This window comes from Sphingobacterium kyonggiense (genome assembly GCF_039536825.1).
GTDB lineage: Bacteria > Bacteroidota > Bacteroidia > Sphingobacteriales > Sphingobacteriaceae > Sphingobacterium > Sphingobacterium kyonggiense.
Genome location: NZ_BAAAZI010000012.1, coordinates 230,687 through 288,357 on the forward strand (window position 1 = coordinate 230,687; position 57,671 = coordinate 288,357).

General features: G+C 36.2%; 40 protein-coding genes and 1 pseudogene (2 of these 41 running past the window's edge). 24 read left to right on the top strand and 17 right to left on the bottom strand.

Features of this window, described 5'->3' with window-relative positions; translation table 11 throughout:
• Window positions 1-1,232, bottom strand: partial view of a fasciclin domain-containing protein gene (locus ABD676_RS15715; protein WP_344675686.1) — the 5' portion only. It extends 718 nt beyond the left edge of the window; only the first 1,232 of its 1,950 coding nucleotides appear in the window; the start codon lies at window positions 1,230-1,232; its stop codon lies off the left edge, out of view.
• 2,112 nt (window positions 1,233-3,344) lie between these two features.
• Here ABD676_RS15715 and ABD676_RS18275 point away from each other — a divergent pair.
• A complete protein-coding gene (locus tag ABD676_RS18275) occupies window positions 3,345-3,494 on the top strand; it encodes a hypothetical protein (RefSeq protein ID WP_425565297.1) in 150 nt (49 codons plus the stop codon).
• Between the two features lie 1,542 nt (window positions 3,495-5,036).
• Here the strand turns inward: ABD676_RS18275 and ABD676_RS15720 are convergent.
• The 3 genes from ABD676_RS15720 to ABD676_RS15730 form a co-directional block, all read right to left on the bottom strand.
• The gene (locus ABD676_RS15720) at window positions 5,037-6,593 is read right to left on the bottom strand and encodes a hypothetical protein (protein ID WP_344675687.1); all 1,557 of its coding nucleotides are present in this window, start codon (window positions 6,591-6,593) and stop codon (window positions 5,037-5,039) included.
• An 11-nt stretch (window positions 6,594-6,604) separates the two neighbouring features.
• A complete protein-coding gene (locus ABD676_RS15725; RefSeq protein ID WP_344675688.1) occupies window positions 6,605-6,775 on the bottom strand; it encodes a hypothetical protein in 171 nt (56 codons plus the stop codon).
• Between the two features lie 510 nt (window positions 6,776-7,285).
• Window positions 7,286-7,480, bottom strand: coding sequence for a CsbD family protein (locus tag ABD676_RS15730; protein ID WP_344675689.1), 195 nt, complete (start codon window positions 7,478-7,480; stop codon window positions 7,286-7,288).
• A gap of 139 nt (window positions 7,481-7,619) precedes the next feature.
• Between ABD676_RS15730 and ABD676_RS15735 the strand changes: the two genes are divergently transcribed.
• The 9 genes and pseudogenes from ABD676_RS15735 (at window position 7,620) to ABD676_RS15775 (ending at window position 15,062) form a co-directional block, all read left to right on the top strand.
• Window positions 7,620-8,162, top strand: a complete 543-nt coding sequence (locus ABD676_RS15735) for a YciE/YciF ferroxidase family protein (RefSeq protein ID WP_344675690.1) — start codon at window positions 7,620-7,622, stop codon at window positions 8,160-8,162.
• Window positions 8,163-8,391: 229 nt separating this feature from the next.
• Entirely contained in the window at window positions 8,392-9,087 is a 696-nt protein-coding gene (locus ABD676_RS15740) for an SMUG2 DNA glycosylase family protein (protein WP_344675691.1), read from the top strand.
• Window positions 9,077-9,553, top strand: coding sequence for a DUF488 domain-containing protein (locus ABD676_RS15745; RefSeq protein WP_344675692.1), 477 nt, complete (start codon window positions 9,077-9,079; stop codon window positions 9,551-9,553). Before ABD676_RS15740 ends, ABD676_RS15745 begins: the two co-directional genes overlap by 11 nt.
• 334 nt (window positions 9,554-9,887) lie before the next feature.
• Entirely contained in the window at window positions 9,888-10,469 is a 582-nt protein-coding gene (locus ABD676_RS15750) for a metallophosphoesterase family protein (RefSeq protein WP_344675693.1), read from the top strand.
• Between the two features lie 904 nt (window positions 10,470-11,373).
• Window positions 11,374-12,651, top strand: a complete 1,278-nt coding sequence (locus ABD676_RS15755) for an alpha,alpha-trehalose-phosphate synthase (UDP-forming) (RefSeq protein ID WP_344675836.1) — start codon at window positions 11,374-11,376, stop codon at window positions 12,649-12,651.
• Between the two features lie 15 nt (window positions 12,652-12,666).
• Window positions 12,667-13,356: pseudogene (otsB, locus tag ABD676_RS15760) on the top strand (trehalose-phosphatase).
• Window positions 13,357-13,558: 202 nt separating this feature from the next.
• Window positions 13,559-13,909: a hypothetical protein gene (locus tag ABD676_RS15765; RefSeq protein WP_344675694.1), complete on the top strand. Its 351-nt coding sequence runs from the start codon at window positions 13,559-13,561 to the stop codon at window positions 13,907-13,909.
• A gap of 186 nt (window positions 13,910-14,095) precedes the next feature.
• Window positions 14,096-14,638, top strand: a complete 543-nt coding sequence (locus ABD676_RS18280) for a hypothetical protein (RefSeq protein ID WP_425565298.1) — start codon at window positions 14,096-14,098, stop codon at window positions 14,636-14,638.
• The gene (locus ABD676_RS15775; protein ID WP_344675696.1) at window positions 14,601-15,062 is read left to right on the top strand and encodes a glycoside hydrolase family 15 protein; all 462 of its coding nucleotides are present in this window, start codon (window positions 14,601-14,603) and stop codon (window positions 15,060-15,062) included. Before ABD676_RS18280 ends, ABD676_RS15775 begins: the two co-directional genes overlap by 38 nt.
• Before the next feature lie 823 nt (window positions 15,063-15,885).
• On the opposite strand, the gene ABD676_RS15780 is transcribed toward ABD676_RS15775, so the two are convergent.
• The 3 genes from ABD676_RS15780 to ABD676_RS15790 all read right to left on the bottom strand — a co-directional run bounded on the left by ABD676_RS15780 (window position 15,886) and on the right by ABD676_RS15790 (window position 20,729).
• Complete coding sequence (locus ABD676_RS15780) at window positions 15,886-18,366, bottom strand: DEAD/DEAH box helicase (RefSeq protein ID WP_344675697.1); 2,481 nt, start codon at window positions 18,364-18,366, stop codon at window positions 15,886-15,888.
• A 2-nt stretch (window positions 18,367-18,368) separates the two neighbouring features.
• Window positions 18,369-19,163, bottom strand: coding sequence for a Hachiman antiphage defense system protein HamA (locus ABD676_RS15785; RefSeq protein ID WP_344675698.1), 795 nt, complete (start codon window positions 19,161-19,163; stop codon window positions 18,369-18,371).
• A 672-nt stretch (window positions 19,164-19,835) separates the two neighbouring features.
• The gene (locus ABD676_RS15790) at window positions 19,836-20,729 is read right to left on the bottom strand and encodes a glycerophosphodiester phosphodiesterase family protein (protein WP_344675699.1); all 894 of its coding nucleotides are present in this window, start codon (window positions 20,727-20,729) and stop codon (window positions 19,836-19,838) included.
• 408 nt (window positions 20,730-21,137) lie between these two features.
• Between ABD676_RS15790 and ABD676_RS15795 the strand changes: the two genes are divergently transcribed.
• Window positions 21,138-21,431 carry a hypothetical protein gene (locus tag ABD676_RS15795; protein ID WP_344675700.1) on the top strand — a complete coding sequence of 98 codons (294 nt, stop codon included), beginning with the start codon at window positions 21,138-21,140 and terminating at the stop codon, window positions 21,429-21,431.
• Between the two features lie 512 nt (window positions 21,432-21,943).
• Window positions 21,944-23,689, top strand: coding sequence for a hypothetical protein (locus tag ABD676_RS15800; protein WP_344675701.1), 1,746 nt, complete (start codon window positions 21,944-21,946; stop codon window positions 23,687-23,689).
• An 85-nt stretch (window positions 23,690-23,774) separates the two neighbouring features.
• Here ABD676_RS15800 and ABD676_RS15805 read toward each other — a convergent pair whose 3' ends face one another.
• The 5 genes from ABD676_RS15805 to ABD676_RS15825 all read right to left on the bottom strand — a co-directional run bounded on the left by ABD676_RS15805 (window position 23,775) and on the right by ABD676_RS15825 (window position 32,957).
• Window positions 23,775-24,674 (bottom strand): BT_3044 domain-containing protein, encoded by a 900-nt coding sequence (locus ABD676_RS15805; protein WP_344675702.1) that lies wholly within the window; start codon window positions 24,672-24,674, stop codon window positions 23,775-23,777.
• A gap of 22 nt (window positions 24,675-24,696) precedes the next feature.
• Window positions 24,697-26,730 (bottom strand): RagB/SusD family nutrient uptake outer membrane protein, encoded by a 2,034-nt coding sequence (locus ABD676_RS15810; RefSeq protein WP_344675703.1) that lies wholly within the window; start codon window positions 26,728-26,730, stop codon window positions 24,697-24,699.
• Between the two features lie 20 nt (window positions 26,731-26,750).
• Window positions 26,751-29,876, bottom strand: coding sequence for a SusC/RagA family TonB-linked outer membrane protein (locus ABD676_RS15815; RefSeq protein WP_344675704.1), 3,126 nt, complete (start codon window positions 29,874-29,876; stop codon window positions 26,751-26,753).
• A 63-nt stretch (window positions 29,877-29,939) separates the two neighbouring features.
• Window positions 29,940-31,277, bottom strand: a complete 1,338-nt coding sequence (locus ABD676_RS15820) for an IPT/TIG domain-containing protein (RefSeq protein ID WP_344675705.1) — start codon at window positions 31,275-31,277, stop codon at window positions 29,940-29,942.
• Window positions 31,278-31,997: 720 nt separating this feature from the next.
• Complete coding sequence (locus ABD676_RS15825) at window positions 31,998-32,957, bottom strand: hypothetical protein (RefSeq protein ID WP_344675706.1); 960 nt, start codon at window positions 32,955-32,957, stop codon at window positions 31,998-32,000.
• A gap of 519 nt (window positions 32,958-33,476) precedes the next feature.
• On the opposite strand from ABD676_RS15825, the gene porL reads away from it, so the two are divergent.
• Complete coding sequence (gene porL, locus ABD676_RS15830) at window positions 33,477-34,289, top strand: type IX secretion system motor protein PorL/GldL (protein WP_344675707.1); 813 nt, start codon at window positions 33,477-33,479, stop codon at window positions 34,287-34,289.
• A gap of 30 nt (window positions 34,290-34,319) precedes the next feature.
• A complete protein-coding gene (gene porM, locus ABD676_RS15835; RefSeq protein WP_344675708.1) occupies window positions 34,320-35,852 on the top strand; it encodes a type IX secretion system motor protein PorM/GldM in 1,533 nt (510 codons plus the stop codon).
• Window positions 35,853-36,129: 277 nt separating this feature from the next.
• On the opposite strand, the gene porN is transcribed toward porM, so the two are convergent.
• The 3 genes from porN to ABD676_RS15850 form a co-directional block, all read right to left on the bottom strand.
• Window positions 36,130-37,236 (bottom strand): type IX secretion system ring subunit PorN/GldN, encoded by a 1,107-nt coding sequence (porN, locus tag ABD676_RS15840; protein WP_344675709.1) that lies wholly within the window; start codon window positions 37,234-37,236, stop codon window positions 36,130-36,132.
• A 25-nt stretch (window positions 37,237-37,261) separates the two neighbouring features.
• Window positions 37,262-38,548, bottom strand: a complete 1,287-nt coding sequence (gene porK / locus ABD676_RS15845) for a T9SS ring complex lipoprotein PorK/GldK (RefSeq protein WP_344675710.1) — start codon at window positions 38,546-38,548, stop codon at window positions 37,262-37,264.
• 61 nt (window positions 38,549-38,609) lie between these two features.
• Complete coding sequence (locus tag ABD676_RS15850; RefSeq protein ID WP_344675711.1) at window positions 38,610-39,299, bottom strand: outer membrane beta-barrel protein; 690 nt, start codon at window positions 39,297-39,299, stop codon at window positions 38,610-38,612.
• Between the two features lie 506 nt (window positions 39,300-39,805).
• On the opposite strand from ABD676_RS15850, the gene ABD676_RS15855 reads away from it, so the two are divergent.
• The 3 genes from ABD676_RS15855 to ABD676_RS15865 are packed head-to-tail and all read left to right on the top strand — an operon-like array spanning window position 39,806 to window position 45,505.
• Entirely contained in the window at window positions 39,806-42,586 is a 2,781-nt protein-coding gene (locus ABD676_RS15855; protein WP_344675712.1) for a TonB-dependent receptor domain-containing protein, read from the top strand.
• A 6-nt stretch (window positions 42,587-42,592) separates the two neighbouring features.
• Window positions 42,593-43,909 carry a DUF4876 domain-containing protein gene (locus ABD676_RS15860; protein WP_344675713.1) on the top strand — a complete coding sequence of 439 codons (1,317 nt, stop codon included), beginning with the start codon at window positions 42,593-42,595 and terminating at the stop codon, window positions 43,907-43,909.
• A 60-nt stretch (window positions 43,910-43,969) separates the two neighbouring features.
• Window positions 43,970-45,505, top strand: a complete 1,536-nt coding sequence (locus ABD676_RS15865) for a DUF6850 family outer membrane beta-barrel protein (RefSeq protein ID WP_344675714.1) — start codon at window positions 43,970-43,972, stop codon at window positions 45,503-45,505.
• A 5-nt stretch (window positions 45,506-45,510) separates the two neighbouring features.
• Here ABD676_RS15865 and ABD676_RS15870 read toward each other — a convergent pair whose 3' ends face one another.
• Both ABD676_RS15870 and ABD676_RS15875 read right to left on the bottom strand, forming a co-directional pair.
• On the bottom strand, window positions 45,511-46,134 hold the full coding sequence (locus tag ABD676_RS15870) for a response regulator (RefSeq protein WP_344675715.1): 624 nt from the start codon (window positions 46,132-46,134) through the stop codon (window positions 45,511-45,513).
• Window positions 46,109-48,070 (bottom strand): 7TM diverse intracellular signaling domain-containing protein, encoded by a 1,962-nt coding sequence (locus ABD676_RS15875; protein ID WP_344675717.1) that lies wholly within the window; start codon window positions 48,068-48,070, stop codon window positions 46,109-46,111. Before ABD676_RS15875 ends, ABD676_RS15870 begins: the two co-directional genes overlap by 26 nt.
• A gap of 159 nt (window positions 48,071-48,229) precedes the next feature.
• On the opposite strand from ABD676_RS15875, the gene ABD676_RS15880 reads away from it, so the two are divergent.
• The 7 genes from ABD676_RS15880 to ABD676_RS15910 form a co-directional block, all read left to right on the top strand.
• Window positions 48,230-49,315 (top strand): hypothetical protein, encoded by a 1,086-nt coding sequence (locus ABD676_RS15880; protein ID WP_344675718.1) that lies wholly within the window; start codon window positions 48,230-48,232, stop codon window positions 49,313-49,315.
• Between the two features lie 23 nt (window positions 49,316-49,338).
• Window positions 49,339-50,502: a clostripain-related cysteine peptidase gene (locus tag ABD676_RS15885; protein WP_344675719.1), complete on the top strand. Its 1,164-nt coding sequence runs from the start codon at window positions 49,339-49,341 to the stop codon at window positions 50,500-50,502.
• A 54-nt stretch (window positions 50,503-50,556) separates the two neighbouring features.
• The gene (locus ABD676_RS15890) at window positions 50,557-51,000 is read left to right on the top strand and encodes a hypothetical protein (RefSeq protein WP_344675720.1); all 444 of its coding nucleotides are present in this window, start codon (window positions 50,557-50,559) and stop codon (window positions 50,998-51,000) included.
• A gap of 303 nt (window positions 51,001-51,303) precedes the next feature.
• On the top strand, window positions 51,304-51,870 hold the full coding sequence (locus tag ABD676_RS15895; RefSeq protein WP_344675721.1) for an RNA polymerase sigma factor: 567 nt from the start codon (window positions 51,304-51,306) through the stop codon (window positions 51,868-51,870).
• A gap of 125 nt (window positions 51,871-51,995) precedes the next feature.
• Window positions 51,996-53,132, top strand: coding sequence for a FecR domain-containing protein (locus ABD676_RS15900; protein WP_344675722.1), 1,137 nt, complete (start codon window positions 51,996-51,998; stop codon window positions 53,130-53,132).
• A 160-nt stretch (window positions 53,133-53,292) separates the two neighbouring features.
• Window positions 53,293-56,763, top strand: coding sequence for a SusC/RagA family TonB-linked outer membrane protein (locus ABD676_RS15905; protein WP_344675723.1), 3,471 nt, complete (start codon window positions 53,293-53,295; stop codon window positions 56,761-56,763).
• 3 nt (window positions 56,764-56,766) lie between these two features.
• On the top strand, window positions 56,767-57,671 hold the 5' portion of the coding sequence (locus ABD676_RS15910; protein WP_344675724.1) for a RagB/SusD family nutrient uptake outer membrane protein. Its footprint extends 517 nt past the window's final position; the window shows 905 of its 1,422 coding nt (coding positions 1-905); it begins with the start codon at window positions 56,767-56,769; its stop codon lies beyond the right edge, outside the window.

Consider the following 57,671-nt stretch of genomic DNA (forward strand, 5'->3'; position numbering starts at 1 on the left):
ACTAATAAGGTTTTAGGACTATGCTGATAAAATAATGCATCTATTATACCTGATCCCAAGCCTCTATTTTTAACCATCCAATACCATTGACTATATTTTTTATACATCATCAGAATCCCAGATAACACACTGCTCATCTCAGGTGACTCCATCACACGGTTGGTTTTGTATATAAAGGAATTACTCGCTGCTGTATATCCAGTAATTGATTCCAAGGCTGGGTTGCCAAAACTGATAAAACCAGTCAAGGCACTCCATTGAGGTTGATTTCTTTTTAAATCAGATGGATACCATAAATTTGCGTGAACACTAGAACGAATCAAGGAGTACATAACATGCTTGGGAACCGAATCCAAAGTGTTATCAATTAATCCCATATATGGTTTAAAATATTCGGTAATAGCTGCATTGGTTGGAGCAAACAAGGTTGATAAGGTATTCTCGTCAGCTAAATTTCTACCGAAAGAGAAATTTTTATATAGGTTTGTATCTAAAACACCATTTTCATCAACTTCACCCAATACAAACTGTGCATGTCTTTCTATCCAAGTACTAAAAAGAGAAAGATCAGGATCTTTAGCAATCGCCAAATCAGTTCTTAAATTTGGAAACAACGCCTCCTTTAATATATGTACTACCCCATTTCGAGCATCAATATCATGTTCTTCCAAGGAAATTGCCACACCATCAATATAAAACCCCGCAGAACCCTCTTTCCCATATAAAAAGTTAAAATCAGCTGATTGTATTTCGAAAAATGAAGGCGAATAAATTCTAATATTTTTTCCAGGTTGTTTACCTTCAGTTCGTGTCCTATAATTGGTTATTCTAGATTTATTAATTTCTGATGTTGCTGACCGGTATCTCTTTTCTAAATCGTAGGTATAATACATCCCATTGATAAAATGATAATTGATATAAGCACGGACTTCAGCATCCGGTACTTGTTCCAATGAAGGATATTTCAAGTGGTCAATAAAATATGCCTTCACAAACTCATCCTTTGGTGCAATACAGGTAAAGATGGCTGATTCACTTAAAGACTTTTGCAAACCAACTCGATCAATAAGACCTAAGAAATCATTGAATCCTCCCTTCTCTTCCAAAACTCCTAAAATACTCCTGCCGAGCGTACTTTCTGGATTATAATAGTCATTAAACTTCTTATTACAGCCCTGAAGAACTATAAAAATTTGCAAGAAGACTAAAAACCAAAATCGGATAGCTTTCATGAAAATAAATGTTAGGTTAAACCCTGGTTAATATCAAGTATTCGGTTAAAAAATACAATGTAATACATAACTATGTTGTAGTTATGTCCTACAAATATAATTATTATAAACTATTTTCCAAATTATGGAATAGAAAATTTCATTAATTTAATTCACGCAGCAAACATTTGTAAATTAATTGATTAATAAAATAAAAAGCAGAAAATATAAAAAAGAGTAGTAATTATTTAGATTGCGATTAGTTTATTTATAATTTTATATTGCAAATAATAATTTCTCCAATTTTTTAAAATAAATTAAAAAGAGTGCCCAAAATTTTTATTTTTACTTCATCTGTTTATATTTGGTTGTCGATTTTATAAACTAACTTTTGATGTTTTAATAATAATCTTTGGAGAACACTTCACATGAAAATGCATCTCGATAAGTCCATTTCTCGGCCGAGCTGATTAAGAAATTTTTAAAAACAGGAAGTCCCAACGACAAGAAGGCAAAAAAGCTGCATATTTTGAGTCGTCATTGGGATAGTAGTCGGCTGAATCTGCTTGGATATCGTAGGTAAATCCAATCATCAACCTGCCGAGTTTTTCATAGATATCATATTGGTAGATATTTTTTATGATTATTATTAAGACTTCTCTTACTTGACCGGTCTCAAATCATTTAGTAATGTAATTTTATCAAGGTTGCTTGTGCTAAAGATTGGAACCCTCCATTACTTTAGCCATCAACCAGATCAATCATCCCAAGTCTGACATATCGATTAATGCGCTTATAAGCACTATCGATTACTCCAGGTAGTTTGTTTCTTTTAAATTCTAATGCAGAATTTCCCTTAATATACTATATATCACATAGTTGTGGTAATAATCAAAAGAAAAGGATTTTCAATCGGTTTACTTCCTAGTGCGAACATACCACACCAAATCAGTTAATTGTCACAAGATCAATAACAATTCTTTCCAGCTCTTCGCCGATAATAAACAGAAAATGTGCGATTATGTCACCAACAAATTAACTATTTGCACTTATTTTTATACACCGGATATATATGAATTGAAGGACAAGGAGATCTTTGGTATTATGAGAAAGAGAACACATTGGGCTTAAACAGTTGACATAATTTCTAAAGCGAGTTAGGCTTCATTACCAAGGTCTTCGATGACCTATCATTCCTATTTAACAATCCGGAGAATTGGGATTAACCCCATGGATGAGTCCTAGTCGAGCCATCTCCCTATATTTCTTCCTAAGTATTCCTTCTGAGCTTTTATCATTTGGCAAAACCATTTAAGGTGCAATACCGGCTATCAATCTGGCAAAAACAAAAGCTTCCACGTGGCCCGCTTTCGGATTGCGCCATCAATACTGCTGGAAACAATCATCGGAATATTTTTTTGAAAAGTACATTTACTGATGTTCTCCAGAATTGGACTAGCCATCTTCACTATTACGGAAACCACATACTCCCGATCATCTACATGTTTTTGATCAGGTAAATAGTTTGTTGGAATCAGGGACGATTTGGCAGTTGCCTAGGCATTCAGCATGGATAAACCAGCAAATAATAATCCTGCCTGTTGTAACCAAGTCCTTCTTTTCATGATTATGCATTATATTGGAGTTCCAATTTAATAAGCATTTAACAATAAAAGATGTTTTATTCACAAAAACGATTTCTTAATTAATTTAAGGGAATTGGGATTTTACTTTATAAGTTTAACATTCATCCTCATAATCTATAAATTATTCCATGCAAAGAATCCATCTACCTATCTTATTATTGCTGAGCATTTTTTAGGTCGAGTCGAATGCCCAGAGCAATTTAGCATATATGATCAAAGCAGATCGCCCTACCGAACTTTGGGAGGAGGCATTTCCCTTGAGAAATGGTCAAACAGCAGCCATGGTTTTGGCGGAATATCCGAAGAGTTGATTCAACTCAACGACCATCCCTAATGGTCCGGAACCCCAGATCCGGGAAACAATCGTGCAGCGGGTCTATTGCCAGTGTTGAGGAAACAGATTTTTGCGAAGGAATATGCAAATGCAGAGGCTACCTGGCGGAAAATGCAGGGACCTTATTCGGTCATGTAACTTCCTTTGGGTGATATGCAGCTCCAATTTGATCATCAAGCCCTAGAGGGTAAGAATTATATACGAACCTTAGATATACGACAAGCTGTCAGTACAATTACCTATGAAGTGAATGGAGTTAAATTTGAAGATCAGCTTTTATCAGCCATCCTGCGAAAGCATTGATCATACATATTAAAACAAATTTCAACGGCATGTTTGCAAAAGGAACGAGAAAACAGAAAATTAAATATCTTTCATAATTTTATCGTAAAAGGTATAGAGAAAGAAATTTCAAATTCAGGGCTGTTGAAGTTAACTCAACAATTGATCAAGAGGTCTTAGTAAAATTGATCCAAGAAATCACTCTGTCCACAGATTATAGAATTTTGAAGTTTGAAGATTCTAAAGGAGATTATTTCATTATCTGTAAATTGTAAAGTTATGATCCGCGAGGCATATTATTTTTTAAACATTTATAAAAAAATAAAAGATAATGAGGATTGGGGTCATATTTCCAAATTGGCTATTTACCTAAATGAAATATTTGAAAATCGAATCCCGATTTAATCCTGAGATATTAGAGATATGTCAGAACTTCATTGATGAATATAATTATTCGATTGATTTGAATAAGGATATGTTGACGTTTTCAGAGGAAAGAATAAGTAGACTTGGATTTTTAATGGTTAGCCATATAAAATTAAAAAATGATGAACCAGGTACTAATTATTGAATCAATCCTATTTAGAGGAATTAAAGTATCATTTAAAATCTTACTTCTTAGGACCAAGCTTTATTCTTCTGAAATTTAAAGAAATCTTACTAAAATTCTTATATAAAAAATCAAACGAATCCAAATATTGAGCTGTTCCTTTGATATTTCAAAGCATTTAAAGTTTAAAATATTTGATTTTTTATTAAGACACGCTTTATGGATCAGGAACAATCAGTCCCAGGAGCAGGCAGAGTCATATATAAAGGAAACCTTAAAGGATCATCCAAAAAAAAGAAAGAAACTTTTGTTGGAGATAAAGTCTAAAAAATAATTAAGTTGTTAATTCAAAGTCCTCAAAAGGTTAAATCACAGTAATATCCAAAATATATTTCCGGAAATATTTTACTTAGATATCAAAAAATATTTAATATTTATATTTAATGAAAAAACTTTTATTATATAAAATGTATATTTGTTTTCAACATCATAGGTTAACAATTGGTTATTTACGATCCTTACATCTCTCGGGTGTAGGGATTTTTTTATATAAAGTTTTAGGAAAAAGTAATCGAAGCTTTAAACCAAAAAAAGCCCTACAATTAATTATAGGGCATAATTACAGCTAGTTTGTCTATTTAAGCGTTCTTATTGTTTGTCAGTGTGAAAGACAATATCTTAACGATCATTTTATATTTAATATTTTAATAACCTCCCCGCATAACACGGGACGGATACCCAATTAACAAATTACAGAACTATGTTAATTCAAAATAAAGATAGGTAAAATTAATTAATATAATTCAGTAAACAGAAACGCACCCAACAATCTAGGTGTGTTTCTTCTTTTAGCTGCAAACATCCTAAACAAGGAATGATTATTTAATAACTTTTTAAAATTGAATTTGTTTACCTAAATCTAAAATTTCTGAATACTGTTGTAATTATTATATTATTTTAAATAAAGGAAGTATCGTTTCTTATAAGGAAGATTATAATTTTAATGGGTAAACCTATTTACAGGAAATCTTCTTTTTCCCTGAACCAGAACCAATGAGTATTGTTCTTCCATCAACTAGTTGTGTAACTTTTATTACATTATTTTTAGTCTTATCCCAAGGGAAATTATTGAAAGAATTATTATTGAATAGTTCCAGCTCATAAAGTGGTCCACCAGAAACCTTGCTTCCAAAGATTCTAACTTCCCCGTTTTTTGAAATTACAACTTTCACCAATGGTGCGGAAGAAGTTCCAGTCATATTATAAATAGCTCCGATATTATTTCCTCCTTCAGAATTAATACCTTGATATAAGCTCAGATCTTTAAATCTTATATTCTGAGAAGAAGATGCTCCTTTCTCAAACTGGATTTCATTTTTAGCCAGTTTTACACCATTAAGCTCCATATTAAAAGCATTATCTAATTTTGTAATGTCGAAAACAAAACCATAATCGGAGGCTGGCGCCGTAATTGTTTGACTAATAGTTTCCCCTCTAAGATAGAACTTTCCATCCTTCCATATACCACTTCTACCCAACCAGTCAAAGGCTTCAGCGTAACTCCAGTTCATTCCCTGGACGTTCCCTACTGTTTCAGTACATGTACGGAAATTTAATTTTAAAATATATTTGGTTCCTGGGGTAATCTTTATGTTTGGAACTATGAAATTCGTTTTAGTTTCATCATCGATGGTAATTGAGCCAAACCTCAATGAAACAGTTGATGTAGTTGGGGAAATAAGAATACTAGGATAGCTTGAAACTGTTCTCTGATCCAACTGAAGTGTCGGAAAATTTAAAAGAGTCCCGTTTTGATTCAAACTATTATAGACAATAGTTTCATCATTAAAATTAAAATTTGCACTTGAATGAGTGGGAAAAATATAAGTATTGTTAATGGTCTTGAAATATCCAGATGTATTTGGATCGATCGTAAAATTTGTAGTAATAGAACTAAATCTATGTTTGAGGATTATGCCTAAAAAATTCTCGCCATAATTCAATTTCAATTTAGTTTTAAAAACCATTAAATCGCCTGACACATTTAACGCCTTACTTGTCGATATCTTTTCTTTGTTTACAATTGTTGGTAAAGAGGTTTTCGAGTTTTCGGAATAGGCTATGAACGTATAAGTTTTTCCGGCGTCCAATTTCATGGGTTGAGTAGAGTTTTCAGACCCATAACTATAATAATTTTCTGCAACGAAATTACCAGACTCATCGTAAGCTAAAAGTACATATTTGATTCCTTCGCCTAAAGGGTTACGCTCTATCGCTGCTTTTTGCGAGCCTTTCAATATTCTGTTATTTGGACTTTTTAATTTTTCTCGCTCAAACTCATAGGCAACCTCAGAAGTCTGGGAGAATTTAACTTTTGCTTCTACCTTTTCGGTTATATCGACTGAGGCTTTTTGATTTTGATTATTTGAATTCTCATCGTTTGAAATTTCAGAAGATATTAATTCAACTTTTAGATAAGCTTCACTTAAATTTAATTCTTTTTTTGTTTCGGAACAACCAATCATGGATACCAAGATTGTTATTATTAATAGGGCATTAATTGTTTTCATTTTGCTTAATTTTACCAATCAATATTCTTAGTTGGTTCTGTTGTAACTTCCCATTCATCGGTTATCTCATAATTTCTATTCTGGGGTTTCGCAACTGCAGATCCTGCACAGATATCTGCTTCAACCTTTATTTTTTCTAAAAGGATTTCTGGTTTCAAATATTTTTTTCTAATAATTTCCATAATAATTTTCAGTCGGCGAATTAACTGATAATTTCATAAAAAAAAACGAATTGTAAGATGAATATTTAAACTTGTAACATATTCGCTACTTTTATTAAACCCTTGAATTATACCATATTCAGTAAAATTCTATTAAACATTAAATTGTGTAAAACCCACAATAATGTGGGTTTTTATTTTATTAGGTTGAAAACTGAAATTTTTGGTCAAAGATTTAAAAAAACATGAAGGCGAAACTTGGGGGGTAATCGCCTTCAATAATATTACCTATTGGTAATTAACCGAGACTAATATATGAGTTTTTCCAAAATAAAAATAATAAAATAAAAAAGCCATCGACTTTGGGAGAGCCGATGACTTATACACTAACTATCTTTTTACAGATTATCTTTTATGAGGTTAAATATAGAATTTTTAAAATAACTATCAAAGGTTTTATAATTTAAAAGTGCTGATAAATAACAAAAGCCCTACTGAATGTAAGGCTTTTGTAGCTCAAATCACACTGGATTAATCTTTATCAAGCTCTCTTAACCAGGATTGAACTTCTTCGCGTGTCTTGCCTGATTTCTTTTGAAGACGTCCATACAGCTCCTCTTCTTTGCCTTCAACATAAAGCAGGTCATCATCTGTCCAATCTGCGTATTGTTGCTTGATTTTTCCTTTTAAAACGTTCCAACGTCCTTTTAAATCTAATGAATCCATATTATATAGTTTTAGTGTAGTTAAATAACGTAAAAGGTAGGGAGTTGTTTTAAATACCTAGATATTTTTTATTAAATCGAATAGAACAAATAAGGATAATGTGTGTTAACCATACAAACAAACTTAAAAAACATACATTATGGCAAATACAACAAAATCTACATCTAATGAGACCAAGATCAAGGCAAAGAGTGATGCTGCCAAAGATTTAAATGATTTATTCGAAGACGGTTTAAAAGATATTTACTGGGCCGAAAAGGAATTGGTAAAAGCGTTACCAAAAATGGAAAAAAATGCCACTTCTCAAAAACTAAAATCATCAATTTCCTCACATCTGGAGGAAACCAAAGAACATGTTAGCAGATTGGAAGATGTATTTAAGTCAATAGGCGTAAAGGCAAAGGCTGAAAAATGCGACGCAATGGCCGGTCTACTCGAAGAAGGTAAAAGCATAATGGAAGAAACAGAACCTGGAGCTGTCCGTGATGCGGGAATAATCGCTGCGGCGCAAAAAGTTGAACATTATGAAATTGCGACATACGGAACGCTTGCAGCATTTGCAAAGGTCCTAGAACATAAAGATGCCTTAAAATTATTATTGGACACATTGAAAGAAGAAAAGGCTTGTGACGAAAAATTGACATCAATAGCAGATATTAATCTAAATTCTAAAGCTGAATAAAATTTATCAAATAAGTTTTGATATAAAATGTCAATATATGAACTGGCATTTTTTTATATTAAAAAGGAATTAACTAATTTGTCTAAACTGGGTACCTTCAGAAATTTTAGTCATCAATCACCTAATAAATTGATTATAGGATAATATTATAATATGAATTACCCTTTTGAAGCAATTATTCTTCTGTACAATGATTTTTAAATAAGATAATAGGCAATTTACCAGTCAAATGAATTTTGCTGAGAAAATAATTTATTTTAATCAAAACCTCAAGTTTACTGGTAAATTGCCAGTGGGGTATTTTGTGATGAATCCTTTTTTGGATAATCCCGAGACCATAGAGGTTATGAAGCGATTCTATCAAAAATTCTATGCGGATCAGTATGAACGTCGGTTTCTCATCGGCATTAATCCAAGCAGACACGGTGCTGGGGTGACGGGTGTTCCTTTTACTGATACCAAAAGATTGGCATCTGCCTGTGGGGTTCAGATGCTTTCTGCCAGAACGCATGAGATATCATCTGTCTATATGTATGATATGATTGCTGCTTATGGAGGTGCGTCGGCATTCTATAGTAACTTTTACATTAACTCTCCTTTTCCTTTAGCCATCATAAAAGAAGTGACACCCGGACAATTTATAAATGCAAATTACTACGATGAACCTGAGTTATATATGGCCGTTAAGGACTTTATGATTGAGTCCTTGAAAAAACATATTGCAATGGGTTTAAACCAGGAAGAGGTCTTTATATTAGGAAAGAAGAACGCGAAATTTATTGATAAGTTAAATCGAGAAGGAAAGTTTTTCAAGAAACTAACGGTGCTGGAGCATCCTAGATTTATCCAACAATATAAATCCAAAGAAAAGCAATTGTATATCGATAAGTACTTATTGTCTTTTCATCCATCTGATGAAAGTTAAGAAAACCATATACACTATCGGGCACTCTATCCGTCCTATCCAAGAGTTTTTGGATATATTGAAGTCTTTTGAAATCGACTTACTTGTTGATATCCGCAGGTATCCGGGTTCTCGGAAGTATCCCCACTTCAATCAGGAGGCCTTGAAAACAATTTTAACAGCTGGGGGAATACATTATCAACATTTGATTTCTTTAGGAGGCCGCAGGACAGCTAAAAAAAACAGTTCAAATCAAGCTTGGAAAAACCTTACTATCCGGGGTTTTGCGGATTATATGGAAACAGAGGAATTTCGTATAGGAATTCATGAACTTGAGGAATGGGCTAGAAAGCAAAAGACGGTTATCATGTGTTCGGAGGCCGTATGGTGGAGTTGCCACCGATCTATGGTTTCGGATTATCTCAAAGTTCATGGCTGGTATGTATGGCATATTTCTTCAATTGGAAAAGCGAAGGAACACCCTTAAACTGCGGTCGCCAAGGTTCATTTGGATAAATTATCGTATTCTGTAAATACATTAATTTAAACTCCATGGAAAGTGAAATTAAAGATGTAAGTGAATGAATTTTATAGCTGAGCGTGTAACGTGCCTTATCAAAGCCCATACACGTAATTCGACTATTGGTTTTATACGAATCCTGCAAAGGAAGGATTAAAGTAAATGAGGATAATTCTCATTTTCAATCTTTAAAAGCGGAAATCGCTGTCGATATTCTCCTCTATGGGCTGGCCATCCATGATTAGGGTTAACCTGCACTTGATGTTGGGGTTGCCGATGCTGTGTACGGGAAAGCGCATCTGTGGACAGAGACTTTTCTTTATCCAATAATGGCGATTGGAACCAGCTCAATAAGGAAGTCAAGATTACCCGCACTTCCCAAAATTTTATGCAGGAAGGTATTTTTGTTCCTATGCTGTTACAAAAGGAATTCGAGCGTCTCAAGCGTATACTTGATCATCTCACAGTGCAGCACGCTGTTTTCTTAGGAGATCTCTTTCATTCTCCCTGGAATAGAGAGTGCGACGAATTCGAGGTCTATTTACAACAATTTAAGGATATAGCTTTACTCCTTAACATTGGCAATCACGATATTTTTCACGAAGCGCTATTACATCAGCTTCACGTTTATGTGGAAGATTACTTCCGGATTGAGCATCACTTTATTCTATCGCACGAACCCTTGACCGAAATTCCTATAGAGGCATTGAGTACCGAAATGCTATCTACATCTGGGTATACAGATACAGGGTCAAGGGAGACAGTAATTCGTTTGCCCTGTTTCGCTCTGCAGGATAATGTATTTATACTTCCCGCATTTGATTGTTGGATGGGGCTATATAATAAAAGATACCGCTTAAAGTCGATTATTTGCGGATGTTAGCAATGGGGTTATAGAGATCTTTTGAACTTTTATTAATGGTACGTGTTCATTCAACAAAAAGATTGCTATGGCGCATTTAGAAGTAAAAAGAAAAAAGCCTTCGTCTTTGTGAATATGTTTATTGCTAATAATGGTCCTGCTGGTTTTATTAATTATTTGAACAAGGGGAGATGACCTATATCCGTCTACGGATAAATTTTCTATTGAAACCAGTGCTAAACTAGTCTCTGATCGAAGGTAAGCTATAGCGATTATTGAAAAAGGATGGGACAGAAAAGACTTTAATGCTAGGGAGATTAATGCTCCTGAGATTACAAATACCGATATATCCATCAATAAAAAATATTTGTCTATTCGATAGGAGAACTCGAACCACTCGCTAACAACAGGACAGACGAAGGAAAACAACAAAATCCGAATGCACAGATTGTGGTATTTCAGGGCGCACACAGATATAATAAGAAGATAATGGACGCTGGTGTGGAGCACCTTCTAATTGGCAGGAGCAGAAAAATATACAGGGATATATTTTTAGAACGCGCCCTCAAACCAGATCCACAAAGTAATATAGACATCTTAAACCGGTTAGCCATATTGGCTCATAAGACAGCCGCTAAGACACACATCATACATCCTGGAGAATTCCTACTGACAGAATGAGCCGCTAGAATAGCCCGCTACTAATTCTTGATCATAGCTATACTTACACTCATATAGGTCAACAACCTAGTACCGTACCTTTTATGCAAAAAAAAGGACTATAATTATTTCCAATCGATTACCGGTTCGTATTGAAAAACGTGTCGATGAATTACACTTTGTTTCGAGTGAAGGTGGCTTAGCTAGGGGCTTAGGATCTTACTACAAGACCAGTAGTAATGTATGGGTGGGCTGACCGGGCTACATCCCCGAAGATGAAAACGAAGAACAATTGATTCGCATGGAGCTTGCCAAAATGAATCTTATTCCCGTATTTCTTACTACGGAAGATCTCGAAGTATACTACGAGGGCTTTTCCAATAAGGTACTATGGCCTATATGTCACTACCGATTATCCTATGCCGTTTTTGAGAAATCTTATTGGTTAGCGTATCAGAAAGTAAATCAGTACTTTTGTAATATCGTATTAAAGCAAAATATTACTTCCAAGGACGAATTGAGGGTCCATGATTATCAGCTCATGCTCTTGCCTCAGTTACTCCGGCAGCAACGTAGTGATTTGACGATAGGTTATTTCCAGCACATCCCCTTTCCGGCAGATGAAATATTTCGTTTTATCCCGTGGCGCAATGAACTTTTAAAAGGTCTGTTAGGTGCAGATTTAATAGCCTTCCATACGTATCATAATGCCCCGAACTTTCTCAACTCCTGCTTGAATATCTTAGGTCTTTCGCCCAAAAATAATAATGTTCGCTGTCGCGATCGCTGTGTCCAAGTTGAAGTGTTTCCGATGGGTATAGATTTCGATAAATTTGAAGCATTGTCCTGCTCCGAGGTTGTTCTGGCCAAAGCAGAGGTGCTTAAAGACCAATACCAAAATCGTAAATTAATATTATCGATCGACCGTTTGGATTACAGCAAAGGTATTTTGGAGCGCTTATCTGCCTACGAAAGTCTGCTACAGCAATACCCCGAGCTGCGCAATAAGGTCGTCTTATATATGCTCGTCGTTCCTTCTCGGGACAATGTAACACAGTATAAACTCCTTCGTGGCGAGATAGACCGCATGATCGGGCATATTAACGCGGTGTATGGTTCGGACGACTGGACGCCTATTACTTATTTATACAATTCATTGCCTGTCGAAGATCTCTCGGCACTCTATATAGCGGCAGACATCTGCTTGGTGACCTCTCTTCGAGACGGCATGAATCTCGTGTGTAAAGATTACATTGCCAGCAAAGCACAGGATTACAATGGTGTACTTATTTTAAGTGAATTTGCGGGTGCCGCCAAAGAACTGTCCGAGACGATACAGATCAACCCCAATGCCATAGAGGACATTATGCAAGCGATGCACCTTGCTATTTACATGCCCAAGTTGGAGCGGCAGCAACGTATGCGAAGCAAATTGTTTTTCGCAAGATTGCACGAAGTGAAAAGAGAACAAGAAGCATCCGCTAGCCGCAAGATGCAGGGTGCTACACTCCAGAAGTTGATCGATAAGTTTCAACAAGCCTAAAGGCGTCTATTTTTTCTGGACTATGATGGTACGCTAGTCGGATTTAAGAACGATGCCAGTGCTACTAAGCCCACCATGCAGGTGCTGGAGTTGCTATCAAGCCTTCAGAGCGAGGATGCCCACCAGATCACCATAATTAGCTTTCGTCCGCATACCGATCTCAAGAGATAGTTTGGAAATACCAATTACTACCTGATCGCTGAGCACGGTGCTTGGAGCAATGTTCCGGATGGTCTGTGGCGGGACAAACCCAGTATGCCTACCGCCTGGAAGACTCCGGTAAGACGTATCATGGCCAAATTTACCGACCGGACTCCGGGCTCTATTATCGAAGAAAAAAACTAATCTTTGGCATGGCATTACCGTAAGGTACACACCGGATTGGGTATTATGCGTGCCCAGGAACTTGCAGATGCGCTCCGACACCTTCTACCGCAATATGACCTGCAACTGCTTATGGGAGAGAAGGTAATTGAAGTCAAAATAAATAGTTTGCACAAAGGAAAATCCGCTTTAGAAGTAGTAGCTCATTACAGGCCCGATTTCATCTTTGCTATTGGCGACGATTCTACCGACGAGGATATGTTTTACGAACTGCCCGATTCGGCAGTGACCGTCAAAGTAGGTAATAAACAGACCTTAGCGCGTTACTACGTCGAAAACCAGGAGGAAGCGATCAAGCTATTGCAGCAGTTGATGCCATAGCCGACAGAAGTATTAAATAACCCATAAATGATAAAAAATGAGAAGACAAAAACATATTTTTAATAGTGGAATAATTGGAAACTGTGCCTATATCGCCCATGTGGGTAATGACAGCAATATCAATTTGCTTTGCTAGCCTTCATTCGAAGACTCCTTTGTGTTCGGTACGCTGCTGGACGAACATCAGGGAGGGCGATTTAGCATGACACCACCCAGCGGCATTATACATTCCAGTCAATATTATGTAGAAAACACCAATATACTCTGTACCTCTATCAAGAGTGCCGAGGGAAGTTATCGGATTACCGACTATGCACCACGTTTTGAACAGTACGAACCTTATTACAAACCACTTATTCTGATCCGCAAGATAGAGCTTATCTCTGGGCATCCCAAGGTACGTGTAGAATGCCATCCCAAATATCACTTCGGAAAATCCTCATTTCAAAAAAACAGAGGTAGCAATCACATCCAGTTTGAATGGAGCGATGTCAAGATGCGTCTGGTTACAAATATGCCAACCAGCCATTCTTCGACGATTTGGCCTATTTGATCAACAAACCGGTATATCTTATCCTCACGTTTGGCAATCCGTTTGAAGCACCTATAGAACGGACGCCCGAAGAGTTTTTGGACCGTACACGTCAGTAATGGCACCGCTGGGTAAAGAATGCATCCATTCCGTCCTTTTATCAAAAGGAAGTGTTACGATCGGCTCTGGCTTTAAAGCTACATCAGTATGAAGACACCGGAGCTATCATTGCAGCCAGTACCACCAGCCTTCCCGAACCCCCGGTACAGGGCGCAAATGGGACTACCGCTTCTGCTGGGTGCGCGACAGTTATTACGTGCTGACCGCATTAAGTCATATCGGTCATTTCGAAGAAATGGAAAAATATGCTTCTTACATTGCCAATATCACCCAGTCGGATGCAGGACGATAGCAACCCTTTACGGCATCCTGGGGCAATCCAACTTAGAAGAAAAAACGCTGGACTTTCTTAATGGGTATATGGGCAATAAGCCGATCCGTATCGGCAATCAAGCCTCCGTACATATACAGAACGATCTATATGGACAGGCTATGATCGCCTTACTTCCACTTTTTACCGATTACCGTTTTCGCCATCAAAACAAGGGCTTAGCATCTCAGTGGACGCGCTTCGTCCTCCAGAAAATGGAAATATCTATTCAAGCCAATAGTAAACGTGAACATGCCATCGAGCATATAGAGAGCTGCTACGATGATCAACGGAAGGGCATACGCCAATGCACAGGATAACACCGATCTGGATGCCTCTACCTTACAATTGATCATGATGGGATACTTAGACCCTAACTCGACCAAAGCGAAAGACCACCTGGTCCAACTGGAAAAAGTATTGAAGGGAGAACATGATCTCTTTTACCGCTACCTGCATAAGGACGATTTTGGTCGCCCCAAATCTACTTTTTTGGTATGTTCCTTTTGGTATGTAGAGGCATTGGCTTGTGTAGGTCGACTGAAGGAAACTCAAGACGTCTTTAAGCAGCTCCTCTCCTTCGGCAATCACCTCATGTTGTTCAGCGAAGATGTGGACGATGAGGATGGAAGCCAGTGGGGCAATTTCCCACAGGCTTATAGTCATGTGGGGCTTGTCAATGCGGTCTACCGCATCGCCATCAAATTAGATAATCCGACATTCTTTGACAGCCTATACGAATAATATGTTTTTGTACGGATCAACTAGGGAAAATACCTGTTGCAAACAGGCTCAGTAGGTTATTTTTAAGATTTAAACTTGCACCTATTAGTCGGATTCCGTAGCTTTAAGCTATATAGCAATTGCAGCAAAAAAGTATGGCATACAAGTGAGTGATTCGGTGAGTCGGCGAAAGTAATGTTTGTAAAAAACTGATAATTAGTTCATTGCTTTAAGGGTGGTATTCCCCTACGGGCTACAGAAAAATGCTCAGCGAAAGCTGAGCATTTTTAGTATATAGTAGTGAGTATTTAGTAGTTAGACCTTGGGCGTAATTAAGGATCAGTTTCTAAACCTGCGGACTAAGCAAATGATTTTATGGTATTGAAGATTTGCTGAACATAAATGGTAAAAAGATGATTCGATATTTTTATTTGATTAGTCATCTTTCCCCCACTTCATCAAGTGCTAAATAAATAATCTATTGTAAAAGTATGCTACCAACTATCATTCAATTTCAATAAGTTAATGTCCCATTGATTCTTAGATTTTGGAAGAATATAACAAATTAGTTTATTCAATAAAATTGAGTGAGGATAATGATATTCCAAATTTTCTTTTAAAGTTCGAACCTGAATAATATTATCACTTACAGGTCTGTATTGGCTATAATGGGAATTAGAAAACGAAAACTTTCAATTATGCACTAAACTAAGTAAAAGCATTTTATTATCGCCTAAATTTATGTATAAAGGAAAAATAAAAAAACAGTAGAAATTAAAAAGGTGAAATTTTCAATTTCGCCTCTAAATCATATTGACAATTCATATTTTAGCTGTAATGAATATTAACGATGATTTATATGGAATTTTATTTCAAAAATTAAGATTATATTTTCCGAATTTATTTCCATTTCTTTAATAATTTCACTTTTTATAATAATTTCTTCAGATTCTGTATTTATTTGGACGAACCGAGTATAGACATTTTGGGTAATACATTTCGAAAGTTCTAAAGAAAACCCATTTTTTAATAGAGTAATCAATTGTTTGTCAGAAGTACCATATTTAATTCTATCATAAAATTCAGGTTCAATTAAATTAAGTTCACTAATTATTTCTATATATTTTAAAAGATTAAACTCAACAAAATCTTGCTCTTCTTTTATTTTTAATATTGCAAGATTAACCCTTTGTGAATGATTCTTTTTCCTTAAATCCACATAGAGTTCTTTAAAATCAGTAATGTTTCTTTTTTCTTCACCCCACTTTTCACCTATAAAGACAAATAAATTATCTCCTGTTAAAGTTGACCAATACTTTAAAAAGCTTCCAATCATTTCTTTATAAGATGCACTTGAACTTCTCCATTTTAAAATCATAGAATAGAAGCTTCTCGCCGGAGCATTTTGTAAACGTTTAATATTGTCTTCAAATATCTCAATATCCTTTAAGAAGATTAAATATATCGCGTACATTAATTCATTACTATCCTTAATTGTTGATAAAAAATGTTCTTGATAATTTTTAAGATTTTGAATTAGTTTTTCTTCATTATATTTAATATCGAAATCATAAATGTTATTCTGATAGCACAATTTTGCAATGAATGACGAAACATAAGTAACATTTTCTAAATCAGTTGAGTTTGGTTCTATATTTTCTAAATACTCTAAGGATTTATTTAGCTCTTTTTTCTCTGATTCATTAAGTGTACTTTCATCTTTTAACAATAGATTATTTACTTCATCAATAATTTTCAGTTCAATCCTAGCTTTTGATTTAATAAAAGTCTCAATGTTGGCTCTTTTATTTTCATATTCACTTTTTATTACATAAACATGAGGTTCTAATAGCTCAAGACTTCCTTTTTCTTTATTGAATATTTCACTAAATCTATTTACTCTACCAATTAAATTTTTAAATTGTGAAATTGATAAATTTGATTTACCTTTTTTTGTAGAAAGTAGGAATATTTTCTCTGCAGGAATATTTATACCTTCTAATAATGTAGAACTTGTAATAACAAAATTTAAAAATAAATGCTTTGTAAATATATTTTCGACATAAAGTCTTACAATTTCAGGCATTCCACCATGATGATATACAATCCCTTTTTTTATGCACTTTATTAAATTATATTCGGGGTGTAAATAGTCTGAAATTGTTGTAATTATTTCGACAATATTATCATTCATATCTGGGAAACTATCACTCAATTTTTGTGAAAAATCTTCAATGTGTTTCGGTCGATTTAAATAAACAATATTTTTAGACGCTTTTTCGTAATGTAAAATTTCAATTGCACTTTTAAATAATTTACCAGTACTTATCAACGAATTGGAAAATTGTTCATATAGTAGAAGTTCTCCTTCAGAACTGTAGACATCGCAAATGAAATATTTTTCTGATTTAATAAATTCTTCAATTCCCTTTGAAGAAATTTCATAATCCGATTGTTTTACCTTTAGGTTATCCGGATTTGAAATAAATGGGGAAAAGAAGTTGAATATGACATTATTATTTCGAGCTTTCAAAATAATAATTACTTGAGCTAGTAATATTGATCTACCATCATTTTTTTTATCACCAAATAAATTATGGGCTTCATCAATTAGAATTAAGTCAAAATTTAGTACTTCATTCTTTTGTAATAGTCTTAATAATCTTTCTTGAGTTAATACTGAGACGAATTTTTTTTCATTTCCTTTGTACATTTCAGGATGTGTGATTATTCTAGTAAGCTCATTATTAATAGAACTATCCAGCAATCTTTTTTTTGTTTGTGATAATAGAGCTTTACTTGGGACTATTATGCATATCTTTTTATCGAGATTATTAAAAACTTTATTTATAATAATTTCAGATTTTCCATAAGAGGTTGGAGCAGTTAATACAATATTAGAATCATTATTTGCAGAGAACTCAATTAACTTCTTCTGTCCATTTGATATATAATAATTTTTTTCTTTAAAATTCTCCTTAAATGAAGAAAAGAACAAACCAAAAAAATGTTCTTCAAATTCTTTATTTAAAGAATGGTTAGATTCGATAAATTTTGAAATTGGAATATAACCTTTGTTTATAGCAAAGTCATATAGTGGTTTAAAATCAGAGTATTTATTGGAATATGATACTATAATTTTATAACCTAGTTTTTGTAAATCATTGTCTCCCCAATTAGAAAATACAATAGCTATCGAAAGTAAATTAATTAATTCTTCTTCCGTAAGGTATTTTCCTAATAGGAGTTTCACGTATGCTTCGCTGAAAAAGGTAGAATCTTGATGTTTTCTAAAATCCTTTAGCTTTATTTCTTCTATTACCATGCTTAAGACACTAATATTTCATTGGCAAGAAAATTCGCAACCGTTTCAAACGTATTTTTTTGAATTGATATAATTTTTATATCATTAAAAATGTTTTCTTGTTTTGTGTTAAGATGAAATATTACCTGTTTAGATTCGTCTATACAATCAGAAATATCATGATACAAACCTGAAATTAAGATAACATTTTTCTTTTGTTCTATTTTTAGATTTGGAGAGTCTTTAGCTAGAAGTTTCTTTAAATTTAGTTTTCCACTACTTTCTTTAATAACCAAATCTACATCTATTAAAGCACTCTCCCATAAAGAATTTCTTCTTTCTAAAATCATGTCAAGAATTCCCTTTTTTGCTCTATTAAGAAGAATGTCATTATAAGCGTTAGAATCTTCTTTTCCTGTTTCGCTTTTTCCTGATTTAACTTCAGAATACCATAATTTATCACGATCTGTTTCACAATAAATAATGTCAAATCCTTTTTTAATACTTTTTTCCTCCTTATTTTTAAGAATTGATAAGGAAGTAAGGTTGTTATCTGTATGGTTTAACAAAATATGAGCTAGGAGTTCTCCAATCATCCCTTTTTTTGTTTTATCATCTTTTGGATTATATCTATCCATGAAAGATTCTAATGTTAATTTGTAAGAATAAAATTCTGGTAATGAATCTGCCATTGCAAATCCACTCCAAATTCCTTGTAATTGATCTCTTATTATTTGTTTAAACTCTTCGGAAAAGTTTTCAATTATATATAAGGTACAATTAGGTTTGTCAATTTGTTTAACTCCTTCAATAGGCATCTTAAGTAATGTGTGAATTTGGCAATAATTATAGCTAACAAACGTATTTGAAAAATCAATATACAAACTATTTCGCAAATACATATATATTCAAAAATACGTCTAAAATTTTGCAATAAATCTTGAATATTTGTTTATAATTCACGTATATATTTTTCTGTCATGAATAGTGAAAGAATAGTATATACATTTGACGAAAAGCCAACCAAACTGCGATATGCGTACAATAAGATTCGGTCTTTTTGTGATTATGACAGTTTGTATCTAAAACATGTATCAGAATATGGGCTTTTGTCGCACATTAAATTATTTATCCACGAAAAGGTAATCAGTGAACAGATCAGCAAATCCTATCAAAAGGGATTGATCGGCGTTATTAAAAAGTTGTACTAGATGTTTTAGAATGAAAATCCTAAGTTGGATTATCTTACCCACTCCCAACTCAGAGCGAAGCGAAGAGTCTCTGCCCTCCCCCAAAAAACTACGTCATCCCAAATCTTCGATTTGGGAACTAAAAACCACACTGGACATCTGCATTAAAATACATCAATCCAATCCAATAAGTCTTCCCACTTTCCTAAGATCTTTCCACCCCTCAACAATTTAGAAAAGCCCTTACCCCACACTTCCTATCCCACACCCACCAAATCTCTACCTATTAAAACCCTCAATTTAATGCAAGCCCCTTCCCTTCAAATAATTGATCAGATAAGCAGGTCTGTCTGTTTGAATAATTCTTGCGCCTAATGTATCGATCAAATAACCATAAGCCTTATCAGGGTCTTCTAAAGCTAAATCATCATCATGGCCAGCGCATAAGCTATCCCATAAGGTATTATACCAAATCAGGGATTTTTTATCCAACAGTTTGACTGTTTTTACAGGCAATACATTCGTACTATCATTATATACCAATTCAAAAGCAACTGGTTTCAAATCTTGTACAAAAGCATTTATATTCTCCTCTGCCTTCGCTTTATCCAAATTCACAACAGGCATATAGATCACTTCATTCAGATATGCAGAAAACTTCGATTTTACTTCCTCAGGATTGCGACTACCTTTCATAATAATCTGCTTGGTAGTCCCTGTTTTTTCCAACAGTGGATAAATCTCTTCAAAATATGAATCTGCTTTATCCAGGTTGATCATCACCTTATCCTTCGCGTGCAACAGAGCCTCCTCCAAAGTTGGTACATTCTCCTTGGTCTTGATGGCACAGCCATTCCTCAACTTCAAAGTTCGGATTGAATCCAATGTAACCTTGGCAACAGCTCCCTTACCCGTAGTGGTACGATCCAAGGTCTTATCGTGCATGAGAATAAACTTTCCGTCAGCAGTTCTTTGAACATCCAGTTCAATAATGTCAACCCCCATATCGATGGCATAATCTATCGCCTTTAAGGAATTCTCAGGCGCATTACGCCAATCGCCCCTATGGGCAACAACTAAAACCGAACTGACATCTCTATCCAATAATTTGTTCCTTATTTCCAATGCTCGATTCTGAGCGTTTACTAATTGAACAATAAAAACTAGGAGTAGGAATAAGGTTAATTTTTTCATTTCCAAAAACGATCATATTTATAACACTAAAATACGGATTCCATATTATCTCATTATTAACAAACGGATTTTGTTAATTGTTATTTTCTCTTATCATTAACCCATGAAAATTTAATTTAACAATGCGTTAATAAACAAGGTTTCAATATCTCGCGGATTGACCTAAAAAATTCGCTGTTATTCTAAACAATTGATCGAGTTGTTTACTTAATTATTTTTTACTCAAGTGTTATTTGTTATTCAACCAATTGACTGGCAAACATTTAAGCTAATAAAACACCAAGAAACCAAAATGGCTCAAAATTAAAAAATGCCCTATTTGAGGTATTGATTTCAAATTCTCTCTTTTCGAAATTTGATAAAGAATTATTTAACCAATTAATTATCTAACATTAAATCCAATCAATTATGAAAACCAAAATTTCCAGGATGTTAATGGCTGCAGCAGCCCTTACCTTATTATCTTTTAATGCTTGCGAAGAAATAGCAGAAGCAGGTTGCGATTTCGAATCAGAATCGAATATTTATACCCAGAGAGCAACAGCCTTTGCGAAAAACCCAACCTCTGCAGGCTGCTCCAGCACGAAAACAGCCGCAATAGTTCTCTTGAACAAATTGAAGAACTGTGATGGTGGTTCCGATTTAATCAATGAAGGTCTCACCGCTTGGCAGAATATCAATTGCAGCGATTATGATTATTAAATAATTGGTCAGTAAAATAGCTAAAATCAACTCCAAATATCATTTTATAGAGTAGGTCTTTCGTTGAAAATTCCATGTACTTATGCAGCATATTGCTTTTACTAAAGCTCCAAATTCCTTCGTGACTCTAAGGGAATTTCTTAGGATTTGATAAGGATCTCCTTCGGATCTCGTTCGGTCGGAACCGAACGAGATCCGAACGAGATCCGAACAAGTTCCGAAGGAGATCCGAAGAAGTCTCGAAGGAAACCGCTGTGAGAGACCATTAGACAACAAACGAAAGACAAATAGACAAAACTTCAAACAAATTTCAAAACACTAGAAAACCTGTTCATAGCTTTTGATTTCCATATAAAAACCAGCATCAAAAAGATCAATAACCTCAAAACAAATTGGTCATTTTATAAACTATCGAATATATTTTTATCCAAAAAAAATAACCATAAATAGTTATTTTTTTCAGCATGATCATCACCTAGCTTTATTCAATTATTAACCAAAGAATAAAGCTTATGAATATTTTAAATTATCGTGCTAACTACATGCGAATTGTCATGTTAGTAGCAGTTCTTCTTTTTGCTCTCGAGTCTTTTTCACAAAACTATTCTTACTACATGGATGAACGAGGCAATGGAATTTCGAAACTAAATTTCAGTGTAAGCACAAAAAAAACCTATAATAAGAAGGAAGAAAAACTAACATTTCGAATTATTTACAGCCCTATTTCAGTCTTACCATACGAAGGTTACCGCTATAATGGAAAAGTTTACAGAGAAGAAGTTCCAGGGTTAATGGAGGCTTTAAGTCGTGTTAAGGTTATCAATCCGACGGTCACCATGTCATTGATGAGTGGAGGAAACCGTGTGCAAAATGGCGACAAGAAAATTATCTTGAGCTATACTTCCGACGGAGGCTTTGCCTTGAGTGATGAAATTTCCTTTAACAACATCAGCGAGCAAATGCAATATCTCTATACATTAGAAATGACCAAACTGCATCAAGTTCAGTATGCTGGCGCAGACACTTACGCCACTTTTGAAAGTTTAATTAAAAACTATTTGGGTTCGAAGGAAAAAATCACCGTCTATAACAAATGGTATCATGAAGGAGAAACACTGTTTAATCAAGAGAAGTATGCAGAGGCGAAGGAAAGTTTTATGCAAGCAAGAAACATCTATCAAGGATTACCTGATGCATTAAAAAAAGATGTTTCCCCTCATTCAAATTATGATAGGCTACAAAATTTCTTTTCGAAAATAGCAGAGAAAGAAAAGGAAATAGCAAAGGAAAAAGAGAAGGAAAAAGAATCAGAAGATAAGGAGAAAGAGCTTGGCTTGGTGGTGAAGGATGCAGATAAAAAGGAGCAAAAAGAGGAAGTTAAAAAGAAATCATCTCCGGATGATGATCTTATACGTTATTATGCCATGCAACGTATGAAGGTGGAGAACGCTATTAATCGGGCAAAACAGAGTCTCGATATAGCAGATTGGCAATATGCGCAGCAAGTAAGGGATGAAGTTTTTGCAGTTAGCGGCTGGACCGTGATTAATTCTACCATGGACAAGGAGATAAAGGATGGTTTAAGGCTGAGCCAGCAGGTAGCGATCGCGTCTGAAATATTTGAACACGTAAATGCAGCTGAATTCGAAGTGTTTTTTGGGAGACAAAAATCCAAGGAAAGCTGGGGCTCTGACTATTCCGAAATTGGTCTAAATGTGCGGTACATTCTTAATTTGAATCAACCCTATATCAACCCCTATTTTGGTGGTGGTTTTAATTTCATAGAATTTGCACCTTATAGGATATCCTATGTGGAGGTTCCTCAAAATGAGAAAAACCTTCCCAGCGATCAATCGGAAATCTATAAGAACAGAGTTATGTACTTCAATGCTTCATTGGGTCTACATGGAGAGATCCCAATTGATAAAAGCAATTATCCGGATCATAGTTTCTCTGTATCCTGGTTTGGAGGTGGTACAGCAGGCTATGGGATTGGTGATGGGCTCGATGATTACACGTTTACATTTTCAAATTATGATTTTTCAAATGAATTGCTTTTTGGTATACGAGGAGGATTAGGCATAAACATTTACCTTACAGAAAATTTTGGATTTGGATTCACAGCAGGAATCAACCATCATTTCATTAAAAAACAATATGAAAACTCCTTGGTTGGAAAAAGTAAAAACTACCCAGTCAATTTAACCTATGCAGGTGAAAAGCAACATATATTCTTTGGCATAAAATTCATCCTATAACAGATTCTGATTGAGCGGATAGACGTTCAAAAAAAGCGCAATAAAAACAGAAAAAGCGAATTACAAATTCGCTTTTTCTTTAGATTTATTTGTTGATGATTTCTAATCGCAGTTCCTCCTGCATGATCGTCGTCTTCTTGTTTAAAGTATATTCGTATTTGACTAAAAACACGTGGAACTTCCTGCCAAATGACTCTTCGACATGATAGGTATTCGGGTAACGGGTGTCCCCATCTATTTGAGTAACCACTAAATCTTTATAAGGTTTAATCGTGACTTTATTGTCCTCTCCGATCTCCATGATTAAGGAAGTTTTATTGATGTGGTCCTCGATACTTTCAAAGGATTCATTACCAGCAATCATTCGAACACTATTCTTCGTTAAAGGGAATAGTTTTTTGTTTCCTGCAGTAATCAGATCATTTCCTAGACCAGTCATGGAATAGAATTCACTAGAAGCTTGAGAAGCATAGTTATTCTTAATCTGTATTTGATAAAGAATTGTGTTCTTTTTCGGATTCAATTCCACACCTCCAGTTTCGGTTGCTTTTAGGGCAATGAAGTACGTAGAATCTGGGGAAATACCATCGACTTTTAACTTCACCATGGTACGTCCGGTGCGTTCTCCGGAGTTGATTTGAATTTTATAGTTTTCAATACTGTACTTATCCTTTGGCAATAACTTGGCGTATAATCGCTCGTCTGCATCGAAGAGTGAACGGTTGTAATAATCCAGTGGTTCTAGATCCTCTTGAAGCTCGATGACCAAGTTCTTATCTGTTACATGGGTACCACCTGCTGAAGCCGCGATATATCCGGTAAACTCTTCACCGGTCAATGGTACGACTTCTTGGAAAGTATTGTAATACGTACTGCTGATCAGGGCAACGACATTCTTGTACATTTCCTGTTCATATATCTCATTGTCTTTGCAGGAAGATAACATCGTGCAAAATGCTAGGAAGGCTATATATTTACGTTTCATTTGATTCTATTTTAGTTAAGACCTAATAACCTGGGTTTTGATCTAAAGAAGGCAATCTTCTCATTTCAGCACGAGGGATTGGCACCCACACCAATTTCTTATCAACTACACGGGTCAAGAATGAAGATGTACCTGGTATTACGCGTTGGTAATAGGTATCTTTGGTAGCACCATCAGGATTCATTCCGCGGATTGGCTCACGTTCTGTTTCTTCGTAAATTCCCCAACGACGAACATCGTAGTAACGTCTGTTTTCATACAAGAATTCCACCATACGCTCGCGTTCCAATTGTTTTTGAACGTTTGCTTTATCGCTTACTTGAGCAGCATTTAAACCTGGTAAACCGGCTCTATAACGCACTTGGTTGAAGGCATTCTTAATGGCATCTTCATCACGGCTCACGGTATAACTTTGACCACCAACCTCAACAGTATGTGAACCAGTTAGGTTGTTCATAGCCTCCGCATAGGAAAGCAAGATCTCTGCATAACGGATGATAGAATACGCCTTTTTAATATGACGTGCACCAGTACCAATCCAAGCATCCATCGGGTGATTGAATTTCTTGATCACATAACCTGTAATCGGGTAGTTAGGTGATGTCGCTGTAACTCCACCACGACCATCAGCATCTTGGTAATAATATTTGGCCGTATAAGTATTTTGCGTCGTGCTTGATAAGGCCTGCCAAACCGCTTCGTTAAAGCCAATAGATGCATAGAAGCGCATTTCGCGATTAGCATACATTTTATAGATTCCGGAGTTCAATGGGTATCCGGAGAAATTCTTTGCCTGTGTGGTGAAACCAGTTTCCGAGTAATAACCATCTGCACGAGCTTCATCTTTCGTACGTCCGTCATCCATCAAATAAGCATCGACTACTTTCTGGGTAACACAGAAACGACCCCATCCGCCCAAGGAAGGAGGGAAAGAACCTTTCGAAATATATTCGTTAATGTAATTGGTATTTCGACCCCAGATCACTTCAGCGTTAATTGATGGAACGGCTTCACCAGTGAAGATATCGGAATAGGATTTGAAAGGGTCAATTCCTGCAGCACCATTTGGAAATACACCGTAGAAATTTGGATCGCTAGTTACACCAGCCGGAAGAGTTGGTGTTTTATCATCTGCCAAAACGGTGTATAACTTGTATTTTCCAATATCCATGACACGCTTAGCAGCTGCTGCGGCAACTGCCCAACGTTTCTCATCGTATTGTTGCGAGACATAGTGTACATTGTCCGTTTTTCTTCTCCAATTACCAAAGTAGGCACTGGCTACCGGGCCACCATTGAACAACGGACTGGCATGTATTAAACGTAAGCGAGCAATTAAAGCTAATGCAGCACCTTTACTTGGACGACCAAAATCTAAGATAGAAACTTCTGCAGGAAGCAATTGTGCTGCTTTCTCCAATTCTGCACAAGTGTATTCCATGGTCTCGTCGTAGGTAGCACGAGGACGATCGTAATATTCAATGGTCTCATTGGTATTTACAACCTCATCCCCCAACAGAATAGCCGGACCATAATCGACCAAGATATTATAGTAGGCATAGGCGCGAATAAAGCGAGTAAAGCCTTCAATACGTAGTCGATCAATATTCGTTAAATCGGATGGTCTATCCAAATTGGTTAATATACTGTTCGCCTTACGAATGATTTTATAATAGGTACCCCATTGGTTCAAGTTATAATTCTCTCCACTAGCACCACCACCATAATAATCAGGCGAGATATTTCCAGTCACATAATCCATTCCATAGTAGACATTGGTTGTTCCTGTACCGGTCAGACCGTTAAAGGCTTCATCGGTCGCCATAGGACCTGGTGTATATCCAAAGCGAACGGTATTGGACTCATCCGGGAACATCGCAGCAGCACCCCACATATAGGCTTCCATATTGCGGGCATTACTGAATGCGGAGTCAATATTGAATTCGTCATCAAAATAATTGTCGATATTCAAGTAATCTTTACACGAGGTACTGAACACTGCTAATTGTGCAACAACAGCAACTTGTAAGATTCTTTTTATGATTGATTTTTTCATTTCCTTGCGTCTTATCAGCGTTAAAAATTAAGGTAAACTTGTAATGAGTAGGTCGTTGGGATTGGATATTTACGTCCATTCCAAGCGGCTTGTTCTGGGTCGAAGATTTTAACTTTATCCCATACATAAAGGTTATTCCCTACAAACTGCAAGTCCATCGATGACACTCCGATACGTTTCATGAAATTCGGGTTAACCGTATAGTTCAATGTAATTTCCTCCAATCTCAAGTAACGTGAATCGCCTTGCCAGAAAGAAGATAATTGAGAGTTGTTTTGGTTATTACCGTATTGCAACCTAGGGTAACGAGCATTCGGGTTTTCCGCTAATGCTGGATCAATGCCATGCGCTAAAGCATAGTCTCTCGGAATCCAACGGTTGCTAGGATCGGTAGCCAAACTTAATACATTACCTAAGTTCCCTTCGAAGAACGGCATATAACCTATTCCATTTATTTGAGCAACATTATTGACAACCATTCTTTGTCCGACATAGAAAAAGGATGTTCTACCGGTTCCTTTGAACAAGACGCCTAAGGTTAAATTCTTGTAACGGAATTCGCCTCCAAAACCATACATTGCCAAAGGATAATTACTATGCGTCAATGGCACCATATCCAACTTATCAATTACGCCATCACCATTGACATCTTTGTACTTGATATCTCCCGGTAATACTTCACCGAATGTTTGTTTTGGGCTGTATTTGATATCATCCTGATCTTTGAACAAACCTAATGATTGATATCCGCGAATGGAGTTATACGGGAATCCATTGTATTCCAAGTAAGGATATTCCAAATAAGCCTGTTCCCAATTCTGAACAACGTTTTTAGAATAAGTGAAGTTACCTCTCAAGGTAAGCCCAAAATCATCATTCAATTGGGTCGTATAGCTTAAGTTTCCGTCAATACCGGATGACTTCATACGGCCCACGTTTGCGAATGGATTGGAAATTACCCCTACATATTCCGGTACTTGTACCCTTTGTTGGAAGATACCGTTACGTTGATCTTGGAAGAAGTCAATGACAAAGTCAATTTTATTATCGAATAGTTTACCCTCAAAGCCTAAGTTCGATTTAATCGCTCGTTCCCAAGCTAGGTTATCTGCTCCAATTCTTGTTTCACGAATGGTTTCAATGCCCGGAATACCCCATGCATCGTTATCTTCTTGCGTCACTTTCGTTAAATAAGGGAATCGGATGCTCGTGATTCGGTCATTACCTACGGTACCATAAGAAGCTCTGATTTTGAAATAATTTAGCCAAGGAGCGGCATCCTTCATAAATTGGTAGCTCGTAGGAACCCATCCTACGGCAATAGAAGGGAAGAAACCGTATTGTCTACCTGGCTGGAAGTTTTCAGAACCTGTGTATCCAAAGTTGGCGTCTATTAAATAGGTATCTTTATAACCATAAGTAATTCTGCTGGAAACACCTTGATAACGTAGTGGAATGGCATCTAAGTTACTAATCGCATTTTTGGTGTGCTTTTCATCACTCAGGTAGTAGTAAACCAAAGCAGAAGTTCTGTGATCGGTATTAAATACACGATCGTAATTTAACACAGACTCAAAGAAGAATTTACGGAATTGTTGAATCCCCTTACTATAGGATGCTTTCTTTTCCTGTACGACTTCTTGCATAATCAAGGAGCCATCAAATCCACGTCCTAAGGCACGGTGAAGTGCTGGCTGAACGGAACGTCGCTCATCAAAGAAAGAGTGAATATCATAAGCTCCTTGTGCTCTAAATTTCATTCCCTCTACCAATTTTCCTAAGTCTTGGTTCAATGCTAATGTCACTTTTCCTTTGAACGCCTGGTCTGAAGCTTTACCTGTACGGTTGATCATCACGTAAGGAGAAGAGCGGTCATCACCTCCTACCCCTGGCAATAAGCCATTGGAATATTTGGTTGGAATAGACAAGGGTGTTAGACGCGATTGTGCACCCCAGATATAATCGGTATTTGCTACACCCGGTTGATCTAATCTGGACAAGAATCCATCAGAACCTAAATAAACTTTCGTCGACTTGGTTAGGTTAATATCCAAGTTGATACGGTAATTATAGGTATCAAAACCAACGTTTGAACTGTATACGGAGTTTTTGTCAACTTTATATGCAGCAGATTCACTCTTACCACCTAAGCTCAAGAAATAACGGGCTACCTCTGAACCACCACGTCCTGAAACGTAGTAGCTCTGTCTCCAGAAGTTTTTATTTAAAATCTCATTCTGCCAATCCACATCAGGATACATGTCTTGATCTAAACCGTCGCGGATAATTCCCATTTCGGTTTCATCGTACAATGGAGCTTGACCGCGTACAATACTTGCCTCGTTTGCTAAAGTAGCATAATCGTAAGCACGTAAATAACTTGGAAGTTTATTTAAACGGGAAAGTGTAGAGTTGGCACGAGCGGTAATTTGAATGCGGTCTACCAGACCACGTTTAGTGGTAACTAAGACTACGCCATTGGCACCACGCACACCATAAACGGCGGTTGCAGAGGCATCCTTTAAGATAGAAAAGCTTTCCACATCGGCAGGATCAATGGTATTCAAATCTCCTTCTAATCCATCAATAAGGACTAGGGCACTACTATTGGCGCCGAATGTTCCGATACCACGCACCCAGAATTCAGCAAGGTTCTTACCTGGTTCACCACTGGTTTGCATGGAGATAATACCTGCAGCACGACCCCCTAATAGGTTGGCAATGGAAGGTGCTGGTGTTTGTAGACTTTTCACATCCACCGTAGTAATCGCTCCAACGGAACTGATTTTACGTTGGGTATTTCCTAGACCAACAACAATAACTTCGTCGATTTCGGCATTGTCCTCCTTCATCTGAACATTCATATTGATGTTCGCCTCCAAGGCTACAATCTCTTTGTTCTCATATCCGGTATGGCTAAACACCACTTTATCACCGTAAATGACTTTAATGCTGAACTTACCATCCTTGTCCGTGGAAGTTCCACCAACAGGTTTATCCTTAATGAAAATGGATACACTAGGCATAGGATCTCCTTTTTCATTCACGACAATACCTGCCAGATTTAATTCTTTAGTTTCCTGTGCATGCGCCGTTGAGAAGAATGTGCAGCATAACAGCAAACATATAACATGAAATATCTTCATTTTGAAATAGGTTAATTATTATGAATTAGTTTTTCAATGGTATGTAGGATCGATTTATTATCCTTATTCGATAACCAGTTTTCGGATGCGTGCATTACTCCAATCAGCGATATAGATATCGCCTTGTTCATTTACCGCAACCCCCCAAGGTTGGTTGAATTGAGACTCGGCAGGTCCACCGTCCTTATATCCTGCTGTACCTGGTTGTCCAGCTACAGTTTTAACGATATTATCAGGAGTCACCATACGGATACAGTGGTTACCATAATCTGCTACGAACATATTACCGTCGTTATCAAACTTGATATCCTTTGGATAGTTGAATAAGGCATCTTCGATCGGTCCATCACGAAATCCGCTACCACCTGGTGCATTCATACGTTTAAATCCGCCAGTACCATTTGGATCACGAAGATCCAAGACAGAAATACCTTGTCTGAATTCAGTAGGGGTCGCATTTGAGTGTAAGGTCATGTATAATAACCATGGTTTTTTCGGGTTAATCGCTTGTCCATATTGCGAGCCGTAAGGCCCTTGGTGAACGATTTTTGCTTCCATGGTTTCAGGATTGATCTTAGCGATCTTACCATCACGATAGCGTGTATATAAATGACCATCATAAGGGCAGAAAGTCACAAAGTTTTTATAACGATCGGCATCTACAATGGATTGAAGATCCGCAGTTGAGAATTTCACATTACGCTGGCGCGGGTACCAAGCTTCTCTTGGGTCAAACGTAAAGATTACTTCTTTGGTGGATTCATGAGCAGCGGTTAACATACCTGTTGCACGATCAACTGTAAGGCCATTGGCAAATAAAATACGCGTAGTAGATGGTGCTTCAATTAGTGGTGTTACAATATTCTGTTTTTCGTTGATGCGGGCAATCCCAAATGTTGCCGGTGATCCGCCATCGCGCCAAGACATGAAGATATTACCTTCAGCATCAAGTTCCAGGTATTTACCATAAACCTCAGCTTCAGACAGCATGCCTGGTTTGAAGTTTTTCTTTCCGTTTCCGGTTACTGTGCTGACCTGTGCTTGCGTATGGTAAATAAATGAATTTTCATATACCACAGAGTCTTTCCCAATTACTATGGAGATTTTTGGTTCTTCTCCAGGCAAACGCGGAACTATAGCATAAATTCGGTCACCATTGCTGGACACAATGGAAGCTTTCGCATTATTGAAATAAACTTTAATTTTTGAAGGATCCGTACCGAAGTTTTCACCATCTAATAAAATCTTGGTTCTTGCCCCTCCTTCTAATGGATAAAATGATTTGAGTACAACAGGTTTGCTTGGATCATACTCAGCCTTCTGCTTGGACACCTCATCTTTACAGCCTGTAAAAAACAGGGTAAACATGATCGTCAAGGTTAATAAATTAAGAATTTTCATAACTTGGCTAGTTAAAATGTATTTAAAAAAATTACAAAATTACGCTTGGTTGTTGGTTAATATATAACACAATGTAAGTGAAATACAGTAAACATGCAATAAGGATAAATTTTTCATATATATGTTTTGGTTGATATGTGGTCTTCAAAAGACAGCACAAACGTAGGAAAATATGCTTTTAATTAGGTTTAATTGGTGTTATTATATCGTTAAGCTTATATTAAGCAATTGCTAATCTTTTTCAAAAACGACTATATTTATGTTAAATAATGCATTTATGTAACATTAAAAAAATAAAGAAAATAAAAGCAATATCAAGCAGGGACTTAAATTTTATGCGAGAAAACATAATTAATTATTAGAATAAATCTACAGAAACACCAATTCTAAAGACAGCTATTAAAAAATATAAAGTTTAGGGCAAATTTAGCTATGCATAGTCATTAATGGGAATCGGGGAAAATCGGCTAACTCAATAGCTTTCGATTCATTTAAATAAATGAAAAACAAAGACTATCTCGTTTTTCTGAAATCAAATATTTTTAACCTCTTTTGAAACTCACGTGCTTTATGAGTTAATGGAAGTATTACGCTACATTTTATCAAAACAGGGCATTGAAAATTGAAAAGACTTTAAGAAACAAGGGAATTAACATGCAAGGATACCCTATTTAAGGAGCATCATGTTAAGAATAACCCGTATTAAAAATGGATTGAAATTTACTCCGATTTTTTCCTTAGGACTTGAACGACAGACCTCAATTTACCTTCTTGTTTTTTCATCAAATAGATGGATAGAAAAATAACAGATGCCATTATAAACACGCGTAAGGAGAAATCAAGAGGATTGACTGCATGGAGTACCATAGGTAATATGCTCATGGCATAAGCCGGAGGGAGGTTCATTTTCATCAAGCGTAATAAACCATATACGGTGAAGAAACTAAGCAACACACTCATGGCAGGATATTCTATATGACTAAAAAAATAGGATCCAGCCAACGCAGCAATACTCAGCACAACAATTTGCCTAATCCCAATTTTAATGGTGAAATTGGATTTATGGGAATTTTCAAGACCCACCACAATAACAGGAGGTATTGCAGCCATTTCAATATGGCCAGTCCAATAACATACGCTAAACCACATGAGAATTATAAGCCCATAGGTCATCATTCCTAATTTGGGTACAGCAAAGGAATGTTCATTTTTAACCGACCGACCATCACGGATAAGTACTGAAATGGCCAATAGTAAGGTAAAGAAAACGATGGACCAAAGAAATAGATAGGAGGTGCAATTGGTCACAATGGGCAATAAAGCTGTTGCCAATGCAGGTGCCAAGAAATTTTTCGCGATAAATAACAAAGTAATGGTAAATGCTATTGCTATAATTAATTTGACAAGGAGCGGAAGGGCAAGCATGTTGATAAAGAATCCAGCTATTGCCGTAGCAGTTGGAAGTTTGAATAGATCCCAAGGCTTTGCTCTCCATTCACTATTCATATAAACTAGGCATCCAATGGAGAGAGCCGCTAATTCAGGAAGAATAATCTCTCTGTCTTCAAAGAAATATGCTGTAAAAACCATAAACAGAACCATGGCAGCACCTTTTCCGTAGCGGATAAAACCTCGTTGTTCTTTAATAAAACTCGAAGTTTTGTCTTTCAAGTATTTCATCTAATTCAATTTCAATTGGATGTACTTGTTAATTGTATAAGCGTTAGGAGATTGATAAACACTTAGGCCGTAATGATACATCCTATTATTCCCGGGAGCAAAGGTACTGTTCTTCAGTTTATTTCAAATAAATTTAACATTAAATAAATGCTATAAGTTTATCTTAGACCTGTCGACACAATTCAAATTGTTAGGAGACTTTATCGAAAACACAAAGTAGATTTGAGGAGAAAACGGAGAAATTAGGTCCTTTTTCTAATTTTAGCGGTCAATTTTCCTTAAAATAGATATCTTTATGGTCCGTAAAGTACAGTAATTGTGAAAAGCAAGAACGCACTAATTTAGAATTATAAAAATAGTATGAAAAGAAGGAACTAATATTCAGGATGCAAATAAAATCTTGGTAATAATTTTTGCTATTTTACGTTAAATAGAATGAAAATCCAGAATTAGTATAGAACTAATGCGACTAAACTAAAGTTACAAACCCTTAAAAAAAAGATCAATCAAATTGACATTATGAGCAAGAAGAAAGACAATTCCAGGTGGTTACATGTTGCCATTTCCTGGGGAGCAAGTATCGTAATTATTGGTGTTATGTTTAAGATCCTTCACATAGGTGGATCGATGGCAAATTACATCATTGGTATCGGATTAACAGTTGAGGCATTACTGTTTTTCTTAATGGGTTTCAACCCACCTCCCGCAGACCCAGATTGGGCAAAAGTTTATCCTGAATTGGATGACAACTTCAATGGAGAAACTCCGAACCGTTCGGTTCAGGTAGTAAACCAAGCATCCGCACCTTCAACAACCGCAGCTTTGGATAAAATGTTCGCAGATGCAAACATTGAACCAGCCACTATCGAGAGCCTAGGTAGAGGTCTTCGTGATTTTGGAGAGAAGGTTTCTGCCATTAACAAGATGTCGGATGTATCTGTAGCTACTGATGAATTTGCACAGAAACTACGTTTAGCTACATCGAAATTTGACGGCTTAAGTGTGGCTTTCGAAAAGGCTTCTGCTAATTTAGTTGCTTTATCAAACACGAATTCGGACACAGGTAATTACCATGAGCAAGTAACGAATTTGACAAACAACTTAAGACAGTTAAATAGCATGTATGAGAAAGAATTACGTGATTCTTCAGCTCACCTACAGTCTATGAACAGTTTCTATGAGAATTTAAACTTTACCATGAAAAACTTCAATGAATCCATAGATGACTCTAAAGCATTCAAAGAAGAAGTTAATAAATTGGCTAAGAACCTCAACGCATTAAATGCCGTATATGGTAATATGTTGACTGCCATGAATCAACCGAGAGTTTAATTCATCCCTGTTTAATATAAAAACCAAAAAATGGCATTAGGAAAAGAAACGCCAAGGCAGCGGATGATCAACATCTTGTATCTGGTCCTGCTGGCCTTGCTTGCATTAAATGTACCTGACTCGATATTGGATGCCTTTAAAAACATCAATAACAGTTTAGAAACATCCAAATCAAACGTCAGTAATTCGGTACAACAGTTATTTCAAGCTTTTGAAAGTACCAAATTAAAAGATGAGCCTGATCGTGCAAAACCGATCTACGACAAGGCTAAAAACGCATCTGCAATTATCGCAGACTTAAATCAATACATCAACGGCATTAAGGAAGAATTTGTCAACCAAGGTGGCGGTTATGATGAAAAAACCGGTGATCTAAAAATGCGGGAGAACGAAGACATCGCTCCTAATATGATGATCAACCAAAAGAAAGGAAAGGAACTTAAGGATAAAATCAATGGCACTCGAGCTAAATTATTAGCCTTGTTGACACCTGAAGAACAGAAATCTGTTTCCTTTTCATTAGAGGCTAATGATCCTGAAAAGCCTGTCAATGGGAAACGTCAATGGGAGGAGATTAACTTTGGTTCAGGTACTCCACTGACAGCTGCGATGACTATTTTGACCAAAATCCAGACTGATGCACAAAATGCGGAGTCTGACATGGTGAAACTAATCTTAGGCAAAATGGACCAAGCAGTCGTTAACTTGGATAAGTTTGCAGCAGTTGCTGTTGCACCAACATCTTATCTGGTACAGGGACAGCCTTATAGTGCAGAGGTATTCTTAACGGCTTCTGATTCGAAATCTCAACCAAGCATTACTGTTAATGGTAGTAACCTGGATGTGGTTGACGGAAAAGGCGTATACCGTGCGGCTACAAATCAAGAAGGTATATTTACTTGGACAGGTATCATCAAGGTGAAACAAACTGATGGTAGCATCAAGGAATACCGTACGCCTGCACAGACTTACCAAGTTGCAAGACCTTCAGCAGTAGTATCTCCTGACAAAATGAATGTGCTTTATATCGGTGTTAACAATCCGATTTCAGTATCTGCACCTGGGACACCAACCAACAAGATTAAAGTAAATATGTCTGGTGGAAGTATCTCCGGATCAGGTGGTAAATACAATGTTCGCGTGAGCTCACCTGGTACTGCACGTATTGCTGTTTCAGCAGAAGTTGCTCCAGGAAAAACACAAACTTTAAGCACTACAGAGTTCCGCGTGAAGAGAATTCCAGATCCAATTGCACAATTTGCAGGAAAGACTGGAGGCTCTATGGCTACTGTTGCCATCAAAGCGCAAAATGCCATCTTTGCAAAGCTAGATAACTTCGATTTCGATGCATCCTTTAAAGTAACCAAATTCACGTTGATTATTGCTAAACCACGCGCAGATGCAATTGTACTTTCCACTTCTGGAAATCAATTAAATTCATCTATGCGTTCAGCAATGAACGGGATTGGCCCAGGAACGCGTGTGATTTTTGATAATATTATCGCAGTAGGTCCTGATGGATCACCTAGGCAATTAAATGCTGTAGCTTTAACAGCGAACTAATTAAAGTAATATAAAAAAAGGACTCATCTTTCACAGGGTGAGTCCTTTTTTTGTTTCCGGGTTTCGAATAGACTACATTAATACATATGGTTAGAATCAATAATTAAGGTTTAGCCTTAATGTTAAACGCCCATTAACCTATCGAATACTTTAGCTATAAGAGTATATCAGAATTGGAATAAGTCCTTAATAAAGGACATGTTTTCATTTGAAAATTCGAAATATTAAGGCACAAAAAAAGCTGCACCTCAATGAGGTGCAGCTTTTTTTTATCGAGTTAATTACTTTCTGTAGACTCTTCTGTTCCTTGCTGATAAAGCTGATTTTGTTGTTCTTGCAATTGCTTTTCGCGTTGTTCACGACGCATTTGCTGTTGTTGTTCTTCTTGTTCAGCTTGCTCCTTCAAGAGTTTTTCTTCTTCTTGTATTTTCAAGTCGCGCTCATAACCTTCTAGATTCTCCGTTTTCACACCTTTAGGGTTTTTCCAAAGGCGTCTCTTATACGTATCGATTTTATCCTCGATTGCTTTAGAATCATTTTGCAGGCTATCTGCCGCTGCAAGTTCAGCTTGTTGCAACATACCTGGTGAAGATTCACGAATGATCTTACTCGCGAATTTACGCTGTACAAAAAGATCATCCATGGTCATATCATACAATCCTTTATCTGGATCTGATATATCTACTTTTACAAGTGCATAGCGTAGTTGTGGGAAATACAACCAGAATGCAGGTGTAGAACCTACTGTTGCTGCTAAATCAGATGAAGTTGTAATGTCCATTAAAGGTGCTACACCAATAATACGGGTCTCTAAACGGCCACGTTGTTTGTCGAAGAAAATATCCTCTTTGACTCTAAATTTGGTTACACGCTCTGGATTAAATTCATTCAAGGTCATTCTAGAATCAATTTGATTTCCTTCATCATCAAAGATTGGGACTAGAACGCTATCTGCAAAACGCGCCATACCTTCTCTTGCTGAAAGTTTTCCTTTGAAAGAATCATCTTCAGGACTATACGGTGTTAATTTTCCTTTCTCAATTGCTTTCATGATAACTTCCATCAAGGAGTTTCCAGGAACAGCATAAATAAAATTACGTTCATCCTTAAGGTCGATATCACGCCACACACGTTTATAGAAACGGATGTTCTTCACATTGACCTCCGGAAAAGCGAAAGGAACGGCATCTTCTAAGTTATTAACTTGAAAATATCCATCTGTAGTTGGTATAGTATCCATCAAAGGCTCCCCTTGAGCAGTTGTGTCGAGCATTTGAATTTGGGTATTTTGTTGACCCTGAGTAACCGGTACAGTATCTATTATTTGAGCCATGACTGGGCTAATTCCCATTGCTACGGCTACAAGTAAAAACCATTTTTTCATAATACAAATCTTTTAATCGTCATTATTAATATTTCCGTGTCTTACTTTGTACTGTCGGCATTTCAAATGCAGACATGACACAACGGAAACCGATATAAGAGTGCGGCTCATAGTCTACAGAATAGTTTCTGGTTTCACTATTTAACTGCTCTCCATTATCTTTCCAAGAACCACCACGCACCACCTTACGTTTTAAAGCATCTGCATCTTTTTCATCCGCATCATATAACAACACTGGATTTAAGTCGTTCACAAAAGCTACTGCTGAAGGGCTATAAGCATCTAAAGTCCATTCAGACACATTACCAGCCATATTATAAATACCGAATGCATTTGGTAAATAAGATTTAACCGGCAATGTAAAAGTAGCACCATCTCTTGAATAGGTACCCTCGCCCTGCTTGTAGTTCACTGCTAATTTTTCTTTTCCATTATCACCATCAATGGTCATACGTTTTCCAGCAATGGTATCGCGAGGATCAATCTTACCTTCAGCGGCATATTGCCATTGCGCCTCAGTAGGCAAACTAAATGTCAATTGGTATCCACTTAAATAAGAATTCTTCATCACATTCGCCATCATTTCCTTACCTCTCCAATCCGTAAATGCACGAGCTTGTCTCCAAGTCACACCTACTACAGGATAATAATCAAATGATTGGTGCGAGAAATAGTTTGCATCAAGTGATGTTAATTGCGCATTTGGAAAATCTTTAGACCAGATATCCTCAGCTGGCATAACAGAAACAGTTTCTGTTACATATTCCTTTTTCAAGTTACCTTTAGTTTTCAAGAAAGAGAATGTGTATTTAACCACATCTGCGTTTAATGATCGGTTATAGCCTTTCATTACAAGCATAGGCATCAGTTTTTCAGTGATGCTTGGGTCTTGACTCTTCCAAATAGGCGAAATACGATTCACTTTTTTCCAGTCAATACGTTTGCTTGATCCATCCTCTGATGCAATGTCCAAGAAGTATTGGTCATCTTGAAGGTAATCTGTAACAGCAATGGAATCTGCTACCCAATTGACAAATTTTCGATATTGTTTATTCGTCACTTCGGCTTCATCAATAAAAAATGCACTTAAGCTAACGTTCTTGCCTACATTTCCACTATCTAAAGATCCTTTGAATAAAATAGTTCCTGAAGGAACATAAACCATACCCGGAGGCGGAGGAAGCTTTCCTCCACGAAAGGCAGAAACCTTCGGGGCTTTATATAAATTACCTGAGGATGTACAACCGACCACACTCAACAAAGCGGCTAAGCATAAGGCGCCATTAATCCTACTTAGGAATGGACTTTTCATATTTCGTTGTTTTTGATTATATGTTACTTGCGTTAATTCTAATTAGCTTCTTCTGATTATTCTATTTTCTATGAAACAAGGCATATTTCAATCCCACAGAGATATAACCATAATGGTCATCTTTCTTGTTTACAACGGCATCCAAATTATCTTTGGTCGTTACTGTGTGTTGATAATTGACATTAACCGCCCATTGAGGTCCATATAATGTTCTTCCAAAAGGAATATCAACACCAACATTCAAAGGCACAACAAAGTTTATCCCGTCTAATTCCTCGGAAATGTGACCTCCCATTCCTTCTATAGCAGTACGATAATTGGAAGATATGTTGGCAACAATATCATTTTTCATAAATCCTGCTCCAGCACCTACATAAAGGTTAGCCAATATTTTATGAAAAGGACTAGCTTGAAGATTATAATAACTGTAGTTATCAGGAAGCCCCATAAATTGACCCATTCTTAATTTTGCATTGGCATTAAATGCCCAATATTTATTTTTGAAGTCACTTTCATAACCATGGCCTTTTAATGCACCACGCTCTGCATGTACACCTACAGATATAAAAGGAGTTATTAATCCGTCCACATCAACGTGACCAGCATATTGCGCTTGAACATTTGCTAAATCTGTTAGGTTGATGGTAGTACCACCGCCAATACCAACACTCACAGGGCGCGAGAATTGAGCATGCGCTACTCCAAAGCTGCCTAATGACAAGAGAAGTAACGAAAAAATGGTTTTTTTCATGTTTCAGTTTTCTTTTTTAATAAACTTACATCTTTATTTAGACGTTATCGACAGCTAAATATTATGATGTGATTAAACTTTAGTGTATTCCAAAATGGATTAGTCGATAAAACAACGCCACTGCGCTGTCACAAGAATCTTACCAAAAATAGCAATTCTTAACTTAATCTACCCATTTTAACAATTTTATAACCTCAGTCATAAAAATAGGATTACGTTGAAAATTCAATCAAAATCACGTATTGAAATCAATCAGCCGTCATAAATGAAAGGTTAACACTTGGCATATAACGTATTATTCGAGAAACTTCTTTATCGCTATCTAAGTCCTCCCTAAAATCATGGAATTGTACTATACAAGGTCGATTACAATAAAATCTGTACTAAATAGAAAAGGCCAAATACAATAAACTTATCTAAAAAATAAGAAAAGCTTTATTTAGAATTATTATAAATAAAATACATTTACCTATATTTGCAGCGAATCGACCTGTTAACAGTAAAGAATGAAACATTATCCTTCATTGGTCTCTAATATTTTGTTGCTTATTTTATTAACAACAACAAGCTCCTTATTTGCACAAACGAAAGTGCTAAAAGGTCGAATTATCAATGAAAAAAATCAAGGCATTGCAAATGCGTCTATTAAGATTCCTGATTTAGGAATACAGCTTTATACGGATAGTCTAGGAAATTATAGCCTTCAGATCAACAATAAAATAGCGGATCGCACGGTAGTTACTTATTCCTTTCTTGGGAAAGAAACAGAATCAAGAGAGTATAATTTACAAAAGATAAATTCCTTTCCAGCTATTTTGTTGAAGAATTCAACTTTTGCATTGGATGAAATCACCGTACAAGCAAAACAGGGACAAAAAAGTAATTCCTCTTTGTTAATAAATAGGGATATGATTGAGCGCTATCCTTCTTTAAGTTTGAATGACATTTTAAATTTCCTTCCCAATCGTCGTATCATGGCACCCTCTGTTCAATCCATGCAGAATGTAAACCTTCGGGGAGCCTTTGCGGAGACAAGTGGATCTGCCAGAAATGTCAATCAAATGAACAATGCCTTCGGTACAGCCATCATTATGGATGATATGGTGCTTAGCAACAATTCAAACATGCAGAGTCGCAATCCAAATATCACCGGTTTATCACGAGCAAACTTATCAGTAAGTAGTTCAGATTATAATATTGGTGGAGATAATATTGCATCCAATTATAGTGGAGAAAGTGCTTTTGGAGGTGTCGATATCCGTCAAATTCCTACGGAGAGTATAGAAAACATTGAAGTAATTTCAGGGGTAGCTCCAGTACGTTATGGTGATATTACCGATGGGGCGATTATTGTAGAAAGACAAGCCGGAAGCACACCTGCATTTTTCAGATTACAAACCAGAAATGATGCTACATCTTATGGAATGTCCAAGGGGTTTAAGTTATCTCCATCACTTGGACACCTAAATTTAGATTTATCCTATGTCAATTCCTATGCAGATAATCGGGATAAGCTAAAACAATATGAGCGTATTAATGGTTCGGCAATCTGGACCATCCGATATGGTAATTCGGACAAATGGAAACAGACTATATCAGGTACTTACAACAAGACTTTAGATGGTGTTAATAAAGATCCAGATGATCCTGAATCTACTGCAGTAACCTTTGGAGGATGGAACTACAGCGTTTCTTCGCGATTGAGCTACCAACCTAACGGATCTTTTTTGAAGCATATAGGATTTAATATAGGCCTGCAAGAAGGTCACCAGGTATCCTATCGAGAATACTATTACAACGATGCCTATGTCCTTTACACTGACACAACAGGAACTGGTGTCGTAGAAGGAACTTATGACACTGGCCAGTATACCGCTATAAATCATATCGACGGAAGGCCAATAAGCATTAATGGTCGACTTGAAGCTAATGCAGTTGCAAAATTAGCAGGCTTAACACACTACCTCAATTTTGGGACAAATGTAGACTATTCGAAAAATAATGGTCTTGGACGCATAAGTGATCCAAGTAGACCAAATAAAGGGATAGGTCAATATTCAGAACGTTATTATGATTATTCCTTATTACATCCTTCCTGGAATATTGGGTTTTATTTGGAAGATAGAATTAATGCTAAGTTAGCGGGAAAACCATTGAACATTACAGCAGGGGTTCGTATGGATTTGCAAAATGGACATCCTTCTATTTCCCCAAGAACAAACTTGAATTACAAATTTAATGACCACAGCAGCTTAGGTCTAGCTTATGGTTTAGGATTTAAGTCTCCTAGTTTGGCTCACCTTTATCCAGGCCCTACATTTATGGAAACCATCTTACTAAATGCTTATAATGGACTAGTCAATGAGAGTACCAACCGAATTTTTGTTTACAGATTTGACCCTAAATCTGAACAGTTAAAACCGCAGTTCTCCCAAACTTTGGAAGCAACTTTCAGGTATGCAAAAGATGGTCATCATTTAGCATTTAATACTTACTACAAAGCAAATCGCAGGGGGTTTAATTCAACTAGTTTTAGAGAAATAATTGAATTACCAAAATACGAGGCTATTGCAAGACCTGGAGAAAAACCATTGGTTGAGCAAATTGGGAGTACAAAATACTTCATAAGACCATCTCAAATCTTAAATGCCAATGACATTGACAACCTTGGTTTTGAAGTCATGTATTCGACCCCAAAAATACCGGCTATATATACCTCTTTCAATATTGCAGGAGGATTTACCAGTAGTGCCAATCAAGATTATTATAATTCCGAAAAAGAGTATAATGGAGAAGGGTCTGACCCCAAAGATATAACCATCGGAATATACCTTCCATTGAAGAGAAAAAATTTCTTTAGCCAAGGCCGAATGGGTTCTTCGACTCATTTCCCAAAACTACGCCTCATTGTTGAAATGATTGCAGATTTTCAATTGATAAATGTGCAGAAGACCGTTAAGAGCCAATATTATCCATTGGCTTATTATACGCGTGATATGGAATATGTGGCTGTCGACCAATTCGACATCAATAATCCGCAGCATGCATTTTTATATGATCAACGCAAGAAAGAATTTGAAGAAGCTAACGATAAAGGCAACCTTCTTTACGGCAATTTCCATTTAAATGTGGCTAAAGAAATTGGCGATAAACTTCGATTATCCTTCAATGTATATAACTTTTTGGATTACCAACCTCGTATTCGTCGTTCCTCCGGAACTTCCTTATCTGTACTTACACCAAACATGCCTCCAAACTATGGAGCTCAAATAACGTATAAATTTTAACTCATCATGAAAAAAATACTTTTATTCTTCAGTGCCCTAGCAATTTTTGCTTCTTGTTCAAAAGATGGTCCAGAAACCGCAACTGCCAATCTTGACTTACAACTTTCCTATGCTAACGAATCCTATAATACAGCGTTAAAAGATAAAGAAGTTACCATTCGATTTAAAAATCTTCTAAATGGATCTATTTCTGAAGTAAAACAAAAGAATGGTTTAATTCAAATTCCTAACCTTTCTCCTGGTTCCTATGATTTAGAGGCAAGCATTACTTTTACTCAAGACGAGTTTAAGTTATTGACAAATGAGGATATCAATATGACAAGCATTACCTTCAATGCTTCCGCAAAAAAAGTTGAGATCATCAATAACAAGGAGTTACAATTGGAATTGGTTGCCGGTGTTATGGGGGACTTTATCATCAAGCAAATCTATTATGCTGGATCAGACAGAACCAATGGCGCAATTTTTAGAGATCAATTCTTTGAAATCTATAATAACACCGATCAAGTATTATATGCTGACAGTCTTTATTTCGGACGTTTATGGGGTAAACAAACACCATCTGATACAAAACATCACTTTCAGCCAAATGGTCAATTTGACTGGTCAAAATCCGCTGATATGACTATGGGAAATGCAGCAAATACAGATTACGTTTATTTAAGAGACCTATTCATGATTCCAGGTACAGGTAAAACTTATCCTATTCAACCAGGAGAAAGTATAGTAATTGCGCAAAATGCTTTGAATCATAAAGTACCTTTCACAGGAAATAACGGAAAGGAAGTTTCTGTAAAAGACCCATCACTGACAGTTGATCTTAGCAAAGCAAATTTTGAGGTTTACTATGGTGATCTTCCTGGTGAAACTCCTTTTGCATCGGATATTAATAATCCAAATGTCCCAAATGTAGAGGTGATTAATTATCAAGGAAATGATTGGTTATTGGATAACCTGGGAAGAGATAGTTATTATATTTTTAAAGGAAAAACGCGTGCAGAGGTTTTAGCATTAAAGAGTTATGCGGCTCCGACTACTGCTCTTCCTGGACCAGACGCGACTAAGTATCGTCAATTACCAATTTCTTGGATTCTAGATGGTGTGGAAGTTCAGCCGAATGTTGAAAGCAGTCAGATTCCAAAAAAATTAAATGCCTTTATTGATGCTGGATTCCAAGTTGTTCCAAATGGTGCCTACTCATCTCAATCCATTATTCGCAAAACCGAAAGTCAAGTTGGGGGACGTAAGATTCTACAAGACAGCAACAACTCTAGCAATGACTTTATCAGCATAAAAGCTGAACCAAGGGCATTTGCAAACTAATAATTTAAGGGAGCAGAAGGTTCTAAACGTTTTGCTCCCCTATTTTGACTACTCCAATCCATGAAAATACAGTTCAAATTATATTCCATCAGTCTTTTATTAAGTCTCTGCAGCCTATCTTCTTTGAAAGCACAAGAAAATATAGATTACATCGAGAATTGGAACCTCAAGCAGACTTATGAATATCTTCTAAAAAACCGAGTTTGGATAAAGGAAGGTATTAAGGATAATTTCAGCTTTTTGGAATTAGATGGTAAATATGAAAAAGGTAATTGGATGGAGGCACAAGATGCCAATCAGATTAGACAACTAACCTTTAAAACGGAAGGTAAACATGATCTGGGAAACTTTTCTGTTTGGGGAAATTTCCAATATAGTCGAACCATGGAGGACAGTGTGCAACTACGTCATCAATCCCGTATTAATCCTGATGCGCCTTTATATTTCGGTTCATTACGCAAAAATTACTATGAACGCGACCTCTACAAGATCAATGGTGTAGTGCGTTATGATTTTGCAGATGGAGCAATGCCACTTGCTGTCGATTTTGATTATCGCGTTGGGAATCATTTTTCCAATAATGACCCAAGAGCAAGAATAGCTGATTATCAATTCAACTCCAAGTTCTTTGTGGGTAGAAAGTTCAATCAATTTGACATTTATTTATCTGGACTTTACGGATACGGTCGAGAACGTGTGGGCGTAGGCTACAAAAACGACCAACACATGAACAATACATCAGATCCATTATATGTCAATTGGTTAATGAACGGATTCGGTCGAACAAATCAACAGATTCGAGATATGAATTATAACGATGACATGGATCGTTATGGCATCAGCCTATTGGCATCGACATCGATTAATCCTCATCATAAATTGAATGGTAAAGTAGAATATATCAAAGAAACTCAACTTTTCAAGTTCTTTGACAGCAGTCCAGAAACCTTTACAAGGCTTAATAAATATAATCGACAATCCATATCAGCCGATATTCTATGGAATACCACCTTTACTAATCCGAATAGGAACAGCTCGTTCCGACTACAATTAGAAAACATTCAAGGGGATGATTTCAATTATTCCATTAGCAGCAACAACTATGTCTATTTGGAAAACAAGGCCATATTAGAAACTGTACAAGGTTGGAATAAATGGCAAGCGAAGGCAGCAATCACCTATTTACAGCGAGATTCTGAGGATGGATCAATGGGTATAAACCTCGCTTATACACATGTACTCCCCTCTTTGAATTTAGGATATACTTTTGATCTAGCTGAAAAACATAGGCTTCAACCGAGTATAGGTTTTTCTTATCGCAAGGTTTTAAATGAACTTTTCAAATATCCTGCTATTAGTCCAGGCATATTTACTGATGTCATCATGTTGAAGAATTACAATTTCTTTAGCACAGCCGCTTCACAATTTAGCTTTGCTTTAGACTATCAATTCAGAAAATCCTCTTCTACCGCATTTCATATTGGTTTTCATAGCGATTATTACAAACGTGCTGCCCAAAATACAGCAAACCCTTACTATCAATTTATTGGGAAGGATAGGCTAAACAGTAGACTTACTTTTTCGGTGTATTTTTAAGCTGTTTATTGATCCTCACAAATGAAATCTTGATGTTGAATAACCCAAGCTAAAAGGGCATTATTTTCTTCTTCTAGATTAAGTTTCCTACAAATCTTATGTCGGGTATTTTTCACGGTATACGGACTTAGGAAAAGCTGTTGAGCAATTTGTTTGGTAGTCAATCGTTTGGCGATCAATTTGATTACCTGAAGCTCTTGTGGACTAAGCTGGCTAATGACTGGTGGAATATATTTTTTACTATTCTGTTCCTCTCTTTGCAATCTCTTCAAGCTTGGTTGAATTCCAGCATAAAGTCTATTTTCATCCAAAGGTTTGATGATGTAATTCTCAGGCGCCAATTCAAATGCTCGATTCATAATGTGTTTTGACTGGTAAGAAGTAATAAATAACACAGCAAAATCATTGTCCTTTCGCATTATTTTCATCAAATCAATTCCATCGATATCTTCCTGTAATTCTATGTCGCATAGCACCAAGTTCGGTTTAAATAAAGGCAGCTCTTCAAGCACCTCTTCCTTAGTAACACAGATGGACAGTTCCAACTCCGGGTAATTACTCCGGAGATGGTGTTCAATAAACCGAGCTATGATAACCTCGTCCTCAACAATCAATACCCGTAAAACCATAATTTAGTGGAAATTTAAACTCGTAACGAAATCTATTTTCTAGGTTGAGTACAATAGTTCCTTTGACTTGTCTAACCAGATCCTTAATCAAGGAAATACCAAGTGAACCACTTGCACGATCTACAGAAACATCAATTGCATTATCTTCATATACAAAATGTAAAATTTCTCCCGCTTTCCAAAAATGCAAAAATATGGTAGGGTCTTTTTGCTTTCCATTAAGAAAGGCATATTTATAGGAATTGGTAATCAATTCGGTCAAAATAATCCCAAGTGGCAAAGAAACTTTAGGCTGTACACAGCAATTAGGTTCTACTTGACAATGCACATGTATTAAATTACCCGGATCATATACATATTGCAACTTCCTAGCACTTTCGAGCACCAATTCTTCTAAATCAATCTCTTCACCTTTATGTTCTAACAACAATTGGTTTACCAACATCATGGCTCTAATCCGATCGCGCATGGACAACATAGCAGGGGCATCCTCTTTTTCCATACTACTCATAGAACTCAAACTATATAATAATTGCAGGTTATTTTTCACACGGTGATTCACTTCATCAATTAACGTTTCAATAAATTGATTCTTCTCCAGCAATTCTATCCGTTGATCCTCTAAAATTAAATTTGCCTCCAACAACTCAGCCGTCCTATCCATAACTTTCTGTTCTATGGACTCATTATGCTCCTTTTGCATCCGATTATTATCCTCTAATAATTCAATCTGCTCCTCTTCAATCATTCTTAACTTCAAGCGAATTCCAATTAAAAATAATATCGTGATCACAGTTATTGACAATAGCGTAATCATAGGAATGAATAGCAATAATCGCTCTTTAAATAAAAGTGCACCAAATATTAATACCAAGATCCCTACGACAAATAAAACTATTCCAAAGACTAAAAACTTTTGTGTTTTATCAATTTTTGGCCATAATCGGATAAAAGTAATGGTCAAAAAACTGATGTTGATTACCCCCATGGCAAATGTTAGCACATTGATCTGACGAAAATTCCCAGTGTGATAGCTGTAAATAAATGATATAGCAGAAAGAAAGGCAACCATAGACATAATGATAATAGCTCCTTTATAGGCTGAAATGCTTAATTTCTTCAGATTTAAGAAATCAATCATCAATAAATAAAAACTAATTGTCCCCAATCTCTGCAAGGATGGCAACAATGCCCACCCTAGTTTGGGGTCTTCGGGGAAGAAATAATCAATAAATTCGGGATGTAGTGCATAACTGTACAGCCCTAAGCTTAGCAAGAAGCAAAAAATCCAAATATAGGGTCGAAAGCGTGTTACTATCCATGAAAGAGCTATATAGATCAATAATGCAATAACTGCCCCCAGTAAAAAAGCATCCGTCAGTTCTGTATCTTTAGTCAATTTACCATGTACACTCCAATTTTCAAGGTAAAAATCAATGTAAGGCGTGTACCCTTTTATATGTTCAACCCGAAATAAAAGTGTGTATTCCTTTGAAGGTTCCAGATCAAGTGAAAACTGAAACCGTTTATCATCCGAAAATATTTGCGATCGAGGACGAAAAGCTCCATTCTTCTTATGTGTCAGTAGTTCCGAACCTTCGTAGAGGTATAAGTCAACAAATGTCAAATTACTGAAAGAAAGCACATAACGATTATCCCGGAGATTTGCTGCAGTCACTAATGGCATTTTAACCCAATATACTGCGCCCGCCTCTAACTCCTTTATCGCTGAAAATGGTTTGAATATAAAGTCAGTAGAATAATAATATGGTGCATCTGACACATCTGTATCAGCTTTGGCAATTTGATAATATTCTCGCAGAAAGATTAATTCGTCCTTGTTCTGGTTACTTAGTTCAAGAGGCTGCGCCTTCGCAATTACTTCCTTTGAAAACAACAGGCAATTTAGGACGCATAGGTAATAGATAAGTTTCATAATCTGGTTCAAAACATCAAACGAAATTACAGTTATACGACTAAATATATTGATTTCAGGTAAAATAGAACCCTGGGGTCTATATTATGGTTCTTCTTAGTCTCCTAATTTTGCTTGCATGTTACAACAGCAATTTAATCAAACAATTTAGAAACCATTATGAAAAGATTAACTTTTATCCTATCAGCCTTACTTATTCTAGGCATTAGTTCTTGTTCAAAACCTGAACAAGGAAATCAAAGCGAGGAGCTTATTGATTTAACACTAAAAATCAGCCAAGACAACAGTTACGCAATAGAACCTTCGGCCCAAGGCAGCACCGTGACAGTAAAAAATGCATTCGTGGTCTTTACAGACAACATAGACAATATCACCAATCGCTTCAAAATCATTACATCTGGCACCCCTGTAGATGGTGAGATTTTGGTAAGTGATTGGAATGCAGGGATAAACTTTCCCAAGGTCAAATCAACAGCAAACAGAGTCTACGTGTTAGGAAATGTTCCTTCCGGAATCACCATTCCATCGGCGGGTAAATTGAATCCTGTCATTTCTTCCTTTGAAACAAATCTCATTACTTCATCCAATCAAAGTAATATACAAAACGCATACCTTGCAGGAAGTCAATTCTTTACTCCAAACCCTACCGTAAATTTTGTTACCATCAATATAAAACCACTGGTTTCAAGAATTGAAATAAAAGGTATCAAAGCAGCTGGAAACATAACAGGTTTCAAAGTAAAAGGAATCTATATCGATAGAACTTTAAAATTTGTCAATCTGGCTGGATCCTCAAACAACACTTACTTTACGGCAAACTCTACTGATTTTCAACCAACAGTCCCTGTTGTTTATAACGAATTCCCATTTTTAATGGATTATAATGCCGCGGGATTAGCAACATCGGTATCAAATGTGGCAAAACCTACTGCATCCAATGTCTGGGCTTACAATATCCTGCCAAATTATGGGCAATCTCCAAGAATTATTATTCGTCTTGAAGAAGTAACTTACGTAGGTGGATCATTCAACTCCCCAATGTTCCTCACAATAAATGGCTTAAAAACAGAAGGTGGGATGCCTATATCTGTTAATTTTGGAAAAATATATAACCTCGATGAAACCAATTTGATTTTCACCGAAGAAAATCTTTCTTCTCTGCCTAATTTATTGCCAATTTCTGTAAGCCCAACCATTTTACCTTTGCCTTGGACAACTGAAAATGTAAAACCAGATTATAATTAGATTAACATTTATCCTTTCCATTCATGTTGACCAAAATATTACATATCTTCTTTTTAATGATTTTCCTTTTCTCATCATGTGGAAAGGAAGATCATTGGTCGAATGATCGAGGATATAAGCAGGTACTTCTGATTTATCTAGCTGTAGACAATAATCTATCTTCAGAAGGGTTAGTAAAATTGGATCTAATAGCTAAGTATTGGCACAAAGATGATGGCCATGAAATAATAGCCTACCTGGATCAAAAGAATAAAGAAACCCAATTACTCCGATTGGACGTTGATAAAAAATTCAAACCCATTCAAACCTTTCAACCTCATTCCGCTGTTGACCCAAATTTCCTTCAAGAACTACTCATTAACTTGAGGAATGATTTTCCATCTGAAAGTTATGGTCTTCTGTATTTCTCCCATGCCAGTGGATGGCTACCTGAGAATACACTGAATCAGTTGAACAATACTAGATTAGAACCTGTAATCAATAGGACTAAAAAGAGCGGAAAGGAACAAAAATCTTCCATCGGCATTGATCGAGATCAAGAAATGGAACTGTATGAATTTGCCCACGCTATTCCAAATAATTTTTTTGAATATATTGTTTTCGAAGCGTGTTATATGGCAGGAATTGAGGTGGCCTATGAACTGAAAGATAAAACAAAATATATTTTAGCCTCATCCTCCGAATTATTTTCACCTGGCTTTAGCTATGTTTATCCGAATGCTATTAATCAACTCGTTGGAAAGCAAAAAAATCTATTCAGCTTTGCACAAAAAGCCTTCAATTATTGGAATCAGGCTTCATTATTCACCAAATCTTGTACTTTAAGCCTTATAAATACAGAGGATATTCAACAATTAGCAGATTGGATAAAAAAACGTTATCACTTATTTCCTACAATTAATCATGCGAGTGTTCAATGCTTTGATCGAGGAACAACCCGATTATTCTTTGATTTTCGAACATATGTAGTTCCATTGGCTAAAAGTGATCAAGAATTGCTTCAACTCGATCAAATTTTATCTAACATCGTATTGTGGAAGAATAATACGGATATGCTCAATACACTTGCAGGAGACCAGTCAATTTCGACACATTCTGGTTTGACTTGTTATATTCCTCAACAACAATATAGTGCCTTATGGTCTGCCTATCAAAAATTAGCTTGGTATAAAGCAATCGCTCCGTAACACATTATAAACCAATTTAATTAATTTAGCATGATTAGTATTATAAACCCCAACATGAAAACACGTTTCCGAGATCAAAAGCTTAGGATTTCCGAATTTTATAAAAAAGTATTTATCCAATGTCCTCGATGTGATTTAAAGGCAATTTCTACGGTTGATTATGAAACCCGAAATGCAAGGTTGCTTTGTGAAAACTGTACCTATAATAAGGATTGCAGCACAGAAACAACTTTTTTTGGTTCTACAGGAAATTTAATTTTACCTGCTCATCAATACTTTTATGCCAACCTTTGGTTACTAGCTCCTTTTAAAAATGATATTGTTTGGGCATACAACTATGACCATCTAGATTATTTAGAAGCCTATATAGGAGCTAAATTGAGAGAAAAACAAGATCGTGAGCATTATACTTTATTAGAAAAATTACCTCTTTTTTATCATGACCGAAAAAATAGAGACTCCTTGTTAAAACTTATCTCAAAATTACGCTTAAAGTAAAACGAATAGAGATATTGGAACTTTTTGCAAGTAATTCTCGTCTCATTGGTCAAAAAATGTGTAATTCACATCCTTTTAATTTGTAATCAAAATTAACCAACCTATCACTGTTCACGAATTACCTAATAACTAAAAACAAAAAGAAAGTTTTTAAATTATATAATCGTACATTTGAAAAATCGTATCACCAATAAAAAACAGTTAAGCAGCACTTTTTGACCAATTTAATATTGTAAAATCATTTTTTGAACCATACCCTAGGGTGTGTTTTTAAATGATGTTTAAAACTGGAAGATTTTTCAAATGAATGAAGAGCAAAACACGGCCTATTCAACACTCTTGACTGCTATTGAGCAAAGCAATGAAAAGGCATTTGTTATGCTTTATGATCTTTTCTCAAAAGATCTCTCCAAATATATCCTCTCTAAAGTATCTGATCTAGATTTGGCGCAGGATATATTACATGACCTCTTTTTATCGGTCTGGAAAAATAAAGATAAACTTAAAGAAATTAAAAGCTTACCTGCCTATCTATATAGTTCATGTAGATACCTGATCATGGCTTATTATCGTAAAAGAGTTAATTCGGAAGTTTCAGAAATCGATTTAAGCCAATTGGATATCTTGGATGAATCTGTAGAACTAGAAGATCGATTACACTACCGCTATATTATTGATTTAGTGGAACAGGAAATAGAAAATCTTCCTGAAAAATGTAAGGCTGTATTCAAGATGAGCCGATACGAATACTTAAGCAATAAAGAGATTGCTACGCGTTTGGACATATCGGAATCAACTGTCGAAAAGCATATCAACAAAGCCATTTCCCGCTTAAGATCTATTAGTAAACTGTATACCAACCTTGTTTAGCTGATATTTTTTACCACTGAATATCAACATCTTATAAAGTATTTTATTTTTTCTCACCTATTGAGTAGAAGCTAATAGCAAGTTTTGACACTTACCTATTAACGGCTCAGTAAACCACCCCGATTATGATTGACAAAAACAGGTTATTGCAATTACTTACAAAATTCCATGCAAACAAGGAAAGCAGGGCTGAGCGCGATGAATTGTTGAAATGGTATGAAGACCAAGAAGGCAAACCTTATTCAATTGCTGAAGAAGAAGAAGTTCGAAATGGCGCTAAAGAACGATTGATACAATCAATTTCTGCACGTCCTACAAAGCGTTTTCCATATCCGTTAGTTTGGTTACCAGTAGCAGCGGCTATGCTTATTGTAGGTTTCATTGGTTTTAAATACTTCTTCGCCAATAACGAAAAGCTAGCCAGCATGGAAGAATTAAGCCAAATAAAACCGGCGAAAGAACATGCGATCATGACCTTAGAAAATGGCAAAGAGATAAATCTTGACCAATTGGCATTGAACGAAGAGGTCCAGGTAGACAACTTAATTATCAAGAAGGATGAAAATGGCAAGGTTAGCTATTTTGTAGCCAACACCAATGAACCGATCAATCAAATGAATAGTATTCATGTACCTATAGCAGCAACATTTCCAATCACGTTAAGTGATGGAACTCGAGTGTTATTAAATTCGGATTCAAAACTCTCTTTCCCTAGTACTTTCGATGCAAAGGAAAGAATTGTTGAACTTGAAGGGGAAGGCTATTTTGAAGTGGCTCATTTATCGAATAATTCGCGTTTCATTGTCAAAACTGCCGATCAAACAATAGAAGTACTGGGTACTAAATTCAACATTAAAGGCTATAAATCCGAAGAAACTACACAAACAAGTCTGAAAGAAGGATCTGTAAAAGTATCTGACAATTATGGAAAGCAGCTTTTATTGAAACCTAATCAACAAGCAAAATCCAATGGATCAAATCCTTTAGCATTAGCGCAGGTCAATATGGATCAAGTATTGGGTTGGACGAATGGTGAGTTCTTTTTTGATGGGAATAACACCAATGAAGTGTTAAGAGAAATAGCCAGATGGTACAATATCGATATTGAGAATAAAATAGCATCACATGCACCCAACCAATATGTTGGGGCAATACCTAGAAACCTCACCTTAAATCGATTGGTGGAGTTGCTAAATTATGCGGGATTAAAATCGACCGCCACCATTATGAATAACCAACGTATTAAACTACAAATTTACTAACCTAAAAATCAAATGATGAAAAAAAGAAATTACGCACCTTAAAACTGGAAAAATAGTCTATAAAAAAACGGACCCTGTTGGCCCAGGATCCGCTAAATAAGGCTGTTTGACTAATGAAAATCCATTTTAATTAATTATCACAACCCAATAATCTAAATTAATGAAATTTAATTTATTTCCATTCTCTATGAACGGGATTTTTTACGGCTACGACCAAAAACCGGTTGTAACATGTAAAAATCAGTTGATAGATGAGCAGGCAAAGGAAACAATTTCTTTCGGACCTATAACGAGACTATTGATGAAAATAAACATCATCGCCATGATCATTGTATTGGCTATGACACAAGTCAATGCACGCTCATTAGCACAACAAATCACCTTGAAACGAGAAAATGTAAAACTTTCTACTGTTCTCAAGGACCTTGAAAAACAAAGTGGTTATAACTTCTTCTACAAGAAGACGGACATTGAACAGATCAAGGAAATTAATGTAAACTTTAATTCAACTCCCTTAAATGCGGTTTTGAACAGCATTCTTGCACCTCGCAATCTGACTTTCGAATATTTCGACAAAACGATTGTGATAAAAAAGGAAGGTGCTGTTTCTTCGACTGGTTCTATAGACTTATCGGAGCTTAAACCTTCGTTTGAACAACAACAGCAAGTCAATGGAAAGGTAGTCGACGAAAATGGTAGACCTATTCCCGGAGCAACTGTTCGTGTAAAATCCTCTTCAGCAAAGGTGGTTGTAACAGATAAAGAAGGAAATTTCGTCCTTCCTATTACGGCTATCAATGAGACCATTGTTGTTTCTTTTATAGGGTATGCTAATCAAGAGTTAAAAGCAACACTTACCTCTTCTGGATTAACTGTTAGAATGAAACCTGTAAGCAACGAGGTAGATGAAATCGTTGTAACTGGTATGATGGAGTTTAAGAAAGAATCCTTCTCGGGAGCAACAGCTAAATTCAAACGTGAAGAACTAAAACAGGTAGCAAATACCAATGTTATACAGGCTCTTAAATCACTTGATCCATCCTTCTTGGTAATGGAGAACAACTTGAGTGGTGCGAATCCTAACATTCTTCCAAATATTGAGTTACGTGGTCAGACTAGTATTACCAGCGACAACTTACGTGATGTTTTTACCGATGACCCCAATCAACCATTATTTATCTTGGATGGATTCCAAAGTAACCTGAGAGCAATATTGGATTTAGACATGAACCGCATTGAATCGATCACCATCCTGAAAGATGCAAGTTCAACGGCAATCTATGGTTCAAGAGCTTCCAATGGTGTCGTAGTGGTAGAAACTATCCGTCCTAAAGCTGGAGAGCTTCGCTTAAACTACTCCTCAGATATGAACTTAGAGTTAGCTGATTTAGGTTCATATAATATGATGAATGCTGCAGAGAAATTGGAGTTTGAAAAATTAACCGGCATTTACACCGCATTATCACATCAGCAAGAACTACAACATACCTATTACGATCCTTTATACAACAGAAAGTTAGAAAATGTTCTGAGCGGTGTAGATACTTATTGGTTAAAAACCCCAGTACGTACTGGATTCGCACATAGACATTCATTGTATGCGGAGGGTGGTAATGATAACTTCGTATTTAATGTTGGAGGTAACTATAAAAATAACAATGCTGTCATGAAAGGCTCTGGTCGTGAAGAGTGGGGAGCACGTAGTAACTTAGTATATCGTAAAGATAAATTGAGTGCTATCAACAACTTAACCATTAGTGGAAACTCTGCAGACGAATCTAATTATGGATCGTTTTCTACTTGGGTAAATATGAATCCCTACTATTCTAATTTGGATCCTTATAATCCAATTATTGAAAAATATATCGAACAGGAATATGGAAAGGAATATCTGGTTTATAACCCTCTATATAACACCATGTTGAATAGTTATGACAACACCAAACAATTTGGCATCGTCAATAATTTTCAATTGATTTACAATTTATCCAAAGCATGGCGTGCAACAGGATCTTTCCAAATCAGAAAAAACAATACAACCGCAAATGCATTTGTTTCACCATTAAACACGAGGTTCCAAAACACGACTGTACTTGAAAAAGGTTCATTTAACAATAGAGAGCTAGACCAGATTTCTTACACAGCTAATGCAATGATTTCGTATGCTAAAAGTATCAATAAACATACTTTAAACTCAAGCTTCCGCGTTGAATTCTCTGATAACAACAACAAATCTTTAGGATTTAATGCTGTTGGATTCCCTTTAACTAGTAACGGCAATCCTGCTTTTGCTTACGGCTACCCTGAAAATGGATTGCCAAATGCGCAGAAAACAATCAGTAGAAGAAATTCATTTATTGGTGCATTAAACTACAGCTACGATAATCGTTATAATTCAGACTTATCCTTTAACTATGATGGTTCAACTGCATTTGGTCGTCAAAACTCTTATTCACCTTTCTTTGCGGTTGGTGGAAGCTGGAACATCCATAATGAAGCCTTCTTAAAAGGAAACCCAATGGTATCTCAGTTGAGATTACGGGCAAATTATGGGGTAACAGGAAACCAAAACTTTAGCTCTACGACCTCTATATCTACTTACAATTATTTATCGTCATACAATTACAGCGGACAAGGGGTAACTTTAGCAACTTTTGCTAATGAAAATTTACGCTGGCAGAAAACAAATCAATTTAGTGCGGGTATTGACGCGACATTATTAGATGACAGATTGAACCTGACTTTCAATGCTTATGAGAAAATCACAAACGATCTAGCTGTAGCCATTGACCTCCCTGCTTCGACTGGCTTAAGGGCTTATCCTTTTAACGCAGGTGACTTGACCGTACGTGGTATAGAATTAATTGCCAAGTATAATGTTATTCACAGACCAAAAGAAGGATTCATTTGGAATGTTGGAGTCACTGGTGCTAGAAGTCAACAGAAATACAACAACTTTAATAATTTATTAGCTGGACTAAACCAAAGTTTACAGAATTCAGCTTCGTTAATTCGTTATAAAGACGGCTTTAGTCCTAATGATTTATGGGCGGTTCGATCGTTAGGAATTGACCCTGCTACTGGTCGAGAATTATTCCTGAAAAAAGATGGTTCCAAAACTTTTGATTACGACCCTAAAGATATTGTAGCTATTGGCAATGGTAATCCTAAAATCCAAGGAGTCTTAAGCACCAATTTAAATTACAAAGGATTTACATTTGGAGCTTACATGCGTTTCATTTACGATCAAGATGTCATGAACTCTGCTTTATTTAGTAAAGTAGAAAACATTAGTTTAAGCAGTGTAATCAATAACAATCAAGACAAAAGAGCATTGTATGACCGTTGGAAAACAGTTGGTGATATTGCACAATTCAGAGGTATTTCCATCACTGAACACACAAATCCATCCTCTCGTTTCATTCAACAAGAAAATTCATTCTCCTTAGAATCCATTTCTATCGGATATGATTTTAGAGATGCCAACTGGCTTCGCAGAACAGGATTGAAAAACTTACGAATTTCAGGCATTACAAACGAAGTATTTCGTTGGTCTACTATTCGTCGTGAACGTGGTATTGATTATCCTTATTCTAAAATGTATTCATTTTCCATCAACGCCAATTTTTAAGTCATGAAAAAATTAACAAATACAATTCGAATTATCCTTTTTGGCTTAATGGGTTTATTATCCTTTTCTTCTTGCCAAAAATGGTTAGATGTGCAACCTGAAGATAAATTTACAAAAGATCAAATCTATAACACAGAGGCTGGTGTTTTGGAAGCTTACAATGGACTCCTTCTGAAATTAGCGGCTGATAACTTGTATGGTAATAAAATGACATTAACCAATTTGGAGGTCATGGCTCATAGATACCGTATTACGAGTTCGACAAATCCATTAATTGATTTCCAGGAATTTCAATATACAGAAGTGTCTCCAAAAGTCTTCTTCTCAGGAGTATGGAGTGGCCTATATTCCACAATTGCAAATATCAATGATTTTACTACTGTACTACCTACAGTGGAAAACGGCATGAGTACTCATCTAAAGCAATTGTTAATCGGTGAGTCAATTGGATTAAGAGCATTTCTTCATTTCGATTTATTACGCATATTTGGTCCAGCTTATACTGAAGAATCGAAGTCCTTAGAGGCCATCCCTTATGTAGATAAATTATCTACAGAAATTCAGCCCTTCTTATCTTCAGAATTGGTAGTATCTAAAATCTTAGCTGATATTACTACTGCAAAACAAATCTTATCCGCCGAAGATGTTAAATCTTTGGCAGATTCCATGAGCTATAAAAACAACAGATTCAATTACTACGCTGTTGTGGCTTTAGAGGCTCGCGTTCAACAATGGGCAGGAAATAAGGAAGCTGCTTTAGCTGCTGCTCAAGAAGTCATTGATGCAGAAGATAATTTCCCTTGGATTACACACCAAAAAATTACAGCAAATGGAGCTAATCCAGATCGCAAGTTCTTTACTGAAGTCATCTTTTCTATTTTTAACAATAAACTATATGATGTACAAAA

What these genes read in the sequence shown, in the direction of transcription:
- ABD676_RS15875 (WP_344675717.1), bottom strand. Translation starts at nt 48,070, where the DNA reads ATGAAACTTATCTATTACCTATGCGTCCTAAATTGCCTGTTGTTTTCA.
- ABD676_RS15860 (WP_344675713.1), top strand. Translation starts at nt 42,593, where the DNA reads ATGAAAAAAATACTTTTATTCTTCAGTGCCCTAGCAATTTTTGCTTCT.
- ABD676_RS15805 (WP_344675702.1), bottom strand. Translation starts at nt 24,674, where the DNA reads ATGAAACGTAAATATATAGCCTTCCTAGCATTTTGCACGATGTTATCT.
- ABD676_RS15890 (WP_344675720.1), top strand. Translation starts at nt 50,557, where the DNA reads ATGAAAACACGTTTCCGAGATCAAAAGCTTAGGATTTCCGAATTTTAT.
- ABD676_RS15900 (WP_344675722.1), top strand. Translation starts at nt 51,996, where the DNA reads ATGATTGACAAAAACAGGTTATTGCAATTACTTACAAAATTCCATGCA.
- ABD676_RS15765 (WP_344675694.1), top strand. Translation starts at nt 13,559, where the DNA reads ATGACACCACCCAGCGGCATTATACATTCCAGTCAATATTATGTAGAA.
- ABD676_RS15820 (WP_344675705.1), bottom strand. Translation starts at nt 31,277, where the DNA reads ATGAAAATTCTTAATTTATTAACCTTGACGATCATGTTTACCCTGTTT.
- ABD676_RS15905 (WP_344675723.1), top strand. Translation starts at nt 53,293, where the DNA reads ATGAAATTTAATTTATTTCCATTCTCTATGAACGGGATTTTTTACGGC.
- porK (WP_344675710.1), bottom strand. Translation starts at nt 38,548, where the DNA reads ATGAAAAGTCCATTCCTAAGTAGGATTAATGGCGCCTTATGCTTAGCC.
- ABD676_RS15880 (WP_344675718.1), top strand. Translation starts at nt 48,230, where the DNA reads ATGAAAAGATTAACTTTTATCCTATCAGCCTTACTTATTCTAGGCATT.
- ABD676_RS18280 (WP_425565298.1), top strand. Translation starts at nt 14,096, where the DNA reads ATGAAGACACCGGAGCTATCATTGCAGCCAGTACCACCAGCCTTCCCG.
- ABD676_RS15800 (WP_344675701.1), top strand. Translation starts at nt 21,944, where the DNA reads ATGAATATTTTAAATTATCGTGCTAACTACATGCGAATTGTCATGTTA.
- ABD676_RS15825 (WP_344675706.1), bottom strand. Translation starts at nt 32,957, where the DNA reads ATGAAATACTTGAAAGACAAAACTTCGAGTTTTATTAAAGAACAACGA.
- ABD676_RS15725 (WP_344675688.1), bottom strand. Translation starts at nt 6,775, where the DNA reads ATGGAAATTATTAGAAAAAAATATTTGAAACCAGAAATCCTTTTAGAA.
- ABD676_RS15855 (WP_344675712.1), top strand. Translation starts at nt 39,806, where the DNA reads ATGAAACATTATCCTTCATTGGTCTCTAATATTTTGTTGCTTATTTTA.
- ABD676_RS15740 (WP_344675691.1), top strand. Translation starts at nt 8,392, where the DNA reads ATGAATTTTGCTGAGAAAATAATTTATTTTAATCAAAACCTCAAGTTT.
- ABD676_RS15775 (WP_344675696.1), top strand. Translation starts at nt 14,601, where the DNA reads ATGATCAACGGAAGGGCATACGCCAATGCACAGGATAACACCGATCTG.
- ABD676_RS15720 (WP_344675687.1), bottom strand. Translation starts at nt 6,593, where the DNA reads ATGAAAACAATTAATGCCCTATTAATAATAACAATCTTGGTATCCATG.
- ABD676_RS15735 (WP_344675690.1), top strand. Translation starts at nt 7,620, where the DNA reads ATGGCAAATACAACAAAATCTACATCTAATGAGACCAAGATCAAGGCA.
- ABD676_RS15815 (WP_344675704.1), bottom strand. Translation starts at nt 29,876, where the DNA reads ATGAAGATATTTCATGTTATATGTTTGCTGTTATGCTGCACATTCTTC.
- ABD676_RS15745 (WP_344675692.1), top strand. Translation starts at nt 9,077, where the DNA reads ATGAAAGTTAAGAAAACCATATACACTATCGGGCACTCTATCCGTCCT.
- ABD676_RS15870 (WP_344675715.1), bottom strand. Translation starts at nt 46,134, where the DNA reads ATGGTTTTACGGGTATTGATTGTTGAGGACGAGGTTATCATAGCTCGG.
- porM (WP_344675708.1), top strand. Translation starts at nt 34,320, where the DNA reads ATGGCATTAGGAAAAGAAACGCCAAGGCAGCGGATGATCAACATCTTG.
- ABD676_RS15730 (WP_344675689.1), bottom strand. Translation starts at nt 7,480, where the DNA reads ATGGATTCATTAGATTTAAAAGGACGTTGGAACGTTTTAAAAGGAAAA.
- ABD676_RS15865 (WP_344675714.1), top strand. Translation starts at nt 43,970, where the DNA reads ATGAAAATACAGTTCAAATTATATTCCATCAGTCTTTTATTAAGTCTC.
- ABD676_RS15850 (WP_344675711.1), bottom strand. Translation starts at nt 39,299, where the DNA reads ATGAAAAAAACCATTTTTTCGTTACTTCTCTTGTCATTAGGCAGCTTT.
- ABD676_RS15810 (WP_344675703.1), bottom strand. Translation starts at nt 26,730, where the DNA reads ATGAAAAAATCAATCATAAAAAGAATCTTACAAGTTGCTGTTGTTGCA.
- ABD676_RS15790 (WP_344675699.1), bottom strand. Translation starts at nt 20,729, where the DNA reads ATGAAAAAATTAACCTTATTCCTACTCCTAGTTTTTATTGTTCAATTA.
- ABD676_RS15885 (WP_344675719.1), top strand. Translation starts at nt 49,339, where the DNA reads ATGTTGACCAAAATATTACATATCTTCTTTTTAATGATTTTCCTTTTC.
- ABD676_RS15895 (WP_344675721.1), top strand. Translation starts at nt 51,304, where the DNA reads ATGAATGAAGAGCAAAACACGGCCTATTCAACACTCTTGACTGCTATT.
- porL (WP_344675707.1), top strand. Translation starts at nt 33,477, where the DNA reads ATGAGCAAGAAGAAAGACAATTCCAGGTGGTTACATGTTGCCATTTCC.
- porN (WP_344675709.1), bottom strand. Translation starts at nt 37,236, where the DNA reads ATGAAAAAATGGTTTTTACTTGTAGCCGTAGCAATGGGAATTAGCCCA.
- ABD676_RS15785 (WP_344675698.1), bottom strand. Translation starts at nt 19,163, where the DNA reads ATGCCTATTGAAGGAGTTAAACAAATTGACAAACCTAATTGTACCTTA.
- ABD676_RS15795 (WP_344675700.1), top strand. Translation starts at nt 21,138, where the DNA reads ATGAAAACCAAAATTTCCAGGATGTTAATGGCTGCAGCAGCCCTTACC.
- ABD676_RS15780 (WP_344675697.1), bottom strand. Translation starts at nt 18,366, where the DNA reads ATGGTAATAGAAGAAATAAAGCTAAAGGATTTTAGAAAACATCAAGAT.
- ABD676_RS18275 (WP_425565297.1), top strand. Translation starts at nt 3,345, where the DNA reads ATGCAGCTCCAATTTGATCATCAAGCCCTAGAGGGTAAGAATTATATA.